Origin of the sequence: Pseudomonas sp. BF-R-24, from assembly GCF_019947335.1 — a bacterium.
In the GTDB taxonomy this organism is placed as follows: domain Bacteria; phylum Pseudomonadota; class Gammaproteobacteria; order Pseudomonadales; family Pseudomonadaceae; genus Aquipseudomonas; species Aquipseudomonas jessenii.
Map to the genome: position 1 here is coordinate 1 of NZ_JAGYGG010000012.1, position 56,892 is coordinate 56,892.

General features: G+C 60.4%; 56 protein-coding genes. 45 read left to right on the plus strand and 11 right to left on the minus strand.

What is annotated here, in order from left to right; genetic code table 11:
• Positions 1-149: 149 nt before the first annotated feature.
• A complete protein-coding gene (gene rne / locus KGA98_RS11895; protein WP_057713710.1) occupies positions 150-3,413 on the minus strand; it encodes a ribonuclease E in 3,264 nt (1,087 codons plus the stop codon).
• A gap of 702 nt (positions 3,414-4,115) precedes the next feature.
• Here rne and rluC point away from each other — a divergent pair.
• The 3 genes from rluC to KGA98_RS11910 are packed head-to-tail and all read left to right on the plus strand — an operon-like array spanning position 4,116 to position 6,741.
• Entirely contained in the window at positions 4,116-5,078 is a 963-nt protein-coding gene (gene rluC / locus KGA98_RS11900) for a 23S rRNA pseudouridine(955/2504/2580) synthase RluC (RefSeq protein WP_007977058.1), read from the plus strand.
• Entirely contained in the window at positions 5,065-5,727 is a 663-nt protein-coding gene (locus KGA98_RS11905) for an HAD-IA family hydrolase (RefSeq protein ID WP_223502400.1), read from the plus strand. Before rluC ends, KGA98_RS11905 begins: the two co-directional genes overlap by 14 nt.
• Positions 5,728-5,751: 24 nt before the next feature.
• On the plus strand, positions 5,752-6,741 hold the full coding sequence (locus KGA98_RS11910) for a S49 family peptidase (protein ID WP_223502401.1): 990 nt from the start codon (positions 5,752-5,754) through the stop codon (positions 6,739-6,741).
• Between the two features lie 54 nt (positions 6,742-6,795).
• Here KGA98_RS11910 and KGA98_RS11915 read toward each other — a convergent pair whose 3' ends face one another.
• Positions 6,796-7,374: a Maf family protein gene (locus KGA98_RS11915; protein ID WP_150812204.1), complete on the minus strand. Its 579-nt coding sequence runs from the start codon at positions 7,372-7,374 to the stop codon at positions 6,796-6,798.
• A gap of 105 nt (positions 7,375-7,479) precedes the next feature.
• On the opposite strand from KGA98_RS11915, the gene KGA98_RS11920 reads away from it, so the two are divergent.
• The 22 genes from KGA98_RS11920 (at position 7,480) to araH (ending at position 27,474) form a co-directional block, all read left to right on the plus strand.
• Positions 7,480-8,007, plus strand: a complete 528-nt coding sequence (locus tag KGA98_RS11920; protein ID WP_008050439.1) for a YceD family protein — start codon at positions 7,480-7,482, stop codon at positions 8,005-8,007.
• Between the two features lie 13 nt (positions 8,008-8,020).
• Positions 8,021-8,203: a 50S ribosomal protein L32 gene (gene rpmF / locus KGA98_RS11925; protein WP_003179396.1), complete on the plus strand. Its 183-nt coding sequence runs from the start codon at positions 8,021-8,023 to the stop codon at positions 8,201-8,203.
• Positions 8,204-8,207: 4 nt separating this feature from the next.
• Complete coding sequence (plsX, locus tag KGA98_RS11930) at positions 8,208-9,218, plus strand: phosphate acyltransferase PlsX (RefSeq protein WP_263287840.1); 1,011 nt, start codon at positions 8,208-8,210, stop codon at positions 9,216-9,218.
• Positions 9,219-9,343: 125 nt separating this feature from the next.
• The gene (gene fabD / locus KGA98_RS11935; protein ID WP_008050436.1) at positions 9,344-10,282 is read left to right on the plus strand and encodes an ACP S-malonyltransferase; all 939 of its coding nucleotides are present in this window, start codon (positions 9,344-9,346) and stop codon (positions 10,280-10,282) included.
• Positions 10,283-10,298: 16 nt separating this feature from the next.
• The gene (fabG, locus tag KGA98_RS11940; protein ID WP_007987168.1) at positions 10,299-11,039 is read left to right on the plus strand and encodes a 3-oxoacyl-ACP reductase FabG; all 741 of its coding nucleotides are present in this window, start codon (positions 10,299-10,301) and stop codon (positions 11,037-11,039) included.
• 196 nt (positions 11,040-11,235) lie between these two features.
• On the plus strand, positions 11,236-11,472 hold the full coding sequence (gene acpP, locus KGA98_RS11945) for an acyl carrier protein (RefSeq protein ID WP_003175607.1): 237 nt from the start codon (positions 11,236-11,238) through the stop codon (positions 11,470-11,472).
• A 109-nt stretch (positions 11,473-11,581) separates the two neighbouring features.
• Positions 11,582-12,826 carry a beta-ketoacyl-ACP synthase II gene (fabF, locus tag KGA98_RS11950; protein ID WP_095056620.1) on the plus strand — a complete coding sequence of 415 codons (1,245 nt, stop codon included), beginning with the start codon at positions 11,582-11,584 and terminating at the stop codon, positions 12,824-12,826.
• Positions 12,826-13,641 (plus strand): aminodeoxychorismate lyase, encoded by an 816-nt coding sequence (gene pabC, locus KGA98_RS11955; protein ID WP_223502402.1) that lies wholly within the window; start codon positions 12,826-12,828, stop codon positions 13,639-13,641. The genes fabF and pabC overlap by 1 nt, the downstream gene beginning before the upstream one ends.
• A gap of 3 nt (positions 13,642-13,644) precedes the next feature.
• Positions 13,645-14,877 (plus strand): endolytic transglycosylase MltG, encoded by a 1,233-nt coding sequence (gene mltG / locus KGA98_RS11960; RefSeq protein ID WP_223502403.1) that lies wholly within the window; start codon positions 13,645-13,647, stop codon positions 14,875-14,877.
• A 19-nt stretch (positions 14,878-14,896) separates the two neighbouring features.
• Complete coding sequence (gene tmk / locus KGA98_RS11965) at positions 14,897-15,529, plus strand: dTMP kinase (RefSeq protein WP_057713719.1); 633 nt, start codon at positions 14,897-14,899, stop codon at positions 15,527-15,529.
• The gene (locus KGA98_RS11970; RefSeq protein WP_223502404.1) at positions 15,522-16,508 is read left to right on the plus strand and encodes a DNA polymerase III subunit delta'; all 987 of its coding nucleotides are present in this window, start codon (positions 15,522-15,524) and stop codon (positions 16,506-16,508) included. The genes tmk and KGA98_RS11970 overlap by 8 nt, the downstream gene beginning before the upstream one ends.
• A 67-nt stretch (positions 16,509-16,575) precedes the next feature.
• On the plus strand, positions 16,576-17,361 hold the full coding sequence (locus KGA98_RS11975; RefSeq protein ID WP_223502405.1) for a TatD family hydrolase: 786 nt from the start codon (positions 16,576-16,578) through the stop codon (positions 17,359-17,361).
• A gap of 342 nt (positions 17,362-17,703) precedes the next feature.
• The gene (locus KGA98_RS11980; protein WP_007977040.1) at positions 17,704-18,342 is read left to right on the plus strand and encodes a TetR/AcrR family transcriptional regulator; all 639 of its coding nucleotides are present in this window, start codon (positions 17,704-17,706) and stop codon (positions 18,340-18,342) included.
• Positions 18,343-18,479: 137 nt separating this feature from the next.
• The gene (locus KGA98_RS11985) at positions 18,480-19,448 is read left to right on the plus strand and encodes a GTP 3',8-cyclase MoaA (protein ID WP_090457196.1); all 969 of its coding nucleotides are present in this window, start codon (positions 18,480-18,482) and stop codon (positions 19,446-19,448) included.
• 168 nt (positions 19,449-19,616) lie between these two features.
• Positions 19,617-20,225 carry a DUF4823 domain-containing protein gene (locus KGA98_RS11990; protein WP_057713723.1) on the plus strand — a complete coding sequence of 203 codons (609 nt, stop codon included), beginning with the start codon at positions 19,617-19,619 and terminating at the stop codon, positions 20,223-20,225.
• A 16-nt stretch (positions 20,226-20,241) separates the two neighbouring features.
• Entirely contained in the window at positions 20,242-20,802 is a 561-nt protein-coding gene (locus KGA98_RS11995) for a DUF1285 domain-containing protein (protein ID WP_090457194.1), read from the plus strand.
• 123 nt (positions 20,803-20,925) lie between these two features.
• Entirely contained in the window at positions 20,926-21,642 is a 717-nt protein-coding gene (locus KGA98_RS12000) for a FadR/GntR family transcriptional regulator (RefSeq protein WP_057713725.1), read from the plus strand.
• Positions 21,643-21,770: 128 nt separating this feature from the next.
• A complete protein-coding gene (locus KGA98_RS12005) occupies positions 21,771-22,646 on the plus strand; it encodes an SMP-30/gluconolactonase/LRE family protein (protein WP_223502406.1) in 876 nt (291 codons plus the stop codon).
• Positions 22,647-22,918: 272 nt separating this feature from the next.
• Positions 22,919-23,737 carry an SDR family oxidoreductase gene (locus tag KGA98_RS12010; protein ID WP_223456184.1) on the plus strand — a complete coding sequence of 273 codons (819 nt, stop codon included), beginning with the start codon at positions 22,919-22,921 and terminating at the stop codon, positions 23,735-23,737.
• Between the two features lie 142 nt (positions 23,738-23,879).
• Entirely contained in the window at positions 23,880-24,884 is a 1,005-nt protein-coding gene (locus KGA98_RS12015; protein WP_057713728.1) for a substrate-binding domain-containing protein, read from the plus strand.
• 64 nt (positions 24,885-24,948) lie between these two features.
• Positions 24,949-26,493: an L-arabinose ABC transporter ATP-binding protein AraG gene (araG, locus tag KGA98_RS12020; RefSeq protein ID WP_223502407.1), complete on the plus strand. Its 1,545-nt coding sequence runs from the start codon at positions 24,949-24,951 to the stop codon at positions 26,491-26,493.
• Between the two features lie 12 nt (positions 26,494-26,505).
• Positions 26,506-27,474 carry an L-arabinose ABC transporter permease AraH gene (gene araH, locus KGA98_RS12025; RefSeq protein ID WP_090457976.1) on the plus strand — a complete coding sequence of 323 codons (969 nt, stop codon included), beginning with the start codon at positions 26,506-26,508 and terminating at the stop codon, positions 27,472-27,474.
• An 83-nt stretch (positions 27,475-27,557) separates the two neighbouring features.
• On the opposite strand, the gene KGA98_RS12030 is transcribed toward araH, so the two are convergent.
• Entirely contained in the window at positions 27,558-27,875 is a 318-nt protein-coding gene (locus KGA98_RS12030; protein WP_154910870.1) for a hypothetical protein, read from the minus strand.
• An 81-nt stretch (positions 27,876-27,956) separates the two neighbouring features.
• The gene (locus tag KGA98_RS12035; RefSeq protein ID WP_223502408.1) at positions 27,957-29,162 is read right to left on the minus strand and encodes an MFS transporter; all 1,206 of its coding nucleotides are present in this window, start codon (positions 29,160-29,162) and stop codon (positions 27,957-27,959) included.
• Between the two features lie 293 nt (positions 29,163-29,455).
• Here KGA98_RS12035 and KGA98_RS12040 point away from each other — a divergent pair, with 293 nt between their 5' ends.
• The 6 genes from KGA98_RS12040 to KGA98_RS12065 all read left to right on the plus strand — a co-directional run bounded on the left by KGA98_RS12040 (position 29,456) and on the right by KGA98_RS12065 (position 35,281).
• Positions 29,456-29,938 (plus strand): GNAT family N-acetyltransferase, encoded by a 483-nt coding sequence (locus tag KGA98_RS12040; RefSeq protein WP_057713732.1) that lies wholly within the window; start codon positions 29,456-29,458, stop codon positions 29,936-29,938.
• 146 nt (positions 29,939-30,084) lie between these two features.
• Positions 30,085-31,077 carry a 2-dehydro-3-deoxygalactonokinase gene (locus KGA98_RS12045; protein ID WP_223502409.1) on the plus strand — a complete coding sequence of 331 codons (993 nt, stop codon included), beginning with the start codon at positions 30,085-30,087 and terminating at the stop codon, positions 31,075-31,077.
• A 19-nt stretch (positions 31,078-31,096) separates the two neighbouring features.
• Complete coding sequence (locus KGA98_RS12050) at positions 31,097-31,717, plus strand: 2-dehydro-3-deoxy-6-phosphogalactonate aldolase (protein WP_223502410.1); 621 nt, start codon at positions 31,097-31,099, stop codon at positions 31,715-31,717.
• A 48-nt stretch (positions 31,718-31,765) separates the two neighbouring features.
• Entirely contained in the window at positions 31,766-32,914 is a 1,149-nt protein-coding gene (gene dgoD, locus KGA98_RS12055) for a galactonate dehydratase (RefSeq protein WP_102671668.1), read from the plus strand.
• A 192-nt stretch (positions 32,915-33,106) separates the two neighbouring features.
• Positions 33,107-34,417 carry an MFS transporter gene (locus KGA98_RS12060; RefSeq protein WP_223502411.1) on the plus strand — a complete coding sequence of 437 codons (1,311 nt, stop codon included), beginning with the start codon at positions 33,107-33,109 and terminating at the stop codon, positions 34,415-34,417.
• 60 nt (positions 34,418-34,477) lie between these two features.
• Complete coding sequence (locus KGA98_RS12065) at positions 34,478-35,281, plus strand: IclR family transcriptional regulator (protein ID WP_057713736.1); 804 nt, start codon at positions 34,478-34,480, stop codon at positions 35,279-35,281.
• On the opposite strand, the gene KGA98_RS12070 is transcribed toward KGA98_RS12065, so the two are convergent.
• Positions 35,278-36,330, minus strand: coding sequence for an NAD(P)-dependent alcohol dehydrogenase (locus KGA98_RS12070; protein ID WP_057713737.1), 1,053 nt, complete (start codon positions 36,328-36,330; stop codon positions 35,278-35,280). The genes KGA98_RS12065 and KGA98_RS12070 overlap by 4 nt on opposite strands.
• A gap of 203 nt (positions 36,331-36,533) precedes the next feature.
• Here KGA98_RS12070 and KGA98_RS12075 point away from each other — a divergent pair, with 203 nt between their 5' ends.
• Complete coding sequence (locus KGA98_RS12075; protein ID WP_057713738.1) at positions 36,534-37,424, plus strand: AraC family transcriptional regulator; 891 nt, start codon at positions 36,534-36,536, stop codon at positions 37,422-37,424.
• Between the two features lie 184 nt (positions 37,425-37,608).
• On the opposite strand, the gene KGA98_RS12080 is transcribed toward KGA98_RS12075, so the two are convergent.
• On the minus strand, positions 37,609-39,273 hold the full coding sequence (locus tag KGA98_RS12080) for an electron transfer flavoprotein-ubiquinone oxidoreductase (protein WP_223502412.1): 1,665 nt from the start codon (positions 39,271-39,273) through the stop codon (positions 37,609-37,611).
• 548 nt (positions 39,274-39,821) lie between these two features.
• Between KGA98_RS12080 and KGA98_RS12085 the strand changes: the two genes are divergently transcribed.
• From KGA98_RS12085 to KGA98_RS12130, 10 genes are all read left to right on the plus strand, one after another.
• Positions 39,822-40,571: an electron transfer flavoprotein subunit beta/FixA family protein gene (locus KGA98_RS12085; protein ID WP_015093946.1), complete on the plus strand. Its 750-nt coding sequence runs from the start codon at positions 39,822-39,824 to the stop codon at positions 40,569-40,571.
• Positions 40,572-40,573: 2 nt separating this feature from the next.
• Entirely contained in the window at positions 40,574-41,503 is a 930-nt protein-coding gene (locus KGA98_RS12090) for an electron transfer flavoprotein subunit alpha/FixB family protein (protein ID WP_150812225.1), read from the plus strand.
• Between the two features lie 199 nt (positions 41,504-41,702).
• Complete coding sequence (locus KGA98_RS12095; RefSeq protein ID WP_218494418.1) at positions 41,703-42,542, plus strand: substrate-binding periplasmic protein; 840 nt, start codon at positions 41,703-41,705, stop codon at positions 42,540-42,542.
• 9 nt (positions 42,543-42,551) lie between these two features.
• Entirely contained in the window at positions 42,552-42,908 is a 357-nt protein-coding gene (locus KGA98_RS12100) for a DUF4398 domain-containing protein (protein WP_056727192.1), read from the plus strand.
• Entirely contained in the window at positions 42,905-43,717 is an 813-nt protein-coding gene (locus KGA98_RS12105; protein ID WP_218494419.1) for an OmpA family protein, read from the plus strand. Before KGA98_RS12100 ends, KGA98_RS12105 begins: the two co-directional genes overlap by 4 nt.
• A gap of 201 nt (positions 43,718-43,918) precedes the next feature.
• Complete coding sequence (locus KGA98_RS12110; protein ID WP_223502413.1) at positions 43,919-45,358, plus strand: PLP-dependent aminotransferase family protein; 1,440 nt, start codon at positions 43,919-43,921, stop codon at positions 45,356-45,358.
• Positions 45,359-45,438: 80 nt separating this feature from the next.
• Complete coding sequence (locus KGA98_RS12115) at positions 45,439-45,918, plus strand: translation initiation factor 2 (RefSeq protein ID WP_150812227.1); 480 nt, start codon at positions 45,439-45,441, stop codon at positions 45,916-45,918.
• Between the two features lie 166 nt (positions 45,919-46,084).
• The gene (locus KGA98_RS12120) at positions 46,085-46,339 is read left to right on the plus strand and encodes a YkgJ family cysteine cluster protein (RefSeq protein WP_046037440.1); all 255 of its coding nucleotides are present in this window, start codon (positions 46,085-46,087) and stop codon (positions 46,337-46,339) included.
• Between the two features lie 41 nt (positions 46,340-46,380).
• A complete protein-coding gene (locus KGA98_RS12125) occupies positions 46,381-46,986 on the plus strand; it encodes an START domain-containing protein (RefSeq protein WP_223502414.1) in 606 nt (201 codons plus the stop codon).
• A gap of 337 nt (positions 46,987-47,323) precedes the next feature.
• Positions 47,324-49,417 (plus strand): LTA synthase family protein, encoded by a 2,094-nt coding sequence (locus tag KGA98_RS12130; RefSeq protein WP_223502415.1) that lies wholly within the window; start codon positions 47,324-47,326, stop codon positions 49,415-49,417.
• Positions 49,418-49,474: 57 nt separating this feature from the next.
• Here the strand turns inward: KGA98_RS12130 and KGA98_RS12135 are convergent, their stop codons facing one another.
• Entirely contained in the window at positions 49,475-49,633 is a 159-nt protein-coding gene (locus KGA98_RS12135; RefSeq protein WP_172435350.1) for a DUF3309 family protein, read from the minus strand.
• 277 nt (positions 49,634-49,910) lie between these two features.
• On the opposite strand from KGA98_RS12135, the gene KGA98_RS12140 reads away from it, so the two are divergent.
• From KGA98_RS12140 to csrA, 3 genes are all read left to right on the plus strand, one after another.
• A complete protein-coding gene (locus KGA98_RS12140; protein WP_057713747.1) occupies positions 49,911-50,726 on the plus strand; it encodes an SDR family oxidoreductase in 816 nt (271 codons plus the stop codon).
• Positions 50,727-50,790: 64 nt separating this feature from the next.
• Positions 50,791-51,123, plus strand: coding sequence for a YnfA family protein (locus tag KGA98_RS12145; RefSeq protein WP_154860297.1), 333 nt, complete (start codon positions 50,791-50,793; stop codon positions 51,121-51,123).
• 154 nt (positions 51,124-51,277) lie between these two features.
• The gene (gene csrA, locus KGA98_RS12150; RefSeq protein ID WP_154860296.1) at positions 51,278-51,463 is read left to right on the plus strand and encodes a carbon storage regulator CsrA; all 186 of its coding nucleotides are present in this window, start codon (positions 51,278-51,280) and stop codon (positions 51,461-51,463) included.
• Positions 51,464-51,468: 5 nt separating this feature from the next.
• Here the strand turns inward: csrA and KGA98_RS12155 are convergent, their stop codons facing one another.
• From KGA98_RS12155 to KGA98_RS12170, 4 genes are all read right to left on the minus strand, one after another.
• Positions 51,469-51,696 (minus strand): YheU family protein, encoded by a 228-nt coding sequence (locus tag KGA98_RS12155; protein ID WP_056727184.1) that lies wholly within the window; start codon positions 51,694-51,696, stop codon positions 51,469-51,471.
• Positions 51,697-51,904: 208 nt separating this feature from the next.
• Positions 51,905-53,095 (minus strand): osmoprotectant NAGGN system M42 family peptidase, encoded by a 1,191-nt coding sequence (locus KGA98_RS12160; RefSeq protein ID WP_223502416.1) that lies wholly within the window; start codon positions 53,093-53,095, stop codon positions 51,905-51,907.
• Between the two features lie 142 nt (positions 53,096-53,237).
• The gene (ngg, locus tag KGA98_RS12165; RefSeq protein WP_223502417.1) at positions 53,238-54,986 is read right to left on the minus strand and encodes an N-acetylglutaminylglutamine synthetase; all 1,749 of its coding nucleotides are present in this window, start codon (positions 54,984-54,986) and stop codon (positions 53,238-53,240) included.
• A 3-nt stretch (positions 54,987-54,989) separates the two neighbouring features.
• Complete coding sequence (locus tag KGA98_RS12170) at positions 54,990-56,762, minus strand: N-acetylglutaminylglutamine amidotransferase (RefSeq protein ID WP_223502418.1); 1,773 nt, start codon at positions 56,760-56,762, stop codon at positions 54,990-54,992.
• Positions 56,763-56,892 lie beyond the last annotated feature (130 nt).

The window sequence follows — 56,892 nt, forward strand, 5'->3', positions numbered from 1 at the left end:
CGCGAAGGCGGCCTGGCAGTCAACTGAGGTGTTGGATGATCCACCGCCTTCGCGAGCAAGCCCGCTCCCACAAGGAACCGTGTGATTGCACGAGACATGAAAAAGCCCCGCCTGGATCACCAGGCGGGGCTTTTTAGTGGCCGATGGAATCAGACGAGAGGTTTAGGCTCGTGTTCTTTTTCCTGGGCTTGCTCGTGTTGCTCTACCGCTTCCTGAACGGAGCGCGGTGCTTCGTGGATCACCGACTCAACCGGCTCGGCAGCCACTTCGGCAGCCGGGGCAGGAGCTGCCTCAACCACTTCAGCAGCAACCGGTGCAGGCTCGGCAGCGACAACCGCTTCAGCTGGAGCCGCAGCGGCAGCCAGTTCAGCTTCCTTCTGCAGACGCTCGGCTTCACGCTTGCGACGACGCACTTCACGCGGGTCGTTAGGCGCACGGCCACTTGGCGTCAGGGCGCTGGCAGGAGCGGCTTCGACCACTGGTGCAGGTGCTTGGGCAACGACCGGTGCTTCAACGGCTGGCGCTTCAACCACCGGCGCCGGGGCCGGTTCTGCTGCGGCAACCACCGGCTCGGAAACCATGGCTTCTGCCACTTGGGTTTCAGCGGCTGGTGCAGCGGTTTCAGCGACGGCTGGCTCGGCAACCCAGTTGAATGCGGTTTGCTCTTCGCGAACTTCACGCACGGTGTCAGTCACGGTTTCAACAACCGCTTCCGCAGCCTGGGCAGGTGCTTCTACCACTGGCGCTGGCTCGGCAGCCGCTTCAACAGCAGGCTGAGCTTCTGGCGCTGGCGCCACTTCGATTTCCGGCGAGGCGGTGACTTCGACCGGTGTGGTCGCTTCAACGACTGGCGCTTCAACCGGAGCTGCTTCCAGGGTCGCGGCAGTGGCGCGTTCGGCTTGCACATTGGCTTCAGCTTCTGCTGGAGCGCTGATCACGCTGCTGGCAACAGCTGCGGTGACAGCCAGGCCGGCGGCCAGATCGGCAGTGCTTGGCGCTTCAGCGTTTTCGCCGGACTCGGACTCTTCCGAACCTTCGATCACGTTACCGTTGGCGTCACGCTGACGCTCGCGACGGTTGCTGCGACGACGCTGACCACGGGAGCGGCGGCGTGGACGATCGCCTTCGGCGCTTTCCTGACCGTCTTCCGACAGTTGCTCTTCGTTGGTGGTCAGTTCTTCTTCAGTTGCGGCTGCGGCAGCTTGTTCGGCACGTGGCTGACGTTCTTCACGCGGTGGGCGTGGCGCGCGTTCTTCACGTGGCTGACGAGCCGGGCGTTCTTCAGCGGTAGCAGCCGTAGCGGTAGCAGCGGCGGCCGGAGCAGCCGGAGCGGCATCCAGAGGCTCGCGCAGTTCACGAACGCGTTCTTCACGCTCGCCACGTGGCTTGCGATCTTCACGCGGAGCGCGCGGTGCACGTTCTTCACGAGGCGCACGTGGTGCGCGTTCTTCGCGGGCTACCGCTGGCGTTTCTTCGCGGGTTTCGCGAGGTTCACGCACTTCCCGTGGCTGACGCTCTTCACGCGGCTCACGTGGTGCGCGTTCTTCACGCGGTGCACGCTCTTCGCGAGGCTTGCGCTCTTCATCACGGCGACCGTTACGGTTGCGGCTCTGCTGGCGACCGTTGCGACGCTCTTCGTTGCGGGCCGGACGCTCGGCGGCAGGTTTTTCAACCACAACCGGTGCGGCAGGCTCTTCCTTGGTGGCGAACAGGCTCACCAGCGATTTCACCAGGCCTTTGAACAGGCTTGGCTCCGGTACGGCGGCCGGGGCAGGGGCTGGAGCGGCCACTTCGGTCGGCACCGGAGCGTTGGCACGGGCCGGGGCCGTTTTGACCGCAGCTTCCTGGCGAACCAGGGTGCGGGTCGCAGCGGCTGGCTGGACTTCTTCGACTTCGGCAGCGGCAGCGGCGATTTCGTAGCTGGACTGGTTGGTCGCGGCTTCCGGGCTGTCGTCACGCAGGCGCTGTACTTCGAAGTGCGGCGTTTCGAGGTGATCGTTCGGCAGGATGACGATGCGGGCACGGGTGCGCAGTTCGATCTTGGTGATCGAGTTGCGTTTTTCGTTGAGCAGGAATGCCGCCACCGGGATCGGCACTTGTGCACGAACTTCGGCGGTACGGTCTTTCAGGGCTTCTTCTTCGATCAGGCGCAGGATCGCCAGGGACAGCGATTCAACGTCACGGATGATGCCGGTGCCGTTGCAACGCGGGCAGACGATGCCGCTGCTTTCACCCAGGGATGGACGCAGGCGCTGACGGGACATTTCCAGCAGGCCGAAGCGCGAAATGCGACCGACTTGCACGCGAGCGCGGTCGGCTTCCAGGCATTCGCGGACTTTTTCTTCCACGGCGCGCTGGTTCTTGGCAGGGGTCATGTCGATGAAGTCGATGACGATCAGGCCGCCGATGTCGCGCAGGCGCAACTGACGGGCGATTTCCTCGGCCGCTTCAAGGTTGGTTTGCAGTGCGGTTTCTTCGATGTCGCTGCCTTTGGTGGCACGCGCCGAGTTGATGTCGATGGACACCAGGGCTTCGGTCGGATCGATCACGATGGAGCCGCCGGAAGGCAGTTCGACAACGCGCTGGAAAGCGGTTTCGATCTGGCTTTCGATCTGGAAACGGTTGAACAGCGGCACGCTGTCTTCGTACAGCTTGATCTTGCTGGCGTACTGCGGCATTACCTGGCGGATGAAGGTCAGGGCTTCGTCCTGGGCTTCAACGCTGTCGATCAGCACTTCGCCGATGTCCTGGCGCAGGTAGTCGCGGATCGCGCGGATGATCACGTTGCTTTCCTGGTAGATCAGGAATGGCGCGGCGCGGTCCAGCGAAGCTTCCTTGATGGCGGTCCACAGTTGCAGCAGGTAGTCGAGGTCCCACTGCATTTCTTCGCTGCTGCGGCCAAGGCCTGCAGTGCGCACGATCAGGCCCATGTCGGCCGGGGCAACCAGACCGTTCAGGGCTTCACGCAGTTCGTTGCGCTCTTCGCCTTCGATGCGACGGGAGATACCGCCGGCACGCGGGTTGTTCGGCATCAGCACCAGGTAACGACCGGCCAGGCTGATGAAGGTGGTCAGGGCGGCGCCCTTGTTGCCACGTTCTTCTTTTTCGACCTGAACGATGACTTCCTGGCCTTCGCTCAGGACGTCCTTGATGTTGACGCGACCTTCCGGGGCTTTCTTGAAGTATTCGCGGGAGATTTCTTTGAGGGGCAGGAAGCCGTGGCGCTCAGAGCCGAAATCGACAAAGGCAGCCTCGAGGCTTGGTTCGATGCGAGTAATCCGGCCTTTATAGATGTTGGCCTTCTTCTGCTCGCGTGCACCGGATTCGATGTCCAGGTCGTAGAGGCGCTGGCCATCTACCAGTGCAACACGCAACTCTTCGGGTTGAGTTGCGTTAATCAGCATTCTTTTCATGTAGTACCGTCGGTTTCCGGGCTGCCGGAAACGGCGTTCGGCACACACGACTTCTCACGGTCGGTGTCAGGTGCGTCGGGAGTGGTTGGCCATTTCCCGTGTCCAGCGAAGTCCGGCCAATGTGGGCCTTCATCGCGACGTACGCGTCCTGCTTGCTGTGGCTACTTAAGCACTCAGTCAGGAGGAGGAATCAACCAGCGGCTGTGGACGAGATGAAGCGTCTTGAGAAAGCCTGTTGCTACACAGTCCGGCGGTTGTGCATCTCCACCCTACACGTATCCCTGATAATTCGGGTGCTGCCGCGCGCAGAATCCGCAGCGGGTTGGCATTTACCGTGAGCTCCGAAAGGGGAGGTCACGCATCATGGCTAATTTAGGCGTTGTTTCCGATGCCTTCGCTCGGGGTCATTCGCAGCTGACTGCACTTTGTGAACTGGCCGTGAATATGGCTCGCAAAACGAGTGGAAAACTCTGCTTTGTGGCGTGATTCAGGCCTCATGTCACCTGCGCTCGTTACACCTGCAAACTCCACCGTTACGTAGCGAAAGCCCCGTAGGACGGCCTCGCGTCCTGGTGAATTGCGTTGGTCAGGGCCGGTTTTTGACCGTTGGTCCGCTGTCCAGGCCGCTTTTGGCGACGTTCGCGACTATAGCAGCAATGATTAAGTGCTTCAATTCCATAAAAAATTGTTATCATCCGCGCCATGACGACGACTACCCCCCCGACTCCAGGCGTACAACTGCTTGAGGTCTCGCCGGAATATGCCGGCCAACGCATTGATAATTTCCTTCTCGCCCGACTCAAAGGCGTGCCCAAGACCTTGATTTATCGCATTTTGCGCAAGGGCGAAGTGCGCGTGAACAAAGGTCGGATCAAGCCCGAGTACAAGCTGCAGGCGGGCGATATCGTGCGCGTGCCGCCGGTTCGCGTGCCTGAGCGCGACGAACCGGTGCCGCTGGCACAAGGCCTGTTGCAGCGGCTCGAGGCCTCGATTGTCTTCGAAGACAAGGCGCTGATCGTGATCAACAAGCCCGCGGGCATTGCTGTTCATGGTGGCAGCGGCCTGACTTTCGGGGTGATCGAAGCCTTTCGTCAGTTGCGCCCCGATTGCAAAGAGCTCGAACTGGTTCACCGTCTCGACCGTGATACGTCCGGCCTGTTGATGATCGCCAAGAAGCGCAGCATGTTGCGCCACTTGCACACCGCATTGCGCGGTGATGGCGTCGACAAGCGCTACATGGCGCTGGTCCGCGGTAACTGGGCGAGCTCGATCAAGCAAGTCCGTGCGTCGCTGGGCAAGAGCAATCTGCGCTCCGGCGAGCGCATGGTCGAGGTCGACGAGGAGGAGGGGAAGGAGTCCGTGACCGTGTTCAAGGTCCTGCGCCGCTTCGGCGACTTTGCCACCCTGATCGAAGCCAAGCCGATTACCGGCCGGACTCACCAGATCCGCGTCCATACCTTGCACGCCGGGCATTGCATCGCTGGCGACACCAAGTATGGCGACGAAGGTTTCAGCAAGGAAATCCGCGATCTGGGCGGCAAACGCCTGTTCCTGCACGCCTACATGCTGACGGTGCCACTCCCCGATGGTGGTGAGCTGAAGCTGCAAGCGCCGGTCGACGAGATGTGGGCCAAAACCGTGGAGCGATTGAGTGCGCCCATCTGATTACAAGCTGCTGATCTTTGATTGGGACGGCACTCTGGCCGATTCCATTGGTCGGATTGTCGAGGCGATGCACGTTGCCTCGCAGCGTTCCGGTTTTGAGCTGCGCGATGATCTGGCCGTCAAGGGCATCATCGGCCTGGGCTTGCCGGAAGCGATCCGCACCCTGTACCCCGAAATCGGCGACGCCGAGCTGATCGCGTTCCGCGAGCACTATGCTGAGCATTACATCGCGTCGGAGGCTGTGCCTTCGCCGCTGTTCGAGGGTGTGGTCGAGTCGCTCGAGGCATTTCGTGCTGAGGGCTATCATCTGGCTGTGGCGACCGGCAAGGCCCGTCGCGGGCTGGATCGGGTGTTGAAGTCCCATGGCTGGGAGAATTACTTCGATATCACTCGCGCCGCCGACGAAACCGCCAGCAAGCCCCACCCGCTGATGCTCGAACAAATTCTTGCCCATTGCGAGGTTCGCCCGGAACAGGCGTTGATGGTGGGTGATTCGTCCTTTGATTTGCAGATGGCGCGCAACGCCGGCATGGGTTCGGTGGCCGTCAGTTATGGCGCTCAATCGATCGATGCGTTGAGGTTGTATGAGCCGCGACTGGCCATCGACCGTTTTTCAGAATTGCATGCCTGGCTGAGTCAGCGGGCTTAACCGGTTGTTTTTGGGGTGGATGGCATGACCGACGAATGGAAGGCGCCCGCCAAGGCGAGCGCAGAGAGCGGTGACGACAAAAGCTGGAAACTGCTGGAAAAGACCCTGCTGGCCGGCATACAGGAGCAGCGCCGGTCCCGTCGCTGGGGGATATTCTTCAAGTTTCTGATTTTTGTGTATCTGTTCGGCGCCATTGCCCTGTTTTCGCCTCTGATGGATATGGAAAAGGCCGGCACCCTTAGTGCCAATTACACGGCGTTGATCGATGTGAGAGGCATGATTGCCGACAGGGAGTCGGCCAGTGCAGACAATATCGTTGGCAGCTTGCGTGCGGCTTTCGAGGACAAGAAGGTCAAGGGCGTCATCCTGCGCATCAACAGCCCGGGCGGCAGTCCGGTGCAGTCGGGTTATGTCTATGACGAGATCAAGCGTCTGCGCGGTCTGCACCCGGACATCAAGCTCTATGCGGTCATTTCCGATCTGGGGGCTTCCGGCGCTTACTACATCGCCAGTGCGGCGGATCAGATCTACGCCGACAAGGCGAGCCTGGTCGGCTCCATCGGTGTGACGGCAGCCGGTTATGGCTTTGTCGGCACCATGGAGAAGCTGGGTGTCGAACGTCGTACCTACACCTCTGGCGAGCACAAGTCGTTCCTCGATCCATTCCAGCCACAGAAGCCGGAAGAAACCGCCTTCTGGCAGGGCGTGCTCGATACGACCCACAAGCAGTTCATCAATAGCGTCAAGCAGGGTCGTGGCGACCGCCTGAAAGACAAGGAGCATCCGGAGCTGTTCTCTGGCCTGGTCTGGTCCGGCGAGCAGGCGCTGCCATTGGGATTGATCGATGGGCTGGGTAATGCCAGTTCGGTTGCGCGGGATGTGATCGGTGAGAAAGAACTGGTGGACTTCACCGTTCAGGAATCGCCATTCGATCGCTTTTCGAAAAAACTCGGCGCCAGCGTGGCTGAGCATTTGGCGATGTGGATGGGTTTTAACGGTCCGTCGCTGCGCTGATTCTGATGTGACATGAAAAACCGGCCTGCGTGGCCGGTTTTTTGGTATCGGGATTCAGGGAACCTGTACGCCTTCAGTCAGCAGCATGTCGATCAGGCGAATCAGCGGCAGGCCGATCAGGCTGGTGGCGTCAGGTCCTTCGGTGCTGCGAAACAGGCTGACCCCCAGGCCTTCGGCCTTGAAGCTGCCTGCGCAGTCGTAGGGTTGTTCGGCGCGCAGGTAGCGTTCGATGCGAGGTGCGTCGAGTGTGCGCATGTGTACGGTGAACGGCACGCAATCGACCTGGCAGTGCCCTGTCTGGCTGTTGAGCAGGGCCAGGCCGGTGAGGAACGTCACGCTGGCACCGCTGGCGGCCAGCAGTTGTTCCCGGGCTTTTTCGAATGTGTGGGGTTTGCCGATAATCCGCTCTCCCAGCACTGCGACCTGGTCGGAGCCGATTATCAGATGAGCGGTATGGCTGTCGGCCAGGGCGCGCGCTTTCTCTTCGGCGAGGCGCTTGACCAGCTCGATGGCGGACTCACCCGGGCGATGGCTTTCGTCGATATCCGGCGAGCTGCAAGTGAAAGGCAGCTGCAGGCGGGTCAGCAATTCCCGGCGATAGGCCGAGCTGGAAGCGAGTAATAAAGGCAGCATGCACAACTCCATAAGGCGTGTGCGAATTCTAGCGAGGCTTCCAAGTGACGGACAGGGCTGAATTTCCTTTGACATGGGCGGGTGCATCCCTATAATGCTGCGCCTATGTTGAATGACCCGATTCCACCTCACGTTGACCCGCGCAAATTGGCTGATCGTGGCACCACCCTTCAAGGTGAAATGCTGCTGGCCGATTTGGAGAGACTCTGCGACCCGCTTTCCGACAATGTCGGTACGGTGCAGGCTAAATTCGTTTTTGAACGAGATGAACGTAAATCTGTGGTCATCCACAGCTTTATCGACACTGAAGTCAAAATGGTTTGCCAGCGTTGTCTTGAGCTGGTCACCCTGCCGATCCATAGCGAATGCAGTTACGCTGTGGTGAAGGAGGGTGCGAATACCCAGTCGTTGCCGAAAGGTTATGACGTGCTGGAACTGGGCGAAGATCCTTTGGATCTGCAGTCACTGATCGAGGAGGAGCTTCTGCTCGCCTTGCCCATTGTGCCTGCTCATCATCCGGAAGAATGCCAGCAGCCGGCGGGTCTCGATGAGCCCGAACCGAGCGAGGACGAGGTAACGCGGTCCAACCCGTTCAGTGTATTGGCGCAGTTAAAGCGTGACCCAAACGTTTAGGAGTTAATCAATTATGGCTGTTCAGCAGAACAAAAAATCCCGCTCTGCCCGTGACATGCGCCGTTCGCACGACGCTCTCGAGGCTAGCACCCTGTCTGTAGAAAAAACCACCGGTGAAGTTCACCTGCGTCACCACGTATCGCCAGAAGGCGTATACCGTGGCCGTAAAGTGATCGACAAGGGCGCTGACGAGTAATCACTTGTCCGCTCAAGTCATCGCGATTGACGCAATGGGCGGGGACTTCGGTCCCCGCAGCATTGTCCAGGCCAGCCTTGCTTGTCTGTCTGCCACACCCTCGCTGCACCTGACCCTCGTCGGTCAACCCTCCCTTCTTGAAGAATTGATCGCTGGCCATCCGGCTGTGGATCGCGCGCGCCTGTCGATTACGCCGGCGTCCGAAGTCATCACCATGGACGAAAAGCCTGCCCAGGCCTTGCGCGGCAAGCCCGACTCGTCGATGCGCGTGGCGCTTGAGTTGTTGCGTGACGGCAAGGTCCAGGCTTGTGTCAGTGCCGGTAATACCGGTGCGCTGATGGCGTTGTCGCGGTTCGTGCTCAAGACCTTGCCCGGCATTGACCGTCCGGCCATGGTGGCGGCGATTCCGACACAAAAAGGTTATTGCCAGTTGCTCGACCTGGGCGCCAACGTCGATTGCAGTGCCGAGCATCTGTTGCAGTTTGCGGTCATGGGCTCGGTTGCGGCCGAGACCCTGGGCATAGCGCGTCCTCGGGTGGCGTTGCTGAACATCGGCACCGAAGACATCAAGGGCAATCAACAGGTCAAGCTGGCCGCGACTTTGTTGCAAGGCGCCCGTGGCATCAATTACATCGGCTTTATCGAGGGCGACGGTTTGTACCGTGGCGAAGCGGATGTGGTGGTGTGTGACGGTTTTGTCGGCAACATCCTGCTCAAATCCAGCGAAGGTCTGGCGACCATGATTGCCGGGCGCATCGAAGCGTTGTTCAGGAAGAGCGTGGCCTCTCGCGTGGTCGGTGCGCTTGCACTACCGCTGATGAAGCGCCTGCAGGCCGATCTGGCACCTGCCCGGCACAACGGTGCGAGCTTTCTCGGCTTGCAGGGCATTGTGGTGAAAAGCCACGGTTCTGCCGGGGTTCAGGGGTTTCAGAGTGCCATTCAGCGCGCCTTGATCGAGATTCAGGAGAATCTTCCCGAGCGCCTGCACGGTCGTCTGGAGGATTTGTTGCTTTAGGCGTTTTCGTCGGACAATGCTTAAATGTGACCGCTTGGTTCGATGGGCCATCCAACTGTCAGTTTCTTGCGTCCCCAAAGCGGGGCGCCAACTCTCCGACGACAAGATCATTAGGGGCTTGTTACATGTCTGCTTCCCTCGCATTCGTCTTTCCAGGACAGGGTTCGCAGTCCCTCGGCATGCTGGCCGAGCTGGGCGCGCAACATCCGGTTGTCCTTGAAACATTCAAAGAAGCTTCCGATGCACTGGGTTACGACCTGTGGGCACTGACCCAGCAAGGGCCGGAAGAGCAACTCAATCAAACCGATAAAACCCAGCCAGCCATTCTGACCGCCTCTATCGCCCTGTGGCGTTTGTGGCTGGCCGAAGGTGGTGCGCGCCCGGCTTACGTTGCCGGGCACAGCCTGGGTGAATACAGCGCGCTGGTCGCGGCAGGCAGTCTGAGCCTGGGCGATGCGGTGAAGCTCGTCGAGCGTCGTGGCCAGCTGATGCAGGAAGCCGTTCCGGCCGGGCAGGGCGGCATGGCCGCCATCCTGGGTCTGGACGATGCCGACGTACTGGCAGCCTGTGCCGAAGCGGCGCAAGGCGAAGTGGTCAGCGCGGTCAATTTCAACTCGCCGGGCCAGGTGGTCATCGCCGGTGCCAAGGCTGCCGTCGAGCGCGCCATCGAAGGCTGCAAGGCGCGTGGCGCCAAGCGTGCCATGCCGTTGCCGGTCAGCGTGCCGTCGCACTGCGAACTGATGCGCCCGGCTGCCGAGCGTTTCGCCGAATCGATCGCGGCGATCGACTGGCAGGCACCGCAGATTCCCGTGGTGCAGAACGTCAGTGCCCAGGTGCCGGCCGATCTGGAAACCCTCAAGCGCGATCTGCTCGAGCAACTGTACAAGCCAGTACGCTGGGTTGAATCGGTCCAGGCACTGGCCGCCAAGGGCGCGACCAACCTGGTCGAGTGTGGCCCGGGTAAAGTGCTGGCCGGTCTGAACAAGCGTTGCGCCGAAGGCGTGTCGACATCCAACCTCAATACCCCAGACGCTTTCGCTGCCGCCCGTGCAGCGTTGGCCTGAATCAGGAGAAGCTTGCATGAGTCTGCAAGGTAAAGTTGCACTGGTCACCGGTGCAAGCCGTGGCATCGGCCAGGCTATCGCCCTGGAACTGGGTCGTCAGGGCGCCATCGTTGTTGGTACCGCGACCTCCGCGTCGGGTGCTGAACGCATTGCCGCGACCCTGAAGGAAAACGGTATTCAGGGCACTGGCCTGGAACTCAATGTCACCAGCGACGAGTCCGTGGCAAGTGTTCTGGCGAGCATTCAGGAGCAGTTCGGTGCGCCGGCGATTCTGGTCAATAATGCCGGTATCACCCGCGATAACCTGATGATGCGCATGAAAGACGACGAGTGGCACGACGTTGTCGATACCAATCTGAACAGTCTGTTCCGCCTGTCCAAGGGTGTTTTGCGCGGCATGACCAAAGCTCGTTGGGGCCGAATTATCAGTATTGGCTCGGTTGTGGGTGCCATGGGCAACGCAGGCCAAGTAAACTACGCTGCCGCCAAGGCCGGTCTGGAAGGTTTCAGCCGTGCTCTGGCGCGCGAAGTCGGTTCGCGTTCGATTACGGTAAACTCGGTGGCTCCTGGGTTCATCGATACCGATATGACCCGTGAACTGCCCGAGGCACAGCGTGAAGCCTTGCAGACGCAGATTCCGCTGGGTCGTCTGGGGCAGGCTCAAGAGATCGCGTCCGTGGTCGCTTTTCTTGCGTCGGACGGTGCGGCTTACGTTACCGGAGCTACAATCCCGGTGAACGGCGGGATGTACATGTAATTCAAATGTGACGGATTGCTTCAAAAAAATGTCATACGAGCTGTCTAAAATCCGTTATAAAGCTGCAATCTATTTATAGGCAGAGGGTCACCGGGTTCGAGGAGTGAAGCTTTCAGTTGAAAAGCTGAAAAGCCTTTCTATACACTTACCCACTGGCCAGCTGCCTGAATTTGTCCATTAGGAGTGAAAACAAGGTATGAGCACCATCGAAGAGCGCGTCAAGAAAATCGTTGCTGAGCAACTGGGCGTTAAAGAAGAAGAAGTGGTCAACACTGCTTCCTTCGTTGAAGACCTGGGTGCCGACTCCCTTGACACCGTTGAGCTGGTGATGGCTCTGGAAGAGGAATTCGAGACCGAAATCCCTGACGAAGAAGCCGAGAAGATCACTACTGTACAAGCTGCAATCGACTACGTTACTAGCCACCAGGCGTAATAGTTTGTAATCGTTGCTCGCTGTCATGGAAAAACCGCACTGCCATCATGGCGTGCGGTTTTTTCTTTAGGCCTGATGCAAAGTCGTCATTTGAAAAAAGGAGAGTGCTGTGTCGCGTAGACGCGTCGTAGTCACCGGTATGGGTATGTTGTCGCCACTGGGCACGGATGTGCCGAGCAGCTGGCAGGGCATTCTGGCTGGCCGCAGTGGCATTGGTCTGATCGAACACGCCGACCTTTCTGCCTATTCCACCCGTTTTGGCGGCTCGGTAAAGGACTTCAATGTCGAGGAATACCTGTCGGTCAAGGAAGCCCGCAAGCTCGACCTGTTCATTCAATACGGTCTGGCCGCAGGTTTTCAGGCGGTACGCAATGCCGGTCTGGAAGTCACTGACGCCAACCGTGAGCGTATCGGCGTGGCCATGGGCTCGGGTATTGGCGGTCTGACCAATATCGAAGAAACCGCCCGCACGCTGCACGAGACCGGCCCACGACGGATCTCTCCGTTCTTCGTGCCAGGCTCGATCATCAATATGATTTCCGGTTTCCTGTCCATCCACCTCGGTGCACAGGGACCCAACTACGCCATCGCCACGGCCTGTACCACCGGTACACACTGCATTGGCATGGCTGCCCGCAACATCATGTACGACGAAGCTGACGTGATGATTGCCGGCGGCGCCGAGATGGCGGCCTGCGGTCTGGGCATGGGCGGCTTCGGTGCTTCCCGCGCGCTGTCGACCCGCAACGACGAGCCGACCCGCGCCAGCCGTCCATGGGACAAGGGCCGCGATGGCTTCGTGTTGTCCAATGGCGCCGGTGCGCTGGTACTGGAAGAACTCGAGCACGCCAAGGCGCGTGGCGCGACCATCTACGCCGAGCTGATCGGCTTCGGCACCAGTGGCGATGCCTATCACATGACCTCGCCGCCAGCCGATGGTGCGGGTGCTGCGCGCTGCATCACCAATGCGCTGCGCGATGCCAAAATCAATGGCGATCAAGTGCAGTACATCAACGCCCACGGCACCTCGACTCCTGCAGGCGACCTGGCCGAAGTCAATGCGATCAAGTCGGTATTCGGCGAGCACGCCTACAAGCTGGCCGTCAGTTCCACCAAGTCCATGACCGGTCACCTGCTGGGTGCGGCGGGCGCGGTCGAGGCGATCTTCAGCGTGCTGGCAATCAACAGCCAGGTAGCGCCGCCGACCATCAACCTCGATGAGCCGGACGAAGGCTGCGATCTCGATTTTGTGCCGCACACGGCGCGCAACATGGATATCGATGTGGTCGTTTCCAACTCCTTCGGTTTTGGCGGCACCAACGGTTCGCTGGTGTTCCGTCGGTTCGCAGGCTGATGGACAGCTGGGTCGACGGTCAGCCGGCTGACGCTTTGTCGCTGAAGGATCGCGGCCTGGCTTATGGCGATGGTCTGTTCGAGACCATCGCCGTGCGCAGCGGTCAGCCCGTGTTGCTGGACCGGCATCTGTCGCGCCTGGCGGATGGCTGTTCGCGCCTGGCGATAACAGCCGAGCAGGAGCTGATCCGCAGCGAACTGCTGGCCTACGCCGCGGCACTGGGTGACGGGGTGCTCAAGCTCATTCTCACCCGTGGCGACGGTCTGCGCGGTTATGCCCCCGATCCTTCGGCCCAGGCCCGACGCATTGTGCAAGGCAGTCCACCTGTGGCTTACCCTGCCGCGCATGGTGAGCGGGGTGTTCGTTTGTTTCCCTGCGCCACGCGATTGTCCAGGCAGCCATTACTGGCCGGCCTCAAGCACCTCAATCGTCTTGAGCAAGTCCTCGCCCGTGCCGAATGGCAGGACACCGAGTATGCCGAAGGCTTGATGCTCGATCAGGCCGGGCGCGTAATTGAGGGTGTGTTCAGCAACTTGTTCCTGGTGCGTGATGGTGTACTCATCACAGCGGACCTCAAGCGCTGCGGCGTGGCAGGCGTGATGCGCGCAGAAATATTGTTTCAGGCCAAGTCGCTGGGAATCCCCACACAAATCACCGATATCCCCCTCGAACAGCTGCAATGGGCTGACGAAGTCTTTGTCTGCAACAGCGTGTATGGTGTCTGGCCGGTGCGCGCCTATGCTGCTCTTCACTGGCCGGTTGGGCCGCTCACCCGTAAACTCCAAACCATTGCCCGTGTGCTACTGGATGCTTGATACGTGAGACGTAAACTCTTGCTGCTGCTGGAAACCGGAGTGGTTCTGGCGGGGCTGCTGATGGGTGCTTCAGCCTGGAAGATTCATTCGGCGCTGGTACAGCCGCTGAACATTACCCAGGAACAATTGCTGGATGTGCCCAAGGGCACCACGCCGACTCGCACCCTTTACCGACTCGAAGCCAACGGCGTCATCAAGGACGCATTCTGGCTGCGGGTGTATTGGCGCTTCAACCTCGCCAGACAACCCCTGCACAGCGGTGAATACCGCATGCAGCCCGGCATGACCGTCGAAGGCCTGATCGACCTGTGGAAACGCGGGGAAATGGTTCAGTACAGCCTGACCCTGGTCGAAGGCTGGAGTTTCCGTCAGGTCCGCGCAGCGCTGGCCAGGGAAGAGAAGCTCGAACATAGCCTCGACGGTTTGAGCGATAGCCAGGTCATGGACAAGCTCGGCCACACCGGGATTTTTCCGGAAGGGCGCTTCTTCCCTGACACCTATCGTTACGTGCGGGGCATGTCCGATGTCGAGGTGCTGAAAACCGCTTACGACCGCCTCGATGAAGTACTCGCCAAGGAGTGGGAAAAGCGCGCTGCAGATACACCGTACACCGAACCCTACCAGGCGCTGATCATGGCTTCGCTGGTGGAAAAGGAAACCGGCGTACCGCAGGAGCGCGGGCAGATTGCCGGCGTGTTTGTACGACGCATGGCGATAGGCATGCTGCTGCAGACCGACCCGACGGTGATCTACGGCCTCGGCGACCGCTACAGCGGCAAGCTGACCCGGGCTCACCTCAAGGAATCGACGCCGTATAACACTTACATGAATGCGGGACTGCCGCCGACGCCGATTTCGATGGTCGGTCGCGAAGCCATCCATGCGGCACTCAATCCGGTGGACGGCAACAGCCTTTACTTCGTGGCGCGTGGCGATGGCACCCATGTGTTCTCCGACGACCTGGATGCCCACAACAATGCCGTGAAGGAGTTCCAGATCAAGCGCCGCGCCGATTACCGCTCCAGCCCGGCTCCCGCTACTACGTCCGAGATGCCGCCAATCCAGGCTGAGCAAAACGGTATGCAGGAGGCCAGGTCTTCGCAGGAGCAGGCGCCGTTCCCGGCCGCTTCACCGAACACGGCTCCCGAGGCACTGCCGCAAGTGCCGGCGCAAGATCCTGCGCCAGCTCCTGAAATGCCCGAACCCGATGCAAGCGCACCGAAAAGCCCGCAATGACTCTGATTAAGGACTGCCTGTGACTGGCTTGTTTATTACTCTGGAAGGCCCGGAAGGCGCCGGCAAGAGCACCAATCGCGAATACCTGGCCGAGCGCCTGCGCGCCGCCGGCATCGAGGTGGTGCTGACCCGCGAGCCGGGTGGCACGCCGTTGGCCGAGCGCATTCGTGAAGTGCTGCTGGCCCCGGTCGATGAAGTCATGAACCCGGATACCGAGTTGCTGTTGGTGTTCGCGGCGCGTGCCCAGCATCTGGCCGAGGTGATTCGCCCGGCGCTGGCCCGCGGTGCCGTGGTCTTGTGTGATCGTTTTACCGATTCGACATACGCCTATCAAGGCGGCGGTCGCGGCTTGTCGCTGGAGCGCATCGCAACCCTGGAAACCTTCGTCCAGGGCGATCTGCGCCCGGACCTCACGCTGATTTTCGATCTGCCTGTCGAGGTCGGCCTGGCCCGCGCCAGCGCTCGTGGTCGTCTGGATCGCTTCGAGCTCGAAGGCCGGACCTTTTTCGATGCCGTACGCAGTGCCTTCCTCAAGCGGGCCAAGGCGGATCCGGCGCGTTATGTGCTGGTCGATGCTGCCCAGCCGTTGGCACAGGTTCAGCAATCGCTGGATGCCTTGCTGCCGCGCCTGCTGGAGTTGAGCCGTGGCTGAGGCCTATCCGTGGCAGGAAAACCTCTGGCAGCAACTGGCCGGTCGCACCCAGCATGCGCACGCCTACCTGCTGCATGGCCCCGCCGGAATCGGCAAGCGGGCACTGGCCGAGCGCTTGATGGCCAGCTTGCTGTGCCAGCGCCCGAACGCGCTGCAAGCCTGCGGCGAATGCAAATCCTGCCTGCTGCTCAAGGCTGGCAGCCATCCGGATAACTACATCCTGGAGCCGGAAGAAGCCGACAAGGCGATCAAGGTCGACCAGGTTCGCGACCTGGTCGGTTTCGTGGTGCAGACCGCGCAGTTGGGCGGGCGCAAAGTGGTGCTGATCGAGCCGGCCGAGTCGATGAACATCAACGCCGCCAACGCCTTGCTCAAAAGCCTTGAAGAACCGTCCGGCGATACCGTTCTGTTGCTGGTCAGCCATCAGCCGAGCCGCTTGTTGCCAACCATCAAGAGTCGCTGCGTGCAGCAGGCCTGTCCGCTGCCGGGCGAGGCCATGAGCTTGAAGTGGTTGGCCCAGGCGTTGCCGGAGTGCTCCGAAGATGAGCGCGTCGAACTGCTGACGCTGGCCGCCGGTTCGCCGCTGGCGGCGGTCAATCTCCAGGCCCAGGGCGTGCGTGAACAGCGCGCGCAAGTGGTGGAAGGGGTTAAAAAACTCCTCAAGCAACAGCAGTCGCCGACGCAACTGGCCGAAGAATGGAAAAACATTCCGATGTTGCGCCTGTTCGATTGGTTCTGCGATTGGTCGAGCCTGATCCTGCGCTATCAATTGACTCAGGATGAAGCCGGCCTCGGCCTGACCGACATGCGCAAGGTCGTGCAATACCTGGCGCAGAAAAGCGCCCAGGACAAAGTCCTCGATATTCAGGACTGGATCCTCGCCCAGCGGCAGAAAGTCCTGAGCAAGGCCAACCTCAACCCGGCCTTGTTGCTGGAAGCATTGCTGGTGCAATGGGTGTCGTTGCCTGCCCAACGGTGACTGTCTGCGCCTAGACTCTGAGTATCAGAACATCCGACCGTCCCACCCATACAAGTTGCAGCCCTTTATGCTCGTAGATTCCCATTGTCACCTTGATCGCCTTGACCTGACCGCCCACGAGGGCTCCCTGGATGCTGCCCTGGAAGCTGCCCGGCAGCGTGGGGTCGGGCACTTTCTGTGTATCGGTGTCAGCGCGGACAACGCGGCCGACGTCAAGGCCCTGGCCGAACGTTATGACGATGTCGACTGCTCGGTGGGCGTGCACCCTCTGGATGTGCAGCCGGGGGCAGCGCCGGCGCTGGACTGGCTGTTGCAGGAGCTCAATCACCCGCGGGTGGTGGCGATTGGCGAAACCGGCCTCGATTACCACTACGAGCCTGAAGCGGCAGAGTTGCAGCAGGAATCGTTCCGCCTGCACCTGCAAGCGGCGCAGCAGACCGGCAAACCGGTAATCATCCATACCCGTGGCGCCCGCACCGATACCCTGGACTTGCTGCGGGACGCTGCGCTGCCCCAGGCAGGCGTGTTGCATTGCTTCACCGAAGACTGGGAGATGGCGAAGGCCGCGCTGGACATGGGCTATTACATTTCCCTGTCCGGGATTGTCACTTTTCGCAATGCCGACGCATTGCGTGATGTGGCCAGCAAGGTGCCGGCCGACCGTTTGCTGGTGGAAACCGACTCGCCGTACCTGGCGCCGATTCCCTATCGTGGCAAACCAAACCTGCCGCAGTACGTGCGTGAAGTTGCGGAATTTCTGGCAATGTTGCGTGGTGAGCCCTACGAGCGGTTTGCCGAGCAAACCACGGCGAATTTCCAGCGACTATTCCCGCTGGCACATGTAAAAGGTTAAATCGCAGGCAAAAAAAACCCGGGTTCTGGGGGGTGAATCCGGGTTAAGACCATTAGGAGTAAAACAATGGCACGCGGTCCGTTGGTACCAATATCGGCGTGACACTTGGGGGAGATGCCCCGCCGACAGTTCAAGTATTGATCAGGATTGCGCCTCGTCCAGTTTAGCGGCCCGGGTTTTTAAACAAATTTGGAATACGTGCGCTTCGGAAGAGTTCTCATCACCCTGTAAACGTACGCGGAATGACCAGAAAGCGCAGATATGGTCGGATGATCCGTGCATTTTTGCGTAAGTTAGGCATAATACGCGGCTTCGAATTTTGACCCCGACAGACCTTTTCTTATGCATAAAGAACCTCGTAAGGTCCGTGAATTCCGTCGCCGCGAGCAGGAAATTCTCGATACCGCGCTCAAGCTGTTCCTCGAACAAGGTGAAGACAGTGTCACCGTCGAGATGATTGCTGATGCCGTCGGTATCGGCAAAGGCACGATCTACAAGCACTTCAAATCCAAGGCGGAAATCTATCTGCGCCTGATGCTCGACTACGAGCGCGATTTGAACGCTCTGCTGCATTCGGCCGATGTCGACAAGGACAAGGAAGCCCTGTCCCGGGCCTACTTCGAATTCCGCATGCGCGATCCACAACGCTATCGCCTGTTCGACCGCCTCGAAGAGAAAGTGGTCAAGGGCAACCAGGTGCCGGAGATGATCGAGGAACTGCACAAGATCCGTGCCTCGAACTTCGAACGCCTGACCTTGCTGATCAAGGGCCGGATCAGCGAAGGCAAGCTGGAAGATGTGCCACCTTACTTCCACTACTGCGCGTCCTGGGCGCTGGTGCACGGTGCCGTCGCGCTGTATCACTCGCCGTTCTGGAGCAATGTGCTGGAAGATCAGGAAGGTTTCTTCCAGTTCCTGATGGACATCGGCGTGCGCATGGGCAACAAGCGCAAGCGTGACACCGACACTTCCGGCAGCTGAGCCATTCAGTTGCCTTATTGCGCCATGATTTCGCTACATGGCGCAGTAGCGCAGGAATATACTCAGGTAGAGGACTTGCTAAAACTTGATTTCTGAGTCAAGTTTTAGCGGCCCGATATTCTTCCGCCGGAGTGACCATGATCGTTGATCGTCAAGGCAGGCGTTTTCGCAACTTGCGAATCAGTCTGACCTCAGCCTGCAATTACGCCTGTACCTACTGCGTGCCCAACGGCAAGCGGCTGGTGGCTGCGCAGGATGAATTGTCGGCCGAAGCCATGGCGCGCGGCGTGGCTTATCTGATTGAAGCGGCGGGCATCGAGCGTCTGCGCATTACCGGCGGCGAGCCGCTGGTCAGCCCGAAACTCGAGGCGTTCATGACGGCGGTCGGGCAGATGGGCCTGGAAGACATCAGTCTGACCACCAATGGCCAGTTGCTGGCGAAGAAACTGCCGCTGCTGGTGAACGCCGGTATCCGGCGCCTCAACGTCTCCCTCGATACTCTCGACGCCAGTGCGTTCCGCAGTATTGCCCGGGGCGGTGACCTGGCCACCGTGCTCGACGGCATGAGCGAGGCCAGTGCGGCCGGCATGAAGATCAAGGTCAACATGGTGCCGCTGCGCGGACAGAACCTCGATCAAGTGATGCCGCTGCTCGACTACTGCCTGGAGCGCGGTTATGAACTGCGCTTCATCGAACTGATGCGCATGGGCCACCTGGCCAACGATTCCAATGCCTTTCTGCAGCAGTTCGTCAGTCTCCAGCAATTGCTGAGCCTGATCGGCGAACGCTACGAATACCTGCAAGCCGATGCCCCGGTCGATGCGACGGCCGTTCGATATGAAATTCCCGGCCAGGGTTATTTCGGCGTGATCGCCAACGAGAGCGTGCCTTTCTGCCGTACCTGTTCGCGACTTCGTTTGTCTTCCACCGGGTGGCTGCATGGCTGCCTGTCGTCGAGCAATCGCCATTACATCGGTGATCTGCTGGACAAGCCACGCCATCAGGCCCTGCCGGCCTTGCAGCGGCTGCTGGTGAAAGCCTTGGGTGACAAGCAGGAAGTGGCGTTCTCTGGCGGCGCGACTGTCATGAAGATTATCGGCGGCTGATCTTCCGCAATCGCGAGCAAGCTCGCTCCCACAGGTGATATGCAATTCCCTGTGGGAGCGAGCTTGCTCGCGATTTGGACTGTCAGATGCCACTGCTCATGAGCTGGCGCAAAAGCTGCATCCTACGGCCATTCGCCGGTTTTCCGACACCGGCCTCTGGAGGATAGGATGCGTAGCCTGGTTTTGCTGCTGGCCGTTTTGGCACTTGGTGGCTGCATGAACGTCAGCGATATGGCCGAAGGGACTCGTTACCATATGAGCGATGCGGGGCTGCTCGATCACAGTGACAGTCGTCGCGTAAACAACCTGCGCATTCAGCCGGACTCGTTCGTCTACATCGCCCAGGGCGCTTTCATGCCGCCGGGCAGCGCCGTTTATCCACGGCCCAACGTGATTGCCGAAGTCGCGTTCGACGGCTTCGTCGAATATTTCCCGATGGTCCGCCGTGCCCGTACGCCGGAAGGTCTCGACCAGGCCATGGGCGAAGCCCGTGCCGCCGGTGCGCACTATCTGCTCTACACCCGGTTTGCCAAGTCTGACGACCGTATCGGCAACTCGGACGAGTGGCTGGACCAGGAAGCCCTGGATCGTCTCGGCATCGACAGCGGTATGATTCAGATCATGTTGATCGAGACCAGCACCCAGTATTTGATTGATACTGCAACCATCAAGAGTCGTGGCGGTTTACTGACGTTCCACGATAAAAAACCCGAAGACCTGATGGGCCCGCCGCTGGAACAATACGCGCGCAGCCTGCTGGGGCTCAGCGACCAGTAATTTCAAGGAGAACGCCATGAGTGGCCCGCAAAAAGCCAACGACTTGCTGGGGCAAATCCCCAAGACCAAAGGCTTGCCGCCGGTGCACCTGTGGAATCCCGATTTCTGCGGCGACATCGACATGCGCATCGCCCGGGACGGCACCTGGTATTACCTGGGCACGCCGATCGGGCGCAAGCCGATGGTCAAACTGTTCTCCACCATCATTCGCCGCGACGGCGATGATTATTTCCTGATCACTCCGGTGGAAAAGGTCGGGATCAAGGTCGACGATGCGCCGTTCGTGGCGATCGCGGTGGACGTGGAAGGCGAGGGCGAGGCGCAGGTGTTGCGCTTTACCACCAACGTCGATGAAACCACCGAGGCCGGCGCCGAGCACCTCCTGCGTGTGGTCATCGACCCGGTAACGCAAGAGCCTGCCCCTTACGTGCATGTGCGCAGCAATCTTGAAGCGTTGATCCATCGCAACGTGTTCTATCAATTGGTGGAGCTGGCGGTGAGTCGCGAGATCGACGGCCAGCGCTGGCTCGGTGTATGGAGTGGCGGCGAGTTCTTCCCCATCGGTCTCGAACCCTGACCCATAACCCTGTGGGAGCAAGCTCGCTCCCACAGGGGGTTGCGAACACTCAAAAAATCAAATTGACATCCAATCATATGATGATTAGCGTGGACCTCCATCGCGAACGGCATTGAGGTGTCCATGTCCAGCAGCTTTCATGCATCGACGGTTGACTGGCTGGGTTGCTGGCTCGCCACGGGGCAGGTCAAGCCAGGTGAGTCACTCAAGGTCGAAGCCGACCTCGGCGAACAACTCGGCGTGAGCCGCACGGTCATCCGTGAAGCCATCAAGACCCTGGTTGCCAAAGGCATGCTCGAGGTCGGGCCGAAAGTCGGCACGAGGGTATTGCCAGTGCGGCGCTGGAACCTCTTCGATCCACAAGTCGTTGGCTGGTTGTCGCGCAGCGGCTTACCGGAAAACTTCGTCGACGATCTGCTCGACCTGCGCCGCACCATCGAACCGATGGCCGTGCGCTGGGCCTGCGAGCGCGCAACCGGCGAACAGGTGAACGAGATCCTGTTGGCCTGCAACGCGCTGGAACGGGCGGTGGACAGCGGCATCGATTACAACCGCGCCGATCAGTTCTTCCACGAGTGCATCCTCGCCGCCAGCCACAATCAATTCATTGAACAAATGGTTCCCGCCCTCGGCGCGTTGCTGGCGGTGGCCTTTGAAGTGTCCGCCGCCGACCCGGATGAACTGCGTCGCACCTTGCCGATTCACCGGGACCTGGCCGAGGCTATCGCGGCCCGGGATACCGCCCGGGGTGTCTGGGCCTGCATGACCCTGATCGATAACGCGGACCTTGCGATCAAGCGTTACTACCCGCAAGTCATGGCCGATAAAAAAGCCAGCTGACAGCTCGAACCACTGTAGGAGCGAGCTTGCTCGCGATGGTGTATTCAGCTACCACCAGGTCGACTGGCACACCTTCGCGAGCAAGCTGGCTCCTACACAATAAAAACAAGAACAACGCAGGAGGTTTCATGGCGTGGACTGCGGTGACCGAGCATCGGGCACGACTGGGCGAAGGCCCGTTCTGGGATGCGCCCACCCAAGCCCTGTACTGGGTGGATATCGCCGGTAAGCAGGCGTTGCGGTTGATCGGCGCCAACGTGCAGATCTGGCAGATGCCGGAGCACGTGTCGGCGTTCATTCCCTGCGAAAGCGGCGATGCCCTGGTGGCATTGAGCAGCGGCGTGTATCGGCTCGATCTCGATTCACCGGGCCTGGCGCCGCGCCTGACACTGTTTTGCGTTGCCGATCCGCAACCGGGCAACCGCCCCAATGAAGCCCGTTGCGACGCCCAAGGCCGGCTCTGGCTCGGCACCATGCAAAACAACATCGGCGCAAACGGCGAAGACCTGCCCATCGTCCACCGTTGCGGTGGACTGTTCCGCATCGATCGCGCCGGGCGGGTTGCGCCGTTGCTGCGCAATCTGGGCATTCCCAACACGTTGCTGTGGAGCGATGACGCCACCAGCGTGTATTTCGGCGACAGCCTCGACGGCACCTTGTATCGACATTTCATCCGTACCGACGGAGCCCTCGATGCGCCGCAGGTCTGGTTTGGTCCGCATGAGCGTGGCGTCCCGGACGGTTCAGCGATGGATGCCGAAGGTTTTATCTGGAATGCCCGTTGGGACGGCAAGTGCCTACTCAGGTTGAGTCCGGACGGCAAAGTCGATCGGATCATTGAACTGCCGGTCAGTCGTCCCACCAGTTGCGTGTTCGGCGGTTCAGACCTCAAAACCCTGTACATCACCAGCGCGGCCAGTCCGCTGGGCCATCCGTTGGATGGGGCTGTGTTGTCGATCGCAGTGGATGTGCCTGGAAAACATTGCACGCGCTTTGCTGGATAAATCCCAAAATATGGGATGTAAATATATATATTGAGATTTATCGCAGGCCGGGTTTATAGTCGGCCTCACCAGTTACATGCACTCACACTTAAAAAAACAAAACAGGTGAAGTGATGCAGCGAAGTTCCCCCGTGCTCCCTTGCGGAGCCTGTGCCTCAGAACGTTTCCAGGCTGAAACGTTTCGCACTCACCTGTTTCCTACCCAGCGCCTTTTGACCGGACATCGACAGATGCCCGGTTTTCGTCGTGTTTTCGAACAGGAGTCTTGATCCATGGCTGAACCACTGTCATTGCCACCGGTGCCCGAACCGCCCAAGGGCGAACGCCTGAAAAACAAGGTCGTCTTGCTGACCGGTGCCGCCCAGGGTATTGGCGAAGCGATTGTGGCGACCTTCGCGTCCCAGCAGGCCAGGCTGATCATCAGCGACATTCAGGCCGAGAAAGTCGAGAAAGTCGCGGCGCATTGGCGAGACCAGGGCGCCGATGTGGTGGCGATCAAGGCCGACGTGTCGCGTCAGCAGGACCTGCACGCCATGGCCCGGCTGGCGATCGACCTGCACGGCCGGATCGATGTGCTGGTCAACTGCGCCGGGGTCAACGTATTCCGCGATCCGCTGGAAATGACCGAGGAAGACTGGCGTCGCTGCTTTGCCATCGACCTCGATGGTGCCTGGTACGGTTGCAAGGCGGTGCTGCCGCAGATGATCGAGCAGGGCATCGGCAGCATCATCAATATCGCGTCCACCCATTCCACCCACATCATTCCTGGCTGCTTCCCGTACCCGGTGGCCAAGCATGGCCTGCTCGGCCTGACCCGCGCGCTGGGCATCGAATATGCGCCCAAGGGTGTGCGCGTCAACGCGATTGCGCCGGGCTACATCGAAACCCAGTTGAACGTCGATTACTGGAACGGTTTTGCCGACCCCCACGCCGAACGCCAGCGAGCGTTTGACCTGCACCCGCCGCGCCGTATCGGGCAGCCGATCGAAGTGGCAATGACCGCCGTGTTCCTGGCCAGTGATGAAGCGCCGTTCATCAATGCCTCGTGCATCACCATCGATGGTGGTCGCTCGGTGATGTACCACGACTGAGTGATCGGGCTTTCCGGCGCCTTGCTACGCCTGAAATCCAATCATCATACGATATGACTATTGGCAGTATGTTTTTACCGCCCGTTGGTTAACAAAGAACGCTTTCAACGAGTGCTCAAGAAAAATAACAAGGAGTCAGCTTATGAATCGTCGTCATGCTATCCGTTCCCTGTGCTGTGCCGCGTTGGCGGTCTCGGCGTTCAGCCTGAGCAACACGCTGCTGGCAGCCGAGGAAGTGAAGATCGGTTTCCTGGTCAAGCAGGCCGAAGAACCCTGGTTCCAGACCGAGTGGGCCTTTGCCGAAAAGGCCGGGAAAGAGAAGGGCTTCACCCTGATCAAGATCGCCGTGCCCGACGGTGAGAAAACCCTTTCTGCCATCGACAGCCTCGCGGCCAACGGCGCCAAGGGGTTCGTGATCTGCCCGCCGGACGTGTCCCTCGGCCCGGCGATCATGGCCAAGGCCAAACTCAACGGGTTGAAAGTGATCGCCGTCGATGACCGTTTCGTCGATGCCAGCGGCAAGTTCATGGAAGACGTGCCGTACCTCGGCATGGCCGCTTTCGAAGTCGGTCAGAAACAAGGTAATGCCATGGCGACCGAAGCGAAGAAACGCGGCTGGGACTGGAAAGACACCTATGCGGTGATCAACACCTACAACGAACTCGACACCGGCAAGAAGCGCACCGACGGTTCGGTGAAAGCGCTGCAGGATGCCGGCATGCCCAAAGACCACATCCTGTTCGCGGCCCTCAAGACCCTCGACGTGCCGGGCAGCATGGACGCCACCAACTCGGCCCTGGTGAAACTGCCGGGGGCGGCGAAAAACCTGATCATCGGCGGCATGAACGACAACACCGTCCTCGGCGGGGTGCGCGCCACCGAGAGCGCCGGTTTCGCCGCGGCCAACGTGATCGGCATCGGCATCAACGGTACCGACGCCATCGGCGAGCTGAAGAAACCCGACAGCGGCTTCTACGGCTCGATGCTGCCGAGCCCGCACATCGAGGGCTACAACACCGCCAGCATGATGTACGAGTGGGTCACCACCGGCAAAGAACCGGCGAAGTACACCGCCATGGATGACGTGACGCTGATCACCCGCGACAACTTCAAGCAGGAACTGGAAAAGATCGGCCTGTGGAACTGACGGCCGTTTGACTTCAGCGGCGGCCTCGGCGGCGGGGTCGCCTGATCGGTGTGAAGAGGTGGTTATGCACGCGCAAACAATCCAACACGAACACAGCCTTACCGGCAGCTTGCGCTTCAACGGGATCGGCAAGACCTTTCCCGGGGTGAAGGCGCTGGACAACATCAGCTTCGTCGCCCATCCGGGGCAGGTTCACGCCTTGATGGGCGAGAACGGCGCCGGCAAGTCGACGCTGCTGAAAATTCTCGGTGGGGCCTACACGCCTTGCAGCGGTGCCTTGCAGATCGGCGAGCGGACGATGGACTTCAAGTCCACCGCCGACAGCATCGGCAGTGGCGTCGCGGTGATCCACCAGGAGTTGCATCTGGTGCCGGAAATGACCGTGGCCGAGAACCTGTTTCTCGGGCATCTGCCAGCCAGTTTCGGCCTGATCAATCGCAGCACCCTGCGCCAGCAGGCACTGGCCTGCCTCAAAGGCCTGGCCGATGAAATCGACCCGCAGGAGAAAGTCGGGCGCCTGTCCCTCGGCCAGCGGCAACTGGTGGAAATCGCCAAGGCTTTGTCCCGTGGCGCCCACGTGATTGCCTTCGACGAACCCACCAGCAGCCTTTCGGCAAGGGAGATCGACCGCTTGATGGCGATCATCGGCCGGCTGCGGGACGAAGGCAAAGTGGTGCTCTATGTCTCCCATCGCATGGAAGAAGTGTTCCGCATCTGCAACGCGGTGACGGTGTTCAAGGACGGGCGCTACGTGCGCACGTTCGATGACATGAGCCAACTGACCCACGATCAACTGGTCACCTGCATGGTCGGGCGCGACATCCAGGACATCTACGATTACCGCCCGCGCCAGCGCGGCGCGGTGGCACTCAAGGTCGACGGACTGCTCGGGCCGGGGTTGCGCGAGCCAGTGAGTTTCGAGGTGCACAAAGGCGAAATCCTCGGGCTGTTCGGGCTGGTCGGGGCCGGTCGCACCGAGCTGTTGCGCCTGCTCAGTGGCCTGGCGCGCAACAGCGCCGGACAGCTGAAACTTCGAGGCCATGAACTGAGGCTGCGTTCACCCCGGGACGCGATTGCCGCCGGGATCCTGTTGTGCCCCGAGGACCGCAAGAAGGAAGGCATCCTGCCGCTGGCCAGCGTCGCCGAGAACATCAACATCAGCGCCCGCGGCGCCCATTCCACCTTCGGTTGCCTGTTGCGTGGCCTGTGGGAAAAGGACAACGCCGAGCAGCAGATCAAGGCGCTGAAAGTGAAGACGCCCAACGCGGCGCAAAAAATCATGTACCTGTCCGGTGGCAATCAGCAGAAGGCCATTCTCGGCCGCTGGCTGTCGATGCCGATGAAAGTGCTGCTGCTCGACGAACCCACACGCGGCATCGACATCGGTGCCAAGGCCGAGATCTACCAGATCATCCATAACCTGGCAGCCAAGGGGATCGCGGTGATTGTGGTGTCCAGCGACTTGATGGAAGTCATGGGTATTTCCGACCGCATCCTGGTGCTGTGCGAAGGCGCCCTGCGTGGCGAACTGAGCCGCGAACAGGCCAACGAATCCAACCTGCTGCAACTGGCTTTGCCGCGCCAACGCGCCGACGGCGTGGCGAACTGAGAGGTGACTATGATGACAACCCAAAACAACACCCTGCCGACCACGCGCAAACCGCTGGACCTGCGGCGCTTCCTTGATGACTGGGTGATGCTGCTGGCGGCGGTCGGCATCTTTGTCGCCTGCACCTTGCTGATCGACAACTTCCTTTCACCGCTGAACATGCGTGGCCTGGGCCTGGCGATTTCCACCACCGGCATTGCTGCCTGCACCATGTTGTATTGCCTGGCGTCCGGGCATTTCGACTTGTCGGTGGGCTCGGTGATTGCCTGTGCCGGGGTGGTCGCGGCGGTGGTGATGCGCGACACCGACAGCGTGTTTCTCGGTGTCTGTGCCGCGCTGGTGATGGGCCTGATCGTCGGGTTGATCAACGGGATAGTGATCGCCAAGCTGCGAGTCAATGCGCTGATCACCACGCTGGCGACCATGCAGATCGTGCGCGGCCTGGCCTACATCTTCGCCAACGGCAAAGCGGTGGGGGTGTCCCAGGAATCGTTCTTTGTGTTCGGTAACGGCCAGATGTTTGGCGTGCCGGTACCGATCCTGATCACCATCGTCTGCTTCCTGTTCTTCGGCTGGCTGCTGAACTACACCACCTACGGGCGCAACACCATGGCCATCGGCGGCAACCAGGAAGCGGCGCTGCTGGCCGGTGTGAATGTCGACCGGACCAAGATCATCATCTTCGCCGTGCACGGTGTGATCGGTGCATTGGCCGGGGTGATCCTGGCCTCGCGCATGACCTCCGGCCAGCCAATGATCGGACAGGGTTTCGAGCTGACGGTGATCTCGGCCTGCGTGCTGGGCGGGGTGTCGTTGAGTGGCGGGATCGGCATGATCCGGCACGTGATCGCCGGGGTGTTGATTCTGGCGATCATCGAAAATGCGATGAACCTGAAGAACATCGATACGTTTTATCAGTATGTGATCCGGGGTTCGATTTTGCTTCTGGCCGTCGTGATTGACCGCCTGAAACAGCGCTGACACTCATTACACCTGTGGGAGCAACTGTCTGCAGTATGCCTTGCGCAGCGCCTCGACCAATTCCTTTGTCCTCAAACCGGAAGTCATTGGCTGTCGCTGTCGTCGTCACCCGAGTCACCGCTAGTGGTCGAGCCAAGTCCGCCGCTGCTGGGTGTTTTGCGGCCTGGCAACTGTCGTCCCGCGTCGTTGCCTTGAATCCGCGGGTCGGTGCCGGTGGCGGGCGGCAGGTTTTGGTCGATCGTCGTGCCATCGGTGTTCATGCCGGGGGCACTCTGGATGGCGGGAGCCCTGGGTTTTTCCACCGGATTGGTCGGGCCGGTGCTCGAGCCGATGGTTCCGGCGAAGGAGGCGGCGGATAAAAGGGCAGTGAGAACGAGGGCGGTCAACCTGGACAGGGTCATGGCGGTGTCTCCAGCGAGCAGAGTCCTTACCTGATTAGTCCGCCCTCGATCCGGATGGGTGCATTGTCAGCGACGAACGGCTCAGGCCTCCTCCAGTGCCCTGACCGCTGTGGCTCTACGCCAGATCAAGCGGCCCACGGTGATCAGCCAGTTGAGCGAGGCAACCGCCAACACCGTGAGCAACAGCGTGGGCATGCCTTGCTCGACGATGATTTTCCCTGCCAGCAATGGAAATCCGAACACGCCGATGAAGTACGACAGGCTGAACAGCAGCAAGGATTGTGCGGTGGTGCCGTTCGGCGCTTCATTGGCGGCCAGGCCGTTGATCACCGAGTAGGTCAGGCCGTAACCGATCCCGAGCATCACTGCCGCGAGCACGTAGCTGACGCTGCTGTCGACGACGACACCGAACATCACGATCGATGCCAGCATCAGCCCCGAAAGCAGGCACGATGCACGCAATGGATCGCGCTTGACCACGAAACCGGCAACCAGCATGCGGCCGCTGATCGCCGCGCTCATGAAGCCGAGGAAGAACAGCGAATAGTCGAGCGAGCGCGCTGCGGCATAACTGGTTTGAAAGCTCGACAGACCACCGAACACGCAGCCGCCGAGACCAACCATGATGATCGGGAAAACGGCCCTGGACGACAGCACCTGACCCGCTGCACGCCAGGAAATTCGCGACACGCTGCCAGATTGCGCGGGCGCCGGTTTCAGTTGTCGATCCAGGCGCCAGAACAGCAATACGCCGATCAGGCTGGCCAGCGCCGCCAGGTAAAACGCCGCGGTCACCGAATAACCGAGCGCACTCGCCGCGCGGCCGAGCAACGGGCCGCTGCCGATCCCGGTCATCATGCTGCCGGACAACAGGGCGAAGTATCTGGCGCGCTGCGCGGGTGTCACCAGGCTTGCCACGATGATCGGCCCCAGGGTGTAGAACACGCCCCAGCCCAAGCCCAGCAGCAGGCCGAAAAACAACAGCAGATGACCGAAGCCCGGGGTCAGGGCGAAGCCCAGGCTGGCCGCTACCAGCAATACACCGAACAGCGCCACCGAGCGGGCGGCACCGAGCAGGTCGGACAAATGACCGGAAACAATCACCGCTGCAAAGGTGCTGAGCATTGCCGCCGAAATCACACTTCCGGCGTCGTGTTCGTTACCGCCGCGAGAACCAATCAGTAACGACAGCAAGAACGTCGAGCCGTAGGAAAACGACAACAGGTAGCTGGCGAGGCAGATCAGACCGAACAACTTGCTTGAGACAGGGGGTGTTGCGGTGGGCATGACGCGGTTCCTTGACCGGATAAATAAGCAGCGCGTCTATCTAACCACGCAGACCCCGAATATTAGGTCCGAGGTTATCGATTCCAGGGTTAGTGCCGGCCGGAGTAAACCCCCTTTGTAGGAGCGAGCTTGCGCGCGATGAACCCGAGAACACCGGGTGTATCCAGAAAGCACGCGTTATCGTTAACGACCATCGCGAGCGAGCTCGCTCCTACAGGTGTTGGGACAGTTCCCTCGCCACAAATACCGCGCCGACTTAGTATGGCGTTTTCCACTTTTGACAAGGCACGTCCATGACGATCGAAATCCGCCCGGCGACCCCCAGTGACGCACCGCAAATCCTCGCGTTCATCACTGAACTGGCCGACTACGAACGTGCCCGCCATGAAGTCATCGCCAGCGTTGCCGATATCGAGCGCAGCCTGTTCAGCGAAGGCGCCACAGCCCATGGCCTGATCTGCCTGCGCGAGGGTGCACCCATCGGTTTCGCGGTGTTCTTCTTCAGCTATTCCACCTGGCTTGGCAGCAACTGCCTGTACCTCGAAGACCTCTACATCACCCCGGAGCAACGCGGCGGTGGCGCGGGCAAGACCCTGTTGCGGCATCTGGCGAAAATCGCCTGCGCCAACGACTGCGGCCGTTTCGAGTGGAGCGTGCTGGAATGGAATACGCCGGCCATCGATTTCTACAAATCCCTGGGCGCGCAGCCGCAGGAGGAGTGGGTGCGCTATCGGATGGATGGGGCGGTGTTGCGGGATTTTGCAGCGGGTAACTGATCGCTTCCAAAAGATCGCAGCCTTCGGGCTGCGATTTTTTTTGCCTTGTCTCATAATATGGGATTGATATTTATATATTGAGATTTGTCCCGTCGCAGGTTTATAGTCCCGCTCACTCACTGCCAAAAACCAAAACAGGTGAAGCGATGCAGGCGCAATTGATCGCGCTCGACTGGGGGACAACCTCATTACGTGCTTACAAACTGGCCGAAGGCGGGCAAGTGCTCGAACAGCGTTCGCTGTCGTCGGGGATCATGCAGCTGCCGAAAGCGCCGCGAATCATTGGCGGCCGGGAATGCGCCGATGGTTTCGAACTGGCCTTCGATGAGGCTTGTGGCGACTGGCTCGACGCCCAGCCGGATTTACCGGTGATTGCCTGCGGCATGGTCGGCAGCGCCCAGGGTTGGAGCGAAGCGGCCTACCGGGACACGCCGGCGAACGTCGCCACGCTCGGTACGTCCTTGCAAACCGTGCGCAGCCGGCGCGGCGTCGATGTGCACATCGTGCCCGGCGTCATCGAGCGTTCGCCTTTGCCGAACGTGATGCGCGGCGAAGAAACCCAGGTACTCGGCGTGCTGCAAAACCTGACGAGCGAGGCGGGCGCTGATCTGCTGATCGGCCTGCCGGGCAGCCATTCGAAATGGGTGGAAGTGGCCGACGGCTGCATCGTGCACTTCGACACTTTCATGACCGGCGAAGTCTTCGCTGTGCTCAGTCAACACAGCATTCTCGGACGCACCCAACAATGTGGCGCGTCTTTCGATGGCGATGCGTTTGATCGCGGCGTGAAGGTCGCGTTGTCGGCGCACGGTGAAATCGGCCTGCTGTCGACGATGTTCAGCGCCCGTAGTCTCGGGCTGACCGGCGAGTTGAGCGCAATCGCCCAGGCGGACTATCTGTCCGGCCTGCTGATCGGCCACGAGTTGACGGCCTTGGCCAATGTCCAGCGGCGCCGACGCAACAGCGTGCATCTGCCTTCGATCATCCTCATCGGCAACACCCAACTCTGTGCCCGCTACAGCCGTGCGCTCGACGCCTGCGGTTTTGCCCGGGTGAATCTGGCCGAACAAGCCACCGAACGCGGGTTGTGGCAACTGGCGTTGGCTGCCGGCCTGGTCACGTGCACCGCATCCCGTTAAACCTGACTGGAGTCCTGACATGCTCAAACAAGCCCTAGCGCAAAACGGCCTGATCGCGATCCTGCGTGGCCTGCGTCCGCAGGAAGCGGCGGCCATCGGCGAAGTCCTGTACGCCGCCGGATTTCGCGTCATCGAAGTGCCGCTCAATTCCCCTGAACCGTACGAAAGTATCCGCATCCTGCGCAGTACCTTGCCCGCCGATTGCCTGATCGGTGCCGGTACGGTGTTGACGCCGGAGCAGATCGAGCAAGTGAAAGCCGCGGGCGGCCAGGTGATCGTCATGCCCCATAGCGATCCGAAGGTCTTGCGCGCGGCGAAAGCGGCAGGGCTGTACCTGTCGCCGGGTGTCGCCACGCCGACCGAAGCCTTCACGGCACTGGCTGAAGGCGCGGATGTGCTGAAGCTGTTTCCGGCCGAGCAGATGGGGCCGGCAGTCGTCAAAGCCTGGCTCGCCGTATTGCCTGCCGGAACCCTGCTGGCGCCGGTCGGCGGGATCACGCCGGACAACATGCAGTCGTTCATCGACGCCGGCGTCAAAGGTTTCGGCCTCGGTTCCGGCCTGTTCAAACCGGGCATGACGCCTACGCAAGTGTCGGCCAATGCCGAGGCCTACGTCGCTGCCTGGAAAGCCCTTCGCTGAGACTTCATTGAGCGCCGAGCGCGCTGCATCTAATAAGAGAGCCAAAAGATGAAAATCACCAAACTGACCACCTTCATCGTTCCGCCGCGCTGGTGCTTCCTCAAGGTCGAAACCGACGAGGGCGTCACCGGTTGGGGTGAGCCCGTGGTCGAAGGCCGCGCCCACACCGTTGCCGCTGCCGTTGAAGAATTGTCCGACTACTTGATCGGTAAAGACCCGCGCAACATCGAAGACATCTGGACCGTGCTCTATCGCGGCGGCTTCTACCGTGGCGGCGCGATCCACATGAGCGCTCTGGCCGGTATCGATCAGGCCTTGTGGGACATCAAGGGCAAGGCGCTGGGCGTGTCGGTCAGCGATCTGCTGGGTGGCCAGGTGCGGGACAAGATTCGTGTGTACTCGTGGATCGGCGGTGACCGTCCAGCGGACACCGCGCGTGCGGCGAAAGAAGCGGTCGAGCGTGGTTTTACCGCGGTGAAAATGAACGGCACCGAAGAGCTGCAATTCCTCGATACCTTCGACAAGGTCGACCAGGCCCTGGCCAACGTCGCTGCCGTGCGCGATGCCGTCGGCCCGAACGTCGGCATAGGCGTGGACTTCCATGGCAGGGTGCACAAGCCCATGGCCAAGGTGCTGATGAAGGAGCTTGATCCGTACAAGCTGATGTTCATCGAAGAGCCGGTGCTGAGCGAAAACTACGAAGCGCTCAAAGAGTTGGCGCCGCTGACCAGTACGCCGATTGCCCTGGGCGAACGGCTGTTCTCGCGCTGGGATTTCAAGCGCGTGCTCAGCGAAGGTTATGTCGACATCATCCAGCCGGATGCCTCCCACGCCGGTGGCATCACCGAGACCCGCAAGATCGCCAACATGGCCGAAGCCTACGACGTGGCGCTGGCGCTGCATTGCCCGTTGGGCCCGATTGCCCTGGCGGCGTGCCTGCAACTGGACGCGGTTTGCTACAACGCGTTCATCCAGGAGCAGAGCCTGGGCATCCATTACAACGAGAGCAACGACCTGCTCGACTACGTCAAAGACCCAAGGGTGTTCGACTACGACAAAGGCTTCGTGAAGATCCCGAACGGCCCGGGCCTGGGCATCGAGATCAACGAGGAATACGTGATCGAACGCGCCGCCATCGGCCACCGCTGGCGCAACCCGATCTGGCGCCATGCCGATGGCAGTTTTGCCGAGTGGTGAGTCACTGACACACCACCGTCCCCTGTGGGAGCGGGCTTGCTCGCGAAAGCGTCCTGTCAGTCACATCAATGTTGGATGTGCAGCCGTCTTCGCGAGCAAGCCCGCTCCCACACTAGATCTCCATGGATAGAGGGATCTGCGTTTCCCCGGTTTTCTCATTGACCTCAATAACCATAAGAAGAGGCACCCCTCATGCAACCGCAAACCCTCACCGGGCAGGCGTCGTTGGTGACGCCCAGCCGCAAGCGTTTTTTCATCATGGTGCTGTTGTTCATCACCGTGGTGATCAATTACCTGGACCGCAGCAACCTGTCCATCGCTGCCCCGGCATTGACCAGTGACCTGGGCATCGACCCGATCCACGTCGGCCTGATCTTCTCCGCGTTCGGCTGGACCTACGCGGCCATGCAAATCCCCGGCGGCTGGCTGGTGGATCGCGTGCCACCGCGCATCCTTTACAGTGTTGCCTTGCTGTTGTGGTCGGTGGCCACGGTGATGCTCGGCTTCGCCGGCAGCTTCATCGCGCTGTTCGTGTTGCGCATGGCAGTCGGCGCCCTGGAAGCGCCGGCGTACCCGATCAACAGCCGTGTGGTCACCACCTGGTTCCCCGCACGCGAGCGTGCCACGGCCATCGGTTTCTATACCTCCGGGCAATTCGTCGGTCTGGCCTTCCTGACGCCGGTGCTGGCCTGGCTGCAGCACGAGTTCGGCTGGCACATGGTGTTCGTCACCACTGGCGCGGTGGGCATTGTGTGGGCGGTGATCTGGTACGCGGTGTATCGCGAGCCACGGGATTTCAAAGGCGCCAATGACGCGGAAATCGATTTGATCCGCGAGGGCGGCGGGCTGGTGGATATCCAGGCCGAACAGGCCAGGGTCAAAGCCAAATTCAGCTGGACCGACCTGGGGATTGTCCTGACCAAGCGCAAGCTCTGGGGCATTTACCTCGGGCAGTTCTGCCTCAACTCGACACTGTGGTTCTTCCTCACCTGGTTCCCGACCTACCTGGTGAAGTATCGCGGCATGGACTTCATCAAGTCCGGCCTGTTGGCATCGCTGCCGTTTCTCGCCGCGTTTATCGGTGTGCTGTGTTCCGGTTTCTTCTCGGACTTTTTGATCCGTCGCGGTTACACGGTAGGTTTCGCCCGCAAGTTGCCGATCATCAGCGGCCTGCTGATTTCCACCTCGATCATCGGCGCCAACTTTGTCGAGTCGACGCCGTTGGTGATTGCCTTCCTCGCGTTGGCATTCTTCGGCAATGGCCTGGCTTCGATTACCTGGTCGCTGGTATCGACCTTGGCTCCGGCGCGCTTGCTCGGGCTGACCGGTGGTGTGTTCAACTTCATCGGCAACCTGTCGGCGATTGCCACGCCTATCGTGATCGGCTTCCTCGCGACGGGTGATTCTTTTGCCCCGGCGATCACCTACATCTCGGTGCTGGCACTGATTGGCGCACTGTCCTACATCTTGCTGGTAGGCAAGGTCGAGCGTATCAAGTTGTAGTCGTGGCACGCGGGCGACCATAATGCCGCCCGTTCACTCGCTCAACGGTAAAGGCTGGATATGCAGGAAGACGCCCCAAAAATCGCCAAGGACGCCGCGCCGACCGGCACCCAGACCCTGCTTCGCGGGTTGGGTGTGGTCCAGGCCGTGGCCAGCGGCGCCCGCGATCTCAAGGAAATCGCCCGGCTGATCGGCACCACGCGCAGCACCACCCATCGCCTGGCCAGTTGCCTGGTGGACGAGCGTTATCTGCGGGTGGTGCCGCAAGTCGGTTATTTGCTGGGGCCGAAACTGATCGAACTGGGCTTTCAGGCCCGTGAAGAGCTGCCGTTGGTAACCCTGGCCGGGCCGTACCTGGATGAGTTGTCGGCGTTGACCGGCGACACCATTCACCTGGCGATCCGTGAAGGCGACGAAGTGCTGTACCTGCACAAGAATCCGGGGCGCAATGGCCCGGAAATGCGTTCGCGGGTCGGCCATCGCATGCCGTTGGCGCGCACCGGGATCGGCAAGGCGCTGATGCTCGATGATTCACCGCAAGAGTGGCAGCGCCTGTACGAAGTCAGCCTGCCGGTGGGTGGGAAAAACCAGTTCTGGCCGCAGCACCCGGAGCAAACCTGGGAGCAGTTTCAGCAGCGCATGGTCGAGTATGTGGCCGGCGGTTATGCGTTCGACCTGGAAGACAACGAACCGTCGATCCGCTGTGTGGCCGCTCCGATCCGTGATGCCAGCAAGCGCATCGTCGCCGGCATCAGCATTGCCAGTACCGTGCCTTACATGCCGCTGGAAAAAATGGCCGAGCTGATTCCCCTGATCAAAGGGGTCACGGCCCGGCTGTCGGCGGAGCTTGGCTTGAAGGTTTAGATTTTCAAGGTCGCCATGTCGATGACGAAGCGGTACTTCACGTCACCGGCGATCATGCGGGCGTAAGCCTCGTTGATCTGGCGGATGTCGAGCATCTCGATGTCGCAGGTGATGTTGTGTTCGGCGCAGAAATCCAGCACTTCCTGGGTTTCGGCGATGCCGCCGATCAGCGAGCCGGCGAGCACGCGACGCCCCAACACCAGTTTGGCGGCATGTACCGGTGGCTCCACCGGTTCGATCAACCCCACCAGGATATGTACGCCGTCGAATCGCAGCGTATCGAGGTAAGGGTTGAGGTCGTGCTGCACCGGAATGGTGTCGAGCAGGAAATCGAAGTGCCCGGCCGCAGCCTGCATCTGGGCGTCATCGGTGGACACGATCACATGGTCCGCGCCCTGACGACGAGCCTCTTCGGCCTTGCTCGCCGAACGGGTGAACAAAGTCACCTCGGCGCCCATGGCTTTGGCGAACTTGATGCCCATGTGGCCCAGGCCGCCCATGCCGAGAATCCCGACCTTGTCACCGGCCTTCACGCCGTAGTGCTTGAGCGGTGAGTAGGTGGTGATGCCGGCGCACAGGATCGGCGCGGCGCTGGCCAGGGGCAGTTTTTCCGGGATACGCACCACAAAGTGCTCGCTGACCACGATGCTGTCGGAGTAGCCGCCCATGGTGTTGCTGCCATCCACGCGGTCGGGGGTGGCGTAGGTCATGGTCGGACCTTCGAGGCAGTATTGCTCGAGGTTGGCCTGGCAGGCTTCGCAGCTGCGGCACGAATCGACCATGCAGCCGACACCGACCAGATCGCCGACTTTATGTTGGGTGACACTCGCACCTACGGCGGTCACCTTGCCTACGATTTCGTGGCCAGGCATCAGCGGGTAAACGGCAATGCCCCACTCGTTGCGGGCCTGATGGATGTCGGAATGGCAGACGCCGCAGTAGAGAATCTCGATGGCAACGTCGTCAGGCCTTGGGCTGCGACGTTCGAATTTCACGGGGGCGAGGGGAGTGGTGGCCGACTGGGCGGCGTATCCGATGGCGGTGTACATGGTGAACCTCGCAAAAGCGCTGACGGGTGAGGTGGCGCATTCTGGGCGTCCTCCCCTGTACCGGCCATGGCGATTCCTCCGGGTGTCATGCCTATTCCTCCGGCATCCGCCTCTGTTCGAACCCATTGGCAATCAGACCTGCGATGATGCTTTCGTCCCTTATTCCGTGACCTTTTTTGTGACCTTTTTTGTGAAGATCCCCGATGCTGTTGACCCGTTACCTTGATGCCAATGCCACCCTGGTTTCGCTGATCGAGCCGCTGTCCACTCGCGACGGTTTCGTCCCGACTGCGTTGCCGGGCGTACAGGTTCTGCGGGCCAGTTGCGACGTGGCCCGTGGGCCGCAGATCTATGAGCCGAGCCTGGTGATCATCGCCCAGGGCAGCAAACTGGCGTACCTGGGGCCGCGCACCCTGGAATATGGTGCTGGGCATTACCTGATTCAGGCGCTGCCGGTGCCGTTCGAGTGTGAAACCTTTGCCGCGCCCAGCGGGCCGATGCTGGGTGTTTCCGTCGCGATCGACCGGGTGATGCTGGGCGAGTTGGTGTTGGCGATGGGCCTGGCGCCGGGGCGGCATATTCCGGCGCAAACACCGGAGTCCATGACCTCGGCAGTGCTCGATGACGCCATGCGCGGTTGTGTCGAGCGGCTGCTGCGTTGCCTGCACGATCCGCTGGAATGCCAGATCATGGGGCAAGCGCGTTTGCGTGAGTTGCTGTTCGTCGCTTTGCGCGGTCCGCAAGCCGATGTATTGCGGGCACTGGTTGAGCAGCAGGGGCAGTTCGCCCGGATCGCGGCATCCCTCAGTCATCTGCATGCGCATTACACCGAACCGTTGAATGTCGAGACCCTGGCCAGTTGCGCCAACATGAGTGCATCGACCTTTCACGAGCATTTCAAGCGCAGCACCTTGTTGTCACCGGTGCAGTACCTGAAGCGATTGCGTCTGCTGCGGGCGCAGCAGTTGTTGGTGGGGGAGGGACTGGGTGTGGCGCAGGTGGCGCATCGGGTGGGGTATCAGAGCACGTCGCAGTTCAGTCGCGAGTACAAGCGGTACTTCGAGCGTAATCCCGGGGATGAACGCGCTGCCTGATCCACCGCAAATCCCCTGTGGGAGCGGGCTTGCTCGCGAAAGCGGTGTGTCAGTCAATATAAATGGTGAAGGATCAACCGTATTCGCGAGCAAGCCCGCTCCCACATTGGATCTTCTGCAGTACATGAATCGCACGCAACAAAAAGGCCCCCGTTTCGGGAGCCTTGATGTTCAGCGGTTCGGCTTACATGTTCGGGTAAGTCGGGCCGCCAGCGCCTTCCGGCGTTACCCAGGTGATGTTCTGAGCAGGATCCTTGATGTCGCAGGTCTTGCAGTGAACGCAGTTCTGGGCGTTGATCTGGAAGCGCTTCTCACCGTCTTCCTTGGTGATCACTTCATACACGCCGGCCGGGCAGTAACGCTGGGCAGGTTCGTCGTACAGCGGCAGGTTCTTGCTGATCGGGATGCTCGCGTCGGCCAGCTTCAAGTGGCATGGCTGCTCTTCTTCGTGGTTGGTACCGGAGATGAACACCGAGCTGAGTTTGTCGAAGCTGAGCTTGCCGTCCGGTTTCGGGTAGTCGATCTTCTTGCAGTCGGCCGCGAGCTTGAGGCAAGCGTAATCCGGCTTGGTGTCGTGCAGGGTGAACGGCAGTTTGCCGCCGAAGATGTTCTGGTCGAGCCAGTTGAAGCCGCCGCCGACGATGGCGCCGAACTTGTGGATCGCCGGGCCGAAGTTGCGGCTGGCGAACAGTTCTTCGTAGAGCCAGCTCTTCTTGAACGCGTCGACGTAAGTGGTCAGCTCTTCGGTGCCGTCCTTCTCGGCGAACAGCGCCTCGGCCACGGATTCAGCGGCGAGCATGCCGGACTTCATCGCGGTGTGGCTGCCTTTGATCTTTGCAAAGTTCAGGGTACCGAGGTCGCAACCGATCAGCGCGCCGCCCTTGAACACCATTTTCGGCAGCGAGTTCAGGCCGCCCTTGCAGATGGCACGTGCGCCGTAGCTGATGCGCTTGCCGCCTTCCAAGTACTGAGCAAGCACCGGGTGATGCTTGAGACGCTGGAACTCGTCGAACGGCGACAGGTAGGTGTTGCTGTAGGACAGGTCGACGATCAGGCCAACCACGACCTGGTTGTTTTCCAGGTGATAGAGGAACGAGCCACCGGTGTTCTCGGTGCCCATGATGTCCATCGGCCAACCGGCGGTGTGCACTACCAGGCCTGGCTGATGCTTGGCCGGGTCGACTTCCCAGATTTCCTTCAGGCCGATGCCGTAGTGCTGGGCATCAGCGTCAGTGTCCAGGTTGAAGCGCTTGATCAGTTGCTTGCCGATGTGGCCACGGCAACCTTCGGCGAACAGCGTGTACTTGCCACGCAGTTCCATGCCCGGGGTGTACAGGCCTTCCTTCGGGTTGCCTTCGCGGTCAACGCCCAGGTCGCCGGTGATGATCCCGCGAACCACGCCGTTTTCGTCGATCAGCGCTTCCTGAGCGGCGAAGCCAGGGTAGATTTCCACGCCCAGGTTCTCGGCCTGCTGGGCCAGCCAGCGGCACAGGTTGCCCAGGGAGATGATGTAGTTGCCTTCGTTGTGCATGGTCTTGGGCACAAAGAAGTCTGGAATTTTCTGCGCGCTTTCAGCGTTCTTGAGCACGAAGATGTCGTCGCGGGTGACGGGCGTGTTCAGCGGCGCGCCGAGTTCTTTCCAGTTCGGGAACAGTTCGTTCAGGGCCCGTGGTTCGAACACGGCGCCGGACAGAATGTGAGCACCGACTTCGGAGCCTTTTTCGACCACGCAGACGCTGATTTCCTTACCGGCTTCGGCGGCCTTCTGCTTCAAGCGGCAGGCGGCGGAAAGACCAGCGGGGCCGGCACCGACGATGACCACGTCGAATTCCATGTATTCGCGTTCCACAGGTTATCTCCTACTCAAGGCTCAACAGTTTTTTTTCTAATTTGGAAGTCGGGTGTCGCATCCATGAATTCCGGCGCAACGCCGGAAGAGGACAATCGATTGACCACCTTTCTCTTTTGGTGGCGCATTATATCTACACCACTCTCAGCGTCCAATACAAACGTTTGTTTGAATTGGCTCAAAGCCAGAGAAATCAAAGTCACGCGCCTTATGAACGGCCATTTTGGCGTATTGACCGGAATAGGCGTTCCGGTCAAGATACGGGCGGTTTTGCGCTCGCCGTAGGCTGGCTGTTGGTTTCAAGAGCACCTCTAAAGACAGGGCGATGGCAGTAGAGAGTGATGCGCTGCGCGGGTTTGATGTGCAGTTTACACGCCGCGATGTTGAATGACTCGTCAGTCACCACTGACCAACGGTCATCCAGATCATGAGCGATGGTCACTTGACAGCTTTGCCGGCGTTTTTGGAGGTGCCCTTGCGCCCGATGAGCATCAACCGCCAGGTTCGCCTAGGCGACTTTCTTTTCACCGGAGAGTAACGAGGAATCCATGAAGGTTCTTGTAGCTGTCAAACGCGTTGTGGATTACAACGTCAAGGTTCGCGTCAAGGCGGACAATTCCGGCGTCGATCTTGCCAACGTCAAGATGTCGATGAACCCGTTCTGCGAAATCGCCGTGGAAGAAGCCGTACGCCTGAAAGAGAAGGGTGTTGCGACTGAAATCGTCGTCGTCTCCGTAGGCCCGTCCACCGCTCAAGAGCAACTGCGCACTGCGCTGGCTCTGGGTGCCGACCGCGCCATCCTCGTCGAGTCCGCCGAAGACCTGACTTCCCTGGCTGTTGCCAAACTGTTGAAAGCTGTTGTCGACAAGGAACAGCCTCAGCTGGTGATCCTTGGCAAACAGGCCATCGACAGCGACAACAACCAGACTGGCCAGATGCTTGCTGCATTGAGCGGCTACGGTCAGGGCACGTTCGCTTCGAAAGTCGAAATCAGCGGCGACAGCGTAGCTGTGACCCGTGAAATCGACGGCGGCGCGCAGACAGTTTCCCTGAAACTGCCGGCGATCGTCACCACCGACCTGCGTTTGAACGAGCCGCGTTATGCGTCTCTGCCAAACATCATGAAAGCCAAGAAGAAGCCTCTCGAAGTGCTGACTCCGGATGCTTTGGGCGTTTCCACCGCCTCCACCAACAAGACTTTGAAAGTCGAAGCGCCGGCTGCACGCAGCGCGGGTATCAAGGTCAAGTCGGTGGCTGAACTGGTCGAGAAACTGAAAAACGAAGCGAAGGTAATCTAATCATGACTATCTTGGTAATCGCTGAGCACGACAACAAGGTTGTGGCTCCTGCCACCCTGAACACCGTTGCTGCTGCCGCCAAAATCGGTGGCGACATCCACGTTCTGGTCGCTGGCCAGGGTGTGGGTGCCGTGGCTGAAGCCGCTGCGAAAATCGCTGGCGTGAGCAAAGTATTGGTAGCTGACAACGCTGCCTACGCGCACCAGCTGCCGGAAAACGTCGCTCCTCTGGTTGCAGAGTTGGGCAAGGGCTACAGCCACATCCTGGCTGCCGCTACTTCCAACGGCAAAAACATCCTGCCGCGCGTTGCCGCTGCCCTGGACGTTGACCAGATCTCCGAGATCATCTCGGTTGAAAGCGCCGACACCTTCAAGCGTCCGATCTATGCCGGTAACGCCATCGCTACCGTTCAATCGAACGCTGCGGTCAAGGTGATCACCGTGCGTGCCACCGGTTTCGACCCGGTTGCAGCTGAAGGTGGCTCCGCTGCCGTTGAAGCTGTTGGCGCTGCCCACGACGCTGGCATCTCCAGCTTCGTTGGCGAAGAACTGGCCAAGTCCGATCGTCCGGAACTGACCGCTGCCAAGATCGTCATTTCCGGCGGCCGCGGCATGCAGAACGGCGACAACTTCAAACACCTGTACGCCCTGGCCGACAAGCTGGGCGCTGCCGTCGGTGCATCGCGCGCCGCGGTCGACGCAGGTTTTGTACCCAACGACATGCAGGTCGGTCAGACCGGCAAGATCGTTGCTCCACAGCTGTACATCGCCGTCGGTATCTCCGGCGCGATCCAGCACCTGGCCGGCATGAAAGACTCCAAAGTGATCGTTGCGATCAACAAGGACGAAGAAGCGCCGATCTTCCAGGTGGCCGATTACGGCCTGGTGGCGGACCTGTTCGAAGCCATCCCTGAGTTGGAGAAGCTGGTCTAATCCGGCTGCTTCACTTATAAAGAGCCCGGCCTTTTGGTCGGGCTTTTTTTTGCTCTTCATTCTGTAGGAGCGAGCTTGCTCGCGATGGACGTTAACGATGACGCGTTGATCCTGGATAAACGCGGTGCCTTTGAATCCATCGCGAGCAAGCTCGCTCCTACAGGGGGGGCATCACCGAGTTTGAGTGGAGTGTGTCGCCATGGATCTGCGCCTTGTCTGGAGCTTGCTGGGATTGACGCTATTACCGACGCTGTCTGTCGCTGCAGGCAAATGCGAGCGCCTTGTGGTCACCGGCAGCCCGGACGCACCGCCGTACCTGTGGCAAGACCCGCACAATCCCAAATACCTGATCGGTGCCAGCGCCGATTTGCTGCAGCAAGTGGCGGGGGAGTTGGGGCTCAAGGTCGAACTGCTTTATGCCGGCAAACGCGCCCAGGCCCTGGACGAAGTGCGCAGCGGGCGCATGGACATGCTGGCGGACGCGACGTTGACCGTCAGCGAGCTGGAGACCCTGGACTACATCCATCCAGCCTTGCTGGAAAACGACTACCTGGTCTGGACTCGCAAGGACTCGACACTGGTCTACAACGAAGCACAGGACCTGCACGGCCATCCCGGTGCCGTGTCGGAAAAGGCCCGAATGACCCCGCAATTCAGCACCTTTGCCGGACAGCAACTGACCCTCACGCGCACGTCCAACCTGACCCAGGCCTTTCAGAAACTGCTGTTGGGCGAGGTCGAGTTTGTACTGGCAGGGCGTTACTCGGGCATGGCGACCGCACAGACACTGGGCATGGCCGCTGACCTGGTCGCGCGCTCGCAACCGGTCGACAAACCTGGCCTGTACCTGGCGATTTCCCATGACTCGGCGTGCAACGATCCGTGGTTGCGCGGACAGTTGGCCAAAAAGATGACAGAATTGCCCGCGTCCGGACTGACGGAGGCCGTGCTGATGCGCAATATCGAGCGATGGAAAGCACAACGCTCACAACCACAGCCAAGCCCCCCGCAACAACCCGTCAGTACCCCAAAACAGTAAGGATTTTCAGTGAGTATTCGACCTCTTTTCGCTGCCGTGGCCTTTGCCGCCCTGGCGGGTTGTGCAACCGATCCTGCGCCGAATGAACAGATTCGCCTGACCGAACAGGCACTCGAGCAGGCCAAGGCCGTAGGCGCCACCGCCGACGATGTGCCGGAAATGAAACTGGCCGAAGACAAGTTCAACCGCGCCAAGGGCAACATGACCGATCAATCCTTCAAAAACGCACGCATGCGGGCCGAACAGGCCGAGCTCGATGCGCGCCTGGCTGAAGCCAAGGTGTTGACGGCCAAGAGCGAGGAACAGTTGAACGTGCTCAACACCCGCATCGCCCGCCTGCGCAAGCAACTGGGAGATGCCCAATGAGCCTCAAGAGCAAAGCCCTCGGCGGTTTGATCCTGGCAGGCTGCGCGAGCCTCTTTGGCTGCGCCAGCCAGCACAGCGAGTCCGCGTTGCAGCAGGCCAGTGCCGACTTTCAGAAGGTCAAGGAAGACTCCAATGTGCTGCGAATCGCCCCCAAGGACGTGATTCGCGCCGGTGAGTCCCTGGCCCGTGCCGATCGCCTGTCCAGCTATTGGGGCAGCGGTTCGGACGTGGTGCATTACGCCTACCTGAGCCAGCGCTACAGCGCCATTGCCCGGGAGCACACCAATCAGGTGCTCAACGAAGAGCAGGCGGCGAAACTCGAACTGGAACGGCAGCGTCTGCAACTGGCATTACGTGAGTCCAAACTGTTCAGCGTGCAGCAGCAAGGCAAATGGCTCGAGGAGCAGATCCTGGCATTGACGACCAGCCAGACCGACCGCGGTCTGGTGATGACCTTGGGCGACATGCTGTTCGACACCGGCGAAGCGGAATTGAAACCGTCGGCCAACCGTGTGGTGTTGAAGATCGTGCAGTTCCTGCAACTCAACCCCAAGCGAGTGGTGCGGATCGAAGGTTATACGGACAGTACCGGGGGCAAGCAGGAAAACCTCAAGCTGTCCCGCGACCGCGCGCAATCGGTGGCTGACGTGCTGATGGACCTGGGTATCGACGACAAGCGCATCCAGGTCGAGGGTTATGGCGACGAGTATCCGGTGGACGCGAACGCGTCGGAACGGGGCCGGGCGCAGAATCGTCGGGTGGAAATTGTGTTTTCCGACGAAAAGGGCCAGCTCGGCGCTGCCCGCTAAGGGTTGCGTCGCTGGAAAGCCCGGCCTGCCATGCAGTGCCGGGTTTTTTTATGCCTGCCGATTACCGCACAAAACAGTACAGATTTTGCTGACACTGCACTGTACGGTCGACTATTGTGGCAACTGTCCCCGTACACTTCTAAACTGTTCCGGTATTGTTTCACACAAGAATAAAATGCCCGTGAAATCGAGTGCTGCGTCATGACCAATCTTTTGCTCTATCAACGTATTGCTCAACAACTGGCCGAAGACATCCGCCGTGGGGTCTATCAGCCGGGGGAGCGCGTGCCTTCGGTGCGCAAGATGAGCTCGCAGCTCAATGTCAGCCATGCGACGGTGTTGCAGGCGTATGCCAATCTCGAGGATCAGGGGCTGATCCGCGCCCGGCCGCAGTCGGGTTACTACGTGCACCAGACGCCGGCGCTCACCGCGCCGACGCCGGACATCGCCCGGGTCGAGCGCCCCGGGCTGATCACCCGCAGCAGCATCATTCAGCAAGTCCTGGTCGAGTCCCGTCGTGAAGGTGTCTTCCCGCTGGGCGCTGCGGTGCCGAGTGTCGACTATTTGCCGGTGCGGGCACTGCATCAGCAATTGGCCAAAGTCACCCGTTTCCATAGCCCGCGGGCCTTCAGCTACATGTTCAGCCCTGGTTTCGAGCCGTTGCGCCGACAGGTGGCGATCCGCATGCGCGATGCCGGCGTGGTGGTCGATCCGTCGGAAGTGGTGATCACCCACGGTTGCGTCGATGCGCTGCAGATGTCCTTGCGTGTGCTGACCCGTCCGGGCGATCTGATCGCGGCCGAGTCGCCGACCTATTACGGGTTGCTGCAACTGGCCGACCTGTTGGGGCTCAAGGTCATCGAGATCCCCAGTGATCCAGCCACGGGCATGAGCCTGGAAGCCCTGCAACTGGCGGCCAACCAATGGTCGATCAAGGCGTTGGTGCTGACCACCCGCCTGAGCAATCCGTTGGGCGGCACCATGCCGGAGGAGCGGCAGAAACAATTGCTGCGCCTGGCGTCGGACTTCGATATCCAGATTGTCGAAGACGATATCTACGGTGAGCTGATGTTCGAGCAGGGGCGCACCAAGTCTCTCAAGGCCTATGATCGGCTGGACCGGGTGATCTATTGCTCGAGTTTCTCCAAGACCCTGTCGCCTGGCGTGCGGATCGGCTGGATGATCGCCGGCAAGTATCAGCAGGAAATCCAGCGCTTGCAGACCTTCAGTACGCATTCTGCGTGCAGCGTGACCCAGATGGGCATTGCCGCGTACCTGGAAAATGGCGGGTACGACCGGCATTTGCGCTTCATCCGTCAGGAGTACCGGAAAAACCTCAGTGCCTTCCAATTGGCCGTGCAACAGTATTTCCCTGAAGGCACGCAGATGACCCGACCTACCGGCGGCTTCATTCTGTGGGTCAGTCTGCCGGGGCGGGTCAACACGCAAGAGTTGCACGTGCGAGCATTGCAGCAGGGCATCAGTATCGCGCCGGGACTGATCTTCAGTAATACCGAGCAATTCAATCACTGCATCCGGCTCAATTGCGGCACCCCGTGGAACCGCGAGGCCGAGCGTGCATTGATGACCCTGGGCATGCTGGCCACCCAACTCTGCCAGGAGATGGCTGGCGGTTTGTAACAGGCTGCGACTGCGCTTGTCTTGTGGGCTGCAACAGGCGAGCATATGCATCTCTGCCGTTTGCACCCACCGTTGGATACATGAAACCGACTTTTCCTGCCGCCTGGCTTTTGCTCTGCCTGATTGCGAGTATTCAGCCGGCATCCGTCGTGGCTGCTACCGAGCAGGATCAGACTACCGGCAGTTTCCACGTCGCACCGATAGAAGCCGCACCTGTCAAAAAAGCCTCGGTGGCCGGTAAGCAGGCGACGCCCGTGAAAAAGCGTCCGCCCATTGCCTCCAAATCGAAACCGGCCAGCGAGGTGGCAAAGACTGAGCTTCCATCTACCAAACTGGATCTGAGCTTGCCCAAGGATATGGTTCAAGAGCTCAAGCCGGTCGGAACGGTGCCGTTGGTCAGGCGCGAACCGTTGTTACCCCAGATGTTCGGTGACAAAAGCGGCAACAGCGAGTTCCAGCTCAACGGCCGCCTGCTCAGCAACGAAATGCAGCTGCAACTGCGAAATGAAGAACGCCACGAGGTCGAAGGCGCGGCACTGGATTTCGAGTTCAAGCAGTAACCCTGTCAGGATCCACGAGCCGCAGGCCAGACGCTTTGTCGGAGACTGGCCGGTCATGCTCGTTTGCGTTGAAAAACCCGCCCGCAGGTAATTTAAAACAACTGTTTTAACGGGTACTCTGTGCCCCGTCCATTAACACATTGCTCGTCGCGAGGAGCTTGTCGTCATGAAATGCCGTGAGGGCTGTGGCGCTTGTTGCATTGCCCCTTCCATCAGTTCACCGATTCCCGGTATGCCCAATGGCAAGGCCGCGGGGCAGCGTTGCCTGCAACTTTCCTCCGATAACCTGTGCAGTATTTTCGGCCAACCGGAACGGCCGGCGGTGTGTTCCGCCTTCGAGGCCGATCCCGAGGTTTGCGGAAGCAGCAGCGAAGAAGCCATCCGGTTGATCGGCTGGTGGGAGCAAATGACGGCGGCGTGATGTGTTCTACGAACGGAACTTCAACAATAAGGAATAAGACTATGGGTTCGCTGCATCGTATGGCTGTGCTGTGTGGTTTGACGGTTGTGCTGGCTACCTCGACGGCCCAGGCCGAAGACTGGAAGGTCAAGAAAGACGAAGACGGCATCAAGATCTCCCTGAGTGAAGTGGCCGGCTCCGACTACAAGGCCTACCAGGGCGTCACGCTGATGAAGACCACCATGGCCAAGCTGCGTGCGTTGCAGGACGACGTGTCCGGAGCCTGCGCCTGGATTCACGAATGCAAAACCCAGAAGCTGCTCAAGCACGAAGGTGAGCAGAGCTGGACCTACACTCAGTTCAACACCCCGTGGCCGGTTACTCCCCGTGATTCGGTGTTGCACATCACCACCATCGAAGGGGCCGATGGCAGCCTGACCCGCAAGCTCGAAGGCGTGCCGAAATACATTCCTGAAGAAAAAGGCTTCGTCCGGGTCGCCAAGGTCGACGGTTTCTGGAAGTTCGTACCCAAGGGCGACCAGATCGAAGTGACCTATCAGGTGCACACCGAGCCGGGCGGCAGCGTGCCGTCGATGGTGGCCAACAAGTTCGTGGTGGATGCCCCGTTCAATACCTTGAAAGCCCTCAAGGAACGCGCCGAGAAGTAAATGTGTCACTCTTTTGAGGTGACTTCGTGACGCCCCGACTCGATCGGGGCGTTTGCTTTTTTGAACGATGCTCAGGTTTTAATTTGTTTCCGGATATGCGTTGCACGAAATTTTCACCCACTCTCCAAGACAATTCGTCGGCTCTCCCGTAACGCGCAGCGTATGGCTGAATGCAGGATGAAAGACTCGGGATGAGGGTAGTTATCAATGGCAATGCTGCCGTTGATCGTGCAACATTTGCGCACCGCGCAAACCCCCAGGCCTGGTACGGGCCGAAAAGAGGGCAAGGCGCAGCTGTATTTTTGAAACTTCAACTTCCAATGGGTCCTAAAACGACATGGCAATCCCGGACGCCCTGAGTCAGCAGCGAGCTTCTAGTCGCCTGCTGCAACCGACCGTCAAATCGCATCTGGCCTACACGCTGTTGTGTGCCCTGGTCATGATGGTCATGTTCAGCCTGCTGCGCGTCGCGCTGCTGGCTTACAACAGCTCGATGATCCTCGACACACCGGCCTCGACCTTCCTCGAGGCATTCGCCAACGGTCTGCGTTTCGACCTGCGCCTGGTGGTCTATCTCAGTATTCCGTTGCTGCTGGCCTTGTTCAGCGCCCGGGCCATGGCGGCACGCGGGCTGTTCCGACTCTGGCTGACAGTGGTCTCCAGCATCGCGCTGTTCCTCGGCCTGATGGAGATGGACTTCTATCGTGAATTCCACCAGCGTCTCAACGGCCTGGTCTTCCAGTACGTCAAGGAAGACCCGAAAACCGTGGCCAGCATGCTCTGGTATGGTTTTCCGGTGGTCCGCTATCTGCTGGCGTGGGCTCTGGGTACCGTGATCCTGAGCATGGCATTCAAGGGCGCCGACCGTGCGACCCGCCCTCGTGGCCCGTTCAGTGGCGGCAGCATCGGCACACGCAAGGTCGCGCCGTGGTATGCACGCATTGGCGTGTTCGTGGTTTGCCTGCTGATCTGCGTCGTCGCGGCCCGTGGCACCTTGCGCCAAGGCCCGCCGATGCGCTGGGGTGATGTCTACACCACAGATTCCAATTTCGCCAACCAGTTGGGTCTCAACGGTACGCTTTCTCTGGTCGCCGCCGCCAAGAGCCGGATGTCCGAGGATCGCGACAATATCTGGAAAGCCACGCTGCCACAGCCACAAGCCCAGCAAGTGGTGCGTGACATGCTGGTGATGGCGGATGACAAACTGGTGGATGGCGAGACCGCGGCGGTACGTCGCGATTACACCCCGCCAGCCGACAAGACCTTGCCGATCAAGAACGTCGTCGTGATCCTGATGGAAAGCATGGCCGGTCACTCGGTGGGTGCGCTGGGTGGGCCAGGCAACATCACGCCGTACCTCGACAAACTGTCGAAGGAAGGCTTGCTGTTCGACCGCTTCTTCTCCAACGGCACCCATACCCACCAGGGCATGTTCGCCACCATGGCCTGTTTCCCGAACCTGCCGGGCTTCGAATACCTGATGCAGACCCCGGAAGGCAGCCACAAGCTGTCCGGTCTGCCGCAGTTGCTCAGCGCCCGTGACTTCGACGACGTGTATGTCTACAACGGCGATTTCGCCTGGGACAACCAGTCGGGTTTCTTCAGCAACCAGGGCATGACCAACTTCATCGGCCGTAACGATTTCGTGAATCCGGTGTTCTCTGATCCGACCTGGGGCGTGTCCGACCAGGACATGTTCGACCGTGGCCTGGTCGAGCTCAAGGCGCGGGAAAACGGCAAGCCGTTCTATGCCTTGCTGCAAACCCTGTCCAACCACACGCCTTACGCCTTGCCGACGCCATTGCCGGTCGAGCGCGTGACCGATCGTGGCAATCTGAACGAACACCTGACCGCCATGCGTTACTCGGACTGGGCACTGGGCCAGTTCTTTGAAAAGGCCCGCAAGGAGCCGTACTTCAAGGAAACCCTGTTTGTCGTCGTCGGTGACCACGGTTTTGGTAACGAACGGCAGATCACCGAAATGGACCTGGGCCGCTTCAACGTGCCGATGCTGATGATCGCGCCGGGCATCCAGGAAAAATTCGGCCAACGTGACCACACCGTGGGCACTCAGATCGACATCGTGCCGACCATCATGGGCCGCATCGGTGGCGAAGTACGTCATCAGTGCTGGGGACGCGACCTGCTCAACCTGCCGCAAGGCGACGCCGGTATTGGTGTGATCAAGCCGTCGGGCAGCGAGCAGACCACGGCCGTCCTCACCGCGGACCAGATTCTGGTCCTGCCGAAGGACAAGGACATGGCGCCGAAGTTGTATCAGTATGAATTGGGTGCCAACCCTCGCGCCGAAGTCATTGCTGATGCGCCGCGTACCGCCGAGTTGAAACTCAAGCTCGAAGCGTTCCTGCAAACAGCGACCAAGAGTCTGCTGGACAACACCGCCGGTGTTGTTGATGGCAAGCCGGACTAAGTTGTGACGCAAGAAAAGAGGCCCTTCAAGGGCCTCTTTTTTTTGCCTGGCGGATACTTATATTCGGCCAAGCAAGAGCAGGATCAACAGCACCACCAATACGACGCCGATGATACCGGACGGGCCGTAACCCCAACTTCTGGAGTGCGGGAAGACCGGTAAACCACCGATCAGTAACAGGATCAGAATGATGATCAGTATTGTGCCCATGTCTATTTCCTTGTCGAAAATGCAGTGGATTGACCATGCCAATCAAGGTCAGCTGGAATGAAGTAAATTCGAGCTGCTTAAAAATTCGGACTCTTGCGCTTGCAGGAAAATTCCAAGTTTTTTTGAAGTATTTCGCACGGGTTCTTATTTTTTGTAGTTGCCTTGATTGCGTCAGACGCTCCCGCAGTTTGCTCGGGCCATTCAGCAATCTGATGGAGCGTGGGTCGGGCAATTTCCTTCGCTACACTCGGTGCATCTTCCAAGAACAACAAGGCTGTCTGCTATGCAAAATCGCATGATGATCACTGGTGCAGGCTCTGGCCTGGGTCGCGAAATCGCGCTGCGCTGGGCGCGTGAAGGCTGGCAACTGGCTTTGTCGGACGTCAGCGAGCCCGGCTTGCAGGAAACCCTCAAGCTGGTCCGCGAAGCGGGCGGCGACGGTTTCATCCAGCGCTGCGACGTACGCGATTACAGCCAGTTGACAGCGTTCGCCCAGGCCTGCGAGGTCAAACTCGGCGGCATCGATGTCATCGTCAATAACGCGGGTGTAGCGTCTGGCGGGTTCTTCAGTGAGTTGTCCCTGGAGGACTGGGACTGGCAGATCGCGATCAACCTGATGGGCGTGGTCAAGGGCTGCAAGGCTTTCCTGCCACTGCTGGAAAAAAGCAAAGGCAAGATCATTAACATCGCGTCCATGGCCGCGCTGATGCAAGGCCCGGCGATGAGCAACTACAACGTGGCCAAGGCGGGCGTGGTGGCGTTGTCCGAAAGCCTGCTGATCGAGCTGGCGCATCAGGAAGTCGGCGTGCATGTGGTGTGTCCGTCGTTCTTCCAGACCAACCTGCTGGACTCCTTCCGTGGTCCGACCCCGGCCATGAAAGCCCAGGTCGGCAAGTTGCTGGAAAGCTCGCCCATCAGCGCCGCCGACATCGCCGACTACATCTATCAGCAGGTCGCCGCCGGCGAGTTCATGATTCTGCCCCACGAACAGGGCCGCATGGCCTGGGCGATCAAGCAGAAGAACCCGCAATTGCTCTACAACGAAATGACCGCCATGGCCGACAAAATGCGCGCCAAGGCCAGGCAATCCGCAAGCTGATCTTGCCCGCAGGCAACGCTGTGGTTAGGGTGGCCGCCATCGGCCATCCTCGCGAGACGCTTGCATGCTCAATTACCTGTGGTTTTTCGTCGCCGCGCTGTTCGAAATTGCCGGTTGCTTTGCCTTCTGGATGTGGCTGCGCCAGGGTAAAAGCATGTGGTGGGTGGTGCCGGCGCTCCTGAGCCTGACCCTGTTCGCCCTGCTGCTGACCCGGATCGAAGCCACCTACGCCGGCCGCGCCTACGCCGCTTACGGTGGCATCTACATCGTTGCCTCAATCGGCTGGCTGGCCGTGGTCGAGCGGATTCGCCCGCTGGGTTCGGACTGGCTCGGCGTGGCGCTGTGTGTGATCGGCGCGAGCATCATTCTGTTCGGGCCGCGATTCTCCGCGTCCTGACAGATCGGCCCTACAATCAACCGGTCTGTCAGACCTTTCCGTAAGTGGTGTGCGTCAAGGGCTGTCAGTCCGGTCTGGTTTGCTGTCGGAGCATTGTAGGCGTACCGGGGGCCGGGCATCTTCAAGGGCCAGAAACCCCTGAAGGACACTCCTCATGCTCGTACTCACTCGCGTTGTGGGCGAAACCATTTCCATCGGTGACAACATTTCCGTGCGCGTTCTCGCGATCAACGGAAACAACATCCGCTTTGGCGTTGAGGCGCCTCAGGACGTCAATGTGCACCGCTGCGAAATCTACGAACGCATCCAGAACAAACTGGCGAAAACCAAGGGACGCTGAAGACCTCAGTCAAACAGGTGCTTGGGCACATCGTGCTTGAGCATCAGTTGGCACTGCTCGCTTTCCGGGTCGAAGACAATCAGTGCCTGACCCTTGGTCAACGCCTGGCGCACGCGCAGTACGCGGGTTTCCAGGGGGGTGTCGTCACCATTGTCTGTGCCGTCGCGGGTCACGAAATCCTCGATCAGGCGGGTGAGGGTGTCGACTTGAAGTTGGTCGTGGGGGATCAGCATAGGCACCTCGGTTGGATCAATGGCGCGATGCTACGGCGATTGGGCGAGGACAGCCAGCCCGGGATTTTGTGTTGTCTGACAGATTGCCTTCGCGAGCAAGCCCGCTCCCACAGTTGACCAGGTTACTCCAGGAAAATGCGGTCGAATGTGGGAGCGGGCTTGCTCGCGAAGGCGTCAGATCAGACACCGAATATCTCAGTGACTCAACTCAGTTCTCCGACCGCTGCCCCACCAGGCTGTCCACCGACGGCACCCGTGTATCGCTTTCCATCTGTGTGTCATGTTCAAGCTGATGGCTGAAGCGGTCCAGTGAGCCTTTGGCCGGTTGCGCATCGCTGGCAAACACGGGCGGGCTGAGGATATATACACCGAGCAGGCGGCTCAGGGCGGCGAGGCTGTCGATGTGGGTGCGCTCGTAACCGTGGGTGGCATCGCAGCCGAAGGCGAGCAGGGCGGTGCGAATGTCGTGGCCGGCGGTGACCGCTGAATGGGCGTCGCTGAAGTAGTAGCGGAACAGGTCCCGGCGTGCCGGCAACTCGTTGTCGCAGGCCAGGCGCAGGAGGTGGCGCGACAGGTGATAGTCATACGGCCCGCCGGAATCCTGCATCGCGATGCTCACTGCGTGCTCGCTGGAATGTTGGCCAGGCGCGACCGGTGCGATGTCGATGCCGACGAACTCACTGACGTCCCAGGGCAACGCCGCCGCCGCGCCGCTGCCGGTTTCTTCGGTGATGGTGAACAGCGGATGGCAGTCGATCATCAGCTCTTCACCACTGTCGACAATGGCCTTGAGCGCCGCCAGCAGTGCGGCCACCCCGGCCTTGTCGTCGAGGTGACGGGCGCTGATGTGGCCGCTTTCGGTGAACTCCGGCAGCGGGTCGAAGGCGACGAAATCGCCGACGCTGATGCCCAGCGACTCGCAGTCGGCACGGGTGGCGCAGTAGGCGTCCAGACGCAATTCGATGTGATCCCAACTGATCGGCATCTCATCCACGGCGGTATTGAATGCGTGCCCGGAAGCCATCAGCGGCAAGACGCTGCCGCGGATCACGCCATTGTCGGTAAACAGGCTGACCCGGCTGCCCTCGGCAAAGCGGCTGGACCAGCAGCCGACGGGCGCGAGGGTCAGACGGCCGTTGTCCTTTACTGCACGCACCGCCGCGCCGATGGTGTCCAGATGGGCGGAAACGGCGCGGTCGGGGCTGTTCTTCTTGCCCTTGAGCGTGGCGCGGATGGTGCCGCGACGGGTCAGCTCGAAGGGAATGCCCAGTTCTTCAAGACGTTCGGCGACGTAGCGCACGATGGTGTCGGTGAACCCGGTGGGGCTGGGAATGGCGAGCATTTCCAGCAGCACTTTTTGCAGATAGCCGAGGTCCGGTTCGGGGATTTTGCTGGTCATGGAAACTCCTGATTGGTTATCGCCTGTACGGCCGCCTTCGCGAGCAAGCCCGCTCCCACATTCGACCGCATTTGTATGGAGTAACTCGGTCAACTGTGGGAGCGGGCTTGCTCGCGAAGGGGGCGGTCCAGAAAACACATCACTAAGAGACCACCGGCTGACTGTACGGAAACAACAGATCCACAAACCGCTCCGCCGTCGGCTGCGGTTCGTGGTTGGCCAGCCCGGCCCGTTCGTTGGCTTCGATAAATACATAGTCCGGCTCATCAGCGGCGGACACCATCAAGTCGAGGCCGACCATGGGAATGTCCAGGGCCCGAGCCGCGCGGACGGCGGCGTCCACCAGCGTCGGGTGCAGGATCGCCGTGACATCCTCAAGCACGCCGCCGGTATGAAGATTCGCCGTGCGCCGTACGAACAGGTGCTCACCGGCCGGCAGAATGCTGTTGTAGTCGTGTCCGGCGGCACGCAAGGTGCGCAGGGTTTCCTGGTCCTGCGGGATCTTGCTTTCGCCGCCCGTGGCCGCCTGTCGCCGTCGGCTCTGGGCTTCGATCAATGTACCGATGGAGTGTTGGCCGTCGCCGACCACTTCGGCTGGCCGGCGAATGGCGGCGGCGACCACTTCAAAACCGATCACCACAATGCGCAGGTCCAGGCCCTCGTGGAAACTTTCCAGCAGCACGCGGCTGTCGAAGTGGCGAGCGGCTTCTATGGCTTGCTGCACTTCCTCTATGGTGCGCAAATCCACCGCCACCCCTTGGCCCTGTTCACCATCCAGTGGCTTGACCACCACGCGCTGGTGTTCATCGAGGAAGGCCAGATTGTCATCGGCGTTACCCGCCAGTTGCTGCGCCGGCAGGTTCAACCCTGCTGCCTTGAGCACTTTGTGGGTCAGGCTTTTGTCCTGGCACAGGGTCATGCTGACGGCGCTGGTCAGGTCGCTCAGGGATTCACGGCAGCGTACCCGGCGCCCGCCATGGCTGAGGGTGAACATCCCGGCGTCGGCGTCATCGACGTGCACATCGATGCCACGACGGTGTGCTTCTTCGACAATGATCCGCGCGTAGGGGTTGAACGCGGCTTCCGGGCCGGGTCCGAGAAACAGTGGCTGATTGATGCCGTTCTTGCGCTTGATGGCGAAGGTCGTCAGGTTGCGAAACCCGAGCTTGGCGTAAAGGTTTTTCGCCTGGCGGTTGTCGTGCAGCACCGACAGGTCGAGGCAGGCGAGCCCGCGACTCATGAAGTGTTCGATCAAATGCCGCACCAGCACTTCACCGACACCCGGCCGCGCACAATGCGGGTCGACCGCCAGGCACCACAGGCTGCTGCCGTTTTCCGGGTCGTTGAAGGCCTTGTGGTGGTTGAGGCCCATGACGCTGCCGATGACCGCGCCGCTGTCCTCGTCTTCGGCCAGCCAGTACACCGGGCCGCCCAGATGGCGCGGCGTCAGCAGGGTGGCATCGATCGGCAACATGCCGCGGGCCTGATACAGCTGATTGATCGCCTGCCAGTCGGCATCGCTTTGCGCGCGTCGAATGCGGAAACCGCGAAACACCCGGGTCGCCTGACGGTAGTCGCTGAACCACAGGCGCAAGGTATCGGACGGGTCGAGGAACAGCTGCGTCGGCTCCAGCCCCAGCACTTGCTGGGGCGCGGCGACGTACAGGGCAATGTCCCGCTCGCCGGGCTGCTCGTTGAGCAACTCCCCGGCCAGGCTCGCGGCATCGGCAAAGGTGTGGCCGATCAGCAAGCGCCCCCAGCCGCAATGCACGGCAATCGGCGCCCCGCCGAGTTCACTGCCATCCTCGGCCAGACGTGCTTGCAAGCGTTCGTAGGAGGGCGACTGGCCGCGCAACAGGCGTTGGCTGAAAGCCGTGGCGTGAGGTTTCATCGGTCAGATTCCTTGTTCGCTGAGCCACAGGTTGAGGGCCGCCAGTTGCCACAGCTTCGAGCCGCGCAATGGTGTCAATTGCCCCTGTGGATCAGTCAGTAGACGGTCGAGCATCGCGGGGTTGAACAGGCCGCGATCCTGGCTGGGATCAAGCAGCAGCTCGCGCACCCATTCCAGCGTATCGCCCTGCAAATGCTTGAGGCCCGGCACCGGGAAGTAACCTTTCTTGCGGTCGATCACTTCACCGGGAATCACTTGTCGCGCCGCTTCTTTCAAGACTTGCTTGCCGCCGTCCGGCAGTTTGAAACGTCCCGGAATCCGTGCCGACAGCTCCACCAGGCGGTAATCGAGAAACGGCGTGCGCGCTTCCAGGCCCCAAGCCATGGTCATGTTGTCGACCCGTTTGACCGGGTCGTCCACCAGCATCACCGTACTGTCCAGACGCAAGGCCTTGTCCACCGCCGCATCGGCACCGGGCTGGGCGAAATGGGCTTTGACGAAGTCACCGGCGGCGTCATTCGCGGTCAGCCATTTCGGTTGCACGGTGGCGGCGTAGTCGTCGTAACTGCGGTCGAAAAACGCTTCGCGGTACGCGGCATACGGATCACTCGCGCCGTCCACTTGCGGATACCAGTGGTAACCGGCGAACAGTTCATCGGCGCCCTGGCCGCTCTGGACGACCTTGCAGTGTTTGGCCACCTCCCGTGACAACAGGTAGAAGGCGATGCAGTCATGGCTGACCATCGGTTCGCTCATGGCACGGAACGCGGCGGGCAGTTGTTCGATGATTTCCTTTTCGTCGATGCGCAGTTGATGGTGCTGTGTGCCGTAGTGTCGGGCGATCAGGTCCGAATACTGGAACTCGTCTCCACGCTCGCCGCCGGCATCCTGGAAGCCGATGGAGAAGGTCGACAGATTGTCCACGCCGACTTCCCGCAACAGCCCCACCAGCAGGCTTGAATCGACACCGCCGGACAGCAGCACGCCGACATCCACCGCCGCACGCTGACGAATCGCTACCGCTTCGCGGGTGCTGTCGAGCACACGGTCGCGCCAGTCCTCAAGGGTCAGATTCGTCTCATCGGCGTGAGGGCCGTAGGGCAGGGTCCACCAGGTTTTCTGTTCGGTGCGGCCATCGGCTTCGATGCGCATCCAGGTGGCCGGCGGCAGTTTTTCAATGCCCGCCAGCAAAGTGCGCGGTGCCGGGACCACGGAGTGGAAATTCAGATAGTGATTGAGCGCCACGGGATCGAGGATCGGGTTGATGTCGCCGCCCTTGAGCAATGCCGGCAGCGCCGAGGCGAAGCGCAGGCGCTGGTCGGTGCGCGAGAGGTACAGCGGTTTCACGCCGAGACGGTCGCGGGCCATGAACAGGCGTTGGGCATCGCGCTCCCAAACGGCAAAGGCAAACATGCCGTTGAGTTTTGGCAGCAAGGCTTCGCCCCACGCGTGATAACCCTTGAGCAACACTTCGGTGTCGCCACCGGAATAGAAGGCGTAACCCAGGCTTTCAAGTTCCGCGCGCAGTTCTGGAAAGTTGTAGATCGCCCCGTTGAAGGCCAGGGACAAGCCCAGTTGCGGGTCGATCATCGGCTGCGCCGAGCCATCCGACAGGTCCATGATCTTCAGGCGCCGATGGCCCAGGGCAACCGGCCCCTGGCTATGAAATCCCCAGGCGTCGGGGCCGCGGGGGGCCAGGTGATGGGTGATTCGTTCAATGGCTGCAAGGTCTGCAGGTTGATGATCAAAACGTAACTCGCCAGCTAATCCGCACATAAATTCCTTACCGGTTTTTCCGTTGGGGAGGGTCGATCGATACCGCGCCGAAACGGCGGGTACTCAGAAAGTGACCCTCCTCGGTAAGGGGAGTTTTAGATCGATGAGTTATATGCGCGCCAGACCACGG

Bases quoted from the DNA above. Each gene is read 5' to 3' on its own strand.
- KGA98_RS12050 (WP_223502410.1), top strand. From the start codon at position 31,097: ATGCTCAAACAAGCCCTAGCGCAAAACGGCCTGATCGCGATCCTGCGT.
- KGA98_RS12065 (WP_057713736.1), top strand. From the start codon at position 34,478: ATGCAGGAAGACGCCCCAAAAATCGCCAAGGACGCCGCGCCGACCGGC.
- KGA98_RS12145 (WP_154860297.1), top strand. From the start codon at position 50,791: ATGCTCAATTACCTGTGGTTTTTCGTCGCCGCGCTGTTCGAAATTGCC.
- KGA98_RS12170 (WP_223502418.1), bottom strand. From the start codon at position 56,762: ATGTGCGGATTAGCTGGCGAGTTACGTTTTGATCATCAACCTGCAGAC.
- KGA98_RS12040 (WP_057713732.1), top strand. From the start codon at position 29,456: ATGACGATCGAAATCCGCCCGGCGACCCCCAGTGACGCACCGCAAATC.
- fabD (WP_008050436.1), top strand. From the start codon at position 9,344: ATGTCTGCTTCCCTCGCATTCGTCTTTCCAGGACAGGGTTCGCAGTCC.
- KGA98_RS12155 (WP_056727184.1), bottom strand. From the start codon at position 51,696: ATGCTGATCCCCCACGACCAACTTCAAGTCGACACCCTCACCCGCCTG.
- KGA98_RS12105 (WP_218494419.1), top strand. From the start codon at position 42,905: ATGAGCCTCAAGAGCAAAGCCCTCGGCGGTTTGATCCTGGCAGGCTGC.
- KGA98_RS12060 (WP_223502411.1), top strand. From the start codon at position 33,107: ATGCAACCGCAAACCCTCACCGGGCAGGCGTCGTTGGTGACGCCCAGC.
- KGA98_RS12085 (WP_015093946.1), top strand. From the start codon at position 39,822: ATGAAGGTTCTTGTAGCTGTCAAACGCGTTGTGGATTACAACGTCAAG.
- dgoD (WP_102671668.1), top strand. From the start codon at position 31,766: ATGAAAATCACCAAACTGACCACCTTCATCGTTCCGCCGCGCTGGTGC.
- KGA98_RS11995 (WP_090457194.1), top strand. From the start codon at position 20,242: ATGAGTGGCCCGCAAAAAGCCAACGACTTGCTGGGGCAAATCCCCAAG.
- KGA98_RS12030 (WP_154910870.1), bottom strand. From the start codon at position 27,875: ATGACCCTGTCCAGGTTGACCGCCCTCGTTCTCACTGCCCTTTTATCC.
- KGA98_RS11915 (WP_150812204.1), bottom strand. From the start codon at position 7,374: ATGCTGCCTTTATTACTCGCTTCCAGCTCGGCCTATCGCCGGGAATTG.
- KGA98_RS11975 (WP_223502405.1), top strand. From the start codon at position 16,576: ATGCTCGTAGATTCCCATTGTCACCTTGATCGCCTTGACCTGACCGCC.
- KGA98_RS12095 (WP_218494418.1), top strand. From the start codon at position 41,703: ATGGATCTGCGCCTTGTCTGGAGCTTGCTGGGATTGACGCTATTACCG.
- fabG (WP_007987168.1), top strand. From the start codon at position 10,299: ATGAGTCTGCAAGGTAAAGTTGCACTGGTCACCGGTGCAAGCCGTGGC.
- KGA98_RS11990 (WP_057713723.1), top strand. From the start codon at position 19,617: ATGCGTAGCCTGGTTTTGCTGCTGGCCGTTTTGGCACTTGGTGGCTGC.
- rpmF (WP_003179396.1), top strand. From the start codon at position 8,021: ATGGCTGTTCAGCAGAACAAAAAATCCCGCTCTGCCCGTGACATGCGC.
- KGA98_RS11920 (WP_008050439.1), top strand. From the start codon at position 7,480: ATGTTGAATGACCCGATTCCACCTCACGTTGACCCGCGCAAATTGGCT.
- KGA98_RS12005 (WP_223502406.1), top strand. From the start codon at position 21,771: ATGGCGTGGACTGCGGTGACCGAGCATCGGGCACGACTGGGCGAAGGC.
- pabC (WP_223502402.1), top strand. From the start codon at position 12,826: ATGGACAGCTGGGTCGACGGTCAGCCGGCTGACGCTTTGTCGCTGAAG.
- KGA98_RS12010 (WP_223456184.1), top strand. From the start codon at position 22,919: ATGGCTGAACCACTGTCATTGCCACCGGTGCCCGAACCGCCCAAGGGC.
- csrA (WP_154860296.1), top strand. From the start codon at position 51,278: ATGCTCGTACTCACTCGCGTTGTGGGCGAAACCATTTCCATCGGTGAC.
- KGA98_RS12090 (WP_150812225.1), top strand. From the start codon at position 40,574: ATGACTATCTTGGTAATCGCTGAGCACGACAACAAGGTTGTGGCTCCT.
- KGA98_RS12110 (WP_223502413.1), top strand. From the start codon at position 43,919: ATGACCAATCTTTTGCTCTATCAACGTATTGCTCAACAACTGGCCGAA.
- KGA98_RS11980 (WP_007977040.1), top strand. From the start codon at position 17,704: ATGCATAAAGAACCTCGTAAGGTCCGTGAATTCCGTCGCCGCGAGCAG.
- KGA98_RS12015 (WP_057713728.1), top strand. From the start codon at position 23,880: ATGAATCGTCGTCATGCTATCCGTTCCCTGTGCTGTGCCGCGTTGGCG.
- KGA98_RS12115 (WP_150812227.1), top strand. From the start codon at position 45,439: ATGAAACCGACTTTTCCTGCCGCCTGGCTTTTGCTCTGCCTGATTGCG.
- KGA98_RS12130 (WP_223502415.1), top strand. From the start codon at position 47,324: ATGGCAATCCCGGACGCCCTGAGTCAGCAGCGAGCTTCTAGTCGCCTG.
- KGA98_RS12000 (WP_057713725.1), top strand. From the start codon at position 20,926: ATGTCCAGCAGCTTTCATGCATCGACGGTTGACTGGCTGGGTTGCTGG.
- KGA98_RS12160 (WP_223502416.1), bottom strand. From the start codon at position 53,095: ATGACCAGCAAAATCCCCGAACCGGACCTCGGCTATCTGCAAAAAGTG.
- acpP (WP_003175607.1), top strand. From the start codon at position 11,236: ATGAGCACCATCGAAGAGCGCGTCAAGAAAATCGTTGCTGAGCAACTG.
- KGA98_RS12070 (WP_057713737.1), bottom strand. From the start codon at position 36,330: ATGTACACCGCCATCGGATACGCCGCCCAGTCGGCCACCACTCCCCTC.
- KGA98_RS11985 (WP_090457196.1), top strand. From the start codon at position 18,480: ATGATCGTTGATCGTCAAGGCAGGCGTTTTCGCAACTTGCGAATCAGT.
- KGA98_RS12045 (WP_223502409.1), top strand. From the start codon at position 30,085: ATGCAGGCGCAATTGATCGCGCTCGACTGGGGGACAACCTCATTACGT.
- araG (WP_223502407.1), top strand. From the start codon at position 24,949: ATGCACGCGCAAACAATCCAACACGAACACAGCCTTACCGGCAGCTTG.
- rluC (WP_007977058.1), top strand. From the start codon at position 4,116: ATGACGACGACTACCCCCCCGACTCCAGGCGTACAACTGCTTGAGGTC.
- KGA98_RS12035 (WP_223502408.1), bottom strand. From the start codon at position 29,162: ATGCCCACCGCAACACCCCCTGTCTCAAGCAAGTTGTTCGGTCTGATC.
- ngg (WP_223502417.1), bottom strand. From the start codon at position 54,986: ATGAAACCTCACGCCACGGCTTTCAGCCAACGCCTGTTGCGCGGCCAG.
- KGA98_RS12075 (WP_057713738.1), top strand. From the start codon at position 36,534: ATGCTGTTGACCCGTTACCTTGATGCCAATGCCACCCTGGTTTCGCTG.
- araH (WP_090457976.1), top strand. From the start codon at position 26,506: ATGACAACCCAAAACAACACCCTGCCGACCACGCGCAAACCGCTGGAC.
- KGA98_RS12125 (WP_223502414.1), top strand. From the start codon at position 46,381: ATGGGTTCGCTGCATCGTATGGCTGTGCTGTGTGGTTTGACGGTTGTG.
- rne (WP_057713710.1), bottom strand. From the start codon at position 3,413: ATGAAAAGAATGCTGATTAACGCAACTCAACCCGAAGAGTTGCGTGTT.
- KGA98_RS11910 (WP_223502401.1), top strand. From the start codon at position 5,752: ATGACCGACGAATGGAAGGCGCCCGCCAAGGCGAGCGCAGAGAGCGGT.
- KGA98_RS12120 (WP_046037440.1), top strand. From the start codon at position 46,085: ATGAAATGCCGTGAGGGCTGTGGCGCTTGTTGCATTGCCCCTTCCATC.
- KGA98_RS12140 (WP_057713747.1), top strand. From the start codon at position 49,911: ATGCAAAATCGCATGATGATCACTGGTGCAGGCTCTGGCCTGGGTCGC.